At 65.0% G+C, this 53,543-nt stretch carries 56 protein-coding genes, 1 tRNA gene, 1 other RNA gene and 1 pseudogene; 31 read left to right on the top strand and 28 right to left on the bottom strand.

All coding sequences use genetic code 11. The annotated features are described in order from the left end of the window. Nucleotides 1-208: 208 nt before the first annotated feature. From AC0L23_RS32950 to AC0L23_RS32960, 3 genes are read right to left on the bottom strand one after another with little or no spacing between them, the layout of a single operon-like run. Nucleotides 209-1,027: an enoyl-CoA hydratase/isomerase family protein gene (locus AC0L23_RS32950; protein ID WP_018452966.1), complete on the bottom strand. Its 819-nt coding sequence runs from the start codon at nt 1,025-1,027 to the stop codon at nt 209-211. A 15-nt stretch (nt 1,028-1,042) separates the two neighbouring features. Further along, nucleotides 1,043-2,203: an acyl-CoA dehydrogenase family protein gene (locus AC0L23_RS32955; RefSeq protein WP_085351673.1), complete on the bottom strand. Its 1,161-nt coding sequence runs from the start codon at nt 2,201-2,203 to the stop codon at nt 1,043-1,045. 17 nt (nt 2,204-2,220) lie between these two features. Continuing rightward, nucleotides 2,221-3,291 (bottom strand): acyl-CoA dehydrogenase family protein, encoded by a 1,071-nt coding sequence (locus tag AC0L23_RS32960; RefSeq protein WP_085358868.1) that lies wholly within the window; start codon nt 3,289-3,291, stop codon nt 2,221-2,223. 238 nt (nt 3,292-3,529) lie between these two features. On the opposite strand from AC0L23_RS32960, the gene AC0L23_RS32965 reads away from it, so the two are divergent. Then, nucleotides 3,530-4,315 (top strand): SDR family NAD(P)-dependent oxidoreductase, encoded by a 786-nt coding sequence (locus AC0L23_RS32965; RefSeq protein ID WP_085358831.1) that lies wholly within the window; start codon nt 3,530-3,532, stop codon nt 4,313-4,315. 183 nt (nt 4,316-4,498) lie between these two features. On the opposite strand, the gene AC0L23_RS32970 is transcribed toward AC0L23_RS32965, so the two are convergent. Both AC0L23_RS32970 and AC0L23_RS32975 read right to left on the bottom strand, forming a co-directional pair. Continuing rightward, nucleotides 4,499-4,771: a GlsB/YeaQ/YmgE family stress response membrane protein gene (locus AC0L23_RS32970; RefSeq protein WP_085384090.1), complete on the bottom strand. Its 273-nt coding sequence runs from the start codon at nt 4,769-4,771 to the stop codon at nt 4,499-4,501. A gap of 30 nt (nt 4,772-4,801) precedes the next feature. Beyond that, complete coding sequence (locus AC0L23_RS32975; RefSeq protein ID WP_085384089.1) at nt 4,802-5,383, bottom strand: YidB family protein; 582 nt, start codon at nt 5,381-5,383, stop codon at nt 4,802-4,804. 158 nt (nt 5,384-5,541) lie between these two features. On the opposite strand from AC0L23_RS32975, the gene AC0L23_RS32980 reads away from it, so the two are divergent. Both AC0L23_RS32980 and AC0L23_RS32985 read left to right on the top strand, forming a co-directional pair. Next, complete coding sequence (locus AC0L23_RS32980) at nt 5,542-6,549, top strand: 2-dehydropantoate 2-reductase (RefSeq protein WP_085351619.1); 1,008 nt, start codon at nt 5,542-5,544, stop codon at nt 6,547-6,549. A 28-nt stretch (nt 6,550-6,577) separates the two neighbouring features. Continuing rightward, on the top strand, nt 6,578-6,793 hold the full coding sequence (locus AC0L23_RS32985; protein WP_085358825.1) for a hypothetical protein: 216 nt from the start codon (nt 6,578-6,580) through the stop codon (nt 6,791-6,793). A 117-nt stretch (nt 6,794-6,910) separates the two neighbouring features. Here the strand turns inward: AC0L23_RS32985 and AC0L23_RS32990 are convergent, their stop codons facing one another. Beyond that, nucleotides 6,911-7,543: a hypothetical protein gene (locus AC0L23_RS32990; protein WP_085384088.1), complete on the bottom strand. Its 633-nt coding sequence runs from the start codon at nt 7,541-7,543 to the stop codon at nt 6,911-6,913. Between the two features lie 208 nt (nt 7,544-7,751). Between AC0L23_RS32990 and AC0L23_RS32995 the strand changes: the two genes are divergently transcribed. The 6 genes from AC0L23_RS32995 to AC0L23_RS33020 all read left to right on the top strand — a co-directional run bounded on the left by AC0L23_RS32995 (nt 7,752) and on the right by AC0L23_RS33020 (nt 12,775). After that, entirely contained in the window at nt 7,752-9,269 is a 1,518-nt protein-coding gene (locus AC0L23_RS32995) for an AMP-binding protein (protein WP_085358823.1), read from the top strand. 26 nt (nt 9,270-9,295) lie between these two features. Then, nucleotides 9,296-9,934: an RraA family protein gene (locus AC0L23_RS33000; RefSeq protein ID WP_085384087.1), complete on the top strand. Its 639-nt coding sequence runs from the start codon at nt 9,296-9,298 to the stop codon at nt 9,932-9,934. Nucleotides 9,935-9,960: 26 nt separating this feature from the next. Beyond that, nucleotides 9,961-10,332 carry a cupin domain-containing protein gene (locus tag AC0L23_RS33005; RefSeq protein ID WP_018452976.1) on the top strand — a complete coding sequence of 124 codons (372 nt, stop codon included), beginning with the start codon at nt 9,961-9,963 and terminating at the stop codon, nt 10,330-10,332. A 48-nt stretch (nt 10,333-10,380) separates the two neighbouring features. Beyond that, complete coding sequence (locus AC0L23_RS33010) at nt 10,381-11,337, top strand: tripartite tricarboxylate transporter substrate-binding protein (protein ID WP_085358819.1); 957 nt, start codon at nt 10,381-10,383, stop codon at nt 11,335-11,337. A gap of 97 nt (nt 11,338-11,434) precedes the next feature. Then, nucleotides 11,435-11,511, top strand: a tRNA-Arg gene (locus tag AC0L23_RS33015). 124 nt (nt 11,512-11,635) lie between these two features. Then, nucleotides 11,636-12,775 (top strand): amidohydrolase/deacetylase family metallohydrolase, encoded by a 1,140-nt coding sequence (locus AC0L23_RS33020; RefSeq protein WP_085358817.1) that lies wholly within the window; start codon nt 11,636-11,638, stop codon nt 12,773-12,775. A 26-nt stretch (nt 12,776-12,801) separates the two neighbouring features. On the opposite strand, the gene AC0L23_RS33025 is transcribed toward AC0L23_RS33020, so the two are convergent. Continuing rightward, nucleotides 12,802-13,947 (bottom strand): acyl-CoA dehydrogenase family protein, encoded by a 1,146-nt coding sequence (locus tag AC0L23_RS33025; RefSeq protein ID WP_085394763.1) that lies wholly within the window; start codon nt 13,945-13,947, stop codon nt 12,802-12,804. Nucleotides 13,948-14,068: 121 nt separating this feature from the next. Here AC0L23_RS33025 and AC0L23_RS33030 point away from each other — a divergent pair, with 121 nt between their 5' ends. Beyond that, entirely contained in the window at nt 14,069-14,767 is a 699-nt protein-coding gene (locus tag AC0L23_RS33030) for an alpha/beta hydrolase family protein (RefSeq protein WP_240543211.1), read from the top strand. Between the two features lie 4 nt (nt 14,768-14,771). Here the strand turns inward: AC0L23_RS33030 and AC0L23_RS33035 are convergent, their stop codons facing one another. Further along, the gene (locus AC0L23_RS33035) at nt 14,772-15,746 is read right to left on the bottom strand and encodes a ketopantoate reductase family protein (RefSeq protein WP_085358815.1); all 975 of its coding nucleotides are present in this window, start codon (nt 15,744-15,746) and stop codon (nt 14,772-14,774) included. Nucleotides 15,747-15,900: 154 nt separating this feature from the next. Here AC0L23_RS33035 and AC0L23_RS33040 point away from each other — a divergent pair. After that, a pseudogene (locus AC0L23_RS33040) lies at nt 15,901-16,703 on the top strand (enoyl-CoA hydratase-related protein). Nucleotides 16,704-16,750: 47 nt separating this feature from the next. On the opposite strand, the gene AC0L23_RS33045 reads toward AC0L23_RS33040, so the two are convergent. Next, nucleotides 16,751-17,635, bottom strand: coding sequence for a LysR family transcriptional regulator (locus tag AC0L23_RS33045; protein WP_018452983.1), 885 nt, complete (start codon nt 17,633-17,635; stop codon nt 16,751-16,753). 113 nt (nt 17,636-17,748) lie between these two features. Between AC0L23_RS33045 and AC0L23_RS33050 the strand changes: the two genes are divergently transcribed. From AC0L23_RS33050 to AC0L23_RS33065, 4 genes are read left to right on the top strand one after another with little or no spacing between them, the layout of a single operon-like run. Next, nucleotides 17,749-19,113: an FAD-dependent oxidoreductase gene (locus AC0L23_RS33050; RefSeq protein WP_085358809.1), complete on the top strand. Its 1,365-nt coding sequence runs from the start codon at nt 17,749-17,751 to the stop codon at nt 19,111-19,113. Nucleotides 19,114-19,147: 34 nt separating this feature from the next. Next, complete coding sequence (locus AC0L23_RS33055; protein ID WP_085358807.1) at nt 19,148-20,152, top strand: ABC transporter substrate-binding protein; 1,005 nt, start codon at nt 19,148-19,150, stop codon at nt 20,150-20,152. 16 nt (nt 20,153-20,168) lie between these two features. Then, nucleotides 20,169-20,942 (top strand): ABC transporter ATP-binding protein, encoded by a 774-nt coding sequence (locus AC0L23_RS33060; RefSeq protein ID WP_085351608.1) that lies wholly within the window; start codon nt 20,169-20,171, stop codon nt 20,940-20,942. Then, nucleotides 20,935-21,759 (top strand): ABC transporter permease, encoded by an 825-nt coding sequence (locus AC0L23_RS33065; RefSeq protein ID WP_085384086.1) that lies wholly within the window; start codon nt 20,935-20,937, stop codon nt 21,757-21,759. Before AC0L23_RS33060 ends, AC0L23_RS33065 begins: the two co-directional genes overlap by 8 nt. 118 nt (nt 21,760-21,877) lie before the next feature. Here the strand turns inward: AC0L23_RS33065 and gtdA are convergent, their stop codons facing one another. After that, nucleotides 21,878-22,918 (bottom strand): gentisate 1,2-dioxygenase, encoded by a 1,041-nt coding sequence (gtdA, locus tag AC0L23_RS33070; RefSeq protein WP_085358803.1) that lies wholly within the window; start codon nt 22,916-22,918, stop codon nt 21,878-21,880. Between the two features lie 90 nt (nt 22,919-23,008). Between gtdA and maiA the strand changes: the two genes are divergently transcribed. Both maiA and AC0L23_RS33080 read left to right on the top strand, forming a co-directional pair. After that, nucleotides 23,009-23,641, top strand: a complete 633-nt coding sequence (maiA, locus tag AC0L23_RS33075) for a maleylacetoacetate isomerase (RefSeq protein ID WP_085351605.1) — start codon at nt 23,009-23,011, stop codon at nt 23,639-23,641. After that, nucleotides 23,631-24,143, top strand: coding sequence for a MarR family winged helix-turn-helix transcriptional regulator (locus tag AC0L23_RS33080; RefSeq protein ID WP_085351604.1), 513 nt, complete (start codon nt 23,631-23,633; stop codon nt 24,141-24,143). Before maiA ends, AC0L23_RS33080 begins: the two co-directional genes overlap by 11 nt. A 20-nt stretch (nt 24,144-24,163) precedes the next feature. On the opposite strand, the gene AC0L23_RS33085 is transcribed toward AC0L23_RS33080, so the two are convergent. The 3 genes from AC0L23_RS33085 to AC0L23_RS33095 all read right to left on the bottom strand — a co-directional run bounded on the left by AC0L23_RS33085 (nt 24,164) and on the right by AC0L23_RS33095 (nt 27,885). Continuing rightward, nucleotides 24,164-25,777, bottom strand: a complete 1,614-nt coding sequence (locus tag AC0L23_RS33085) for a benzoate-CoA ligase family protein (RefSeq protein ID WP_085351603.1) — start codon at nt 25,775-25,777, stop codon at nt 24,164-24,166. Continuing rightward, nucleotides 25,774-26,913, bottom strand: a complete 1,140-nt coding sequence (locus AC0L23_RS33090) for an FAD-dependent monooxygenase (RefSeq protein WP_085383582.1) — start codon at nt 26,911-26,913, stop codon at nt 25,774-25,776. Before AC0L23_RS33090 ends, AC0L23_RS33085 begins: the two co-directional genes overlap by 4 nt. A gap of 267 nt (nt 26,914-27,180) precedes the next feature. Next, on the bottom strand, nt 27,181-27,885 hold the full coding sequence (locus tag AC0L23_RS33095) for a cysteine rich repeat-containing protein (RefSeq protein ID WP_240543210.1): 705 nt from the start codon (nt 27,883-27,885) through the stop codon (nt 27,181-27,183). On the opposite strand from AC0L23_RS33095, the gene AC0L23_RS33100 reads away from it, so the two are divergent. Continuing rightward, complete coding sequence (locus AC0L23_RS33100) at nt 27,884-28,144, top strand: hypothetical protein (RefSeq protein WP_231189770.1); 261 nt, start codon at nt 27,884-27,886, stop codon at nt 28,142-28,144. The genes AC0L23_RS33095 and AC0L23_RS33100 overlap by 2 nt on opposite strands. A 34-nt stretch (nt 28,145-28,178) precedes the next feature. Here AC0L23_RS33100 and AC0L23_RS33105 read toward each other — a convergent pair whose 3' ends face one another. Then, the gene (locus tag AC0L23_RS33105) at nt 28,179-29,180 is read right to left on the bottom strand and encodes an NADP-dependent oxidoreductase (RefSeq protein ID WP_085351601.1); all 1,002 of its coding nucleotides are present in this window, start codon (nt 29,178-29,180) and stop codon (nt 28,179-28,181) included. Between the two features lie 207 nt (nt 29,181-29,387). Here AC0L23_RS33105 and AC0L23_RS33110 point away from each other — a divergent pair, with 207 nt between their 5' ends. Both AC0L23_RS33110 and AC0L23_RS33115 read left to right on the top strand, forming a co-directional pair. After that, nucleotides 29,388-30,683 carry a dicarboxylate/amino acid:cation symporter gene (locus AC0L23_RS33110; protein WP_027569994.1) on the top strand — a complete coding sequence of 432 codons (1,296 nt, stop codon included), beginning with the start codon at nt 29,388-29,390 and terminating at the stop codon, nt 30,681-30,683. Between the two features lie 12 nt (nt 30,684-30,695). After that, nucleotides 30,696-31,616 carry an amino acid ABC transporter substrate-binding protein gene (locus tag AC0L23_RS33115; RefSeq protein WP_085358801.1) on the top strand — a complete coding sequence of 307 codons (921 nt, stop codon included), beginning with the start codon at nt 30,696-30,698 and terminating at the stop codon, nt 31,614-31,616. Between the two features lie 72 nt (nt 31,617-31,688). Here the strand turns inward: AC0L23_RS33115 and AC0L23_RS33120 are convergent, their stop codons facing one another. The 4 genes from AC0L23_RS33120 to AC0L23_RS33135 all read right to left on the bottom strand — a co-directional run bounded on the left by AC0L23_RS33120 (nt 31,689) and on the right by AC0L23_RS33135 (nt 35,284). Next, nucleotides 31,689-32,054 carry a nuclear transport factor 2 family protein gene (locus tag AC0L23_RS33120; RefSeq protein WP_018452997.1) on the bottom strand — a complete coding sequence of 122 codons (366 nt, stop codon included), beginning with the start codon at nt 32,052-32,054 and terminating at the stop codon, nt 31,689-31,691. A 166-nt stretch (nt 32,055-32,220) separates the two neighbouring features. Then, nucleotides 32,221-32,571, bottom strand: a complete 351-nt coding sequence (locus tag AC0L23_RS33125; protein WP_007599359.1) for a RidA family protein — start codon at nt 32,569-32,571, stop codon at nt 32,221-32,223. Nucleotides 32,572-32,704: 133 nt separating this feature from the next. Beyond that, nucleotides 32,705-33,625: an extracellular catalytic domain type 1 short-chain-length polyhydroxyalkanoate depolymerase gene (locus AC0L23_RS33130; protein ID WP_085383583.1), complete on the bottom strand. Its 921-nt coding sequence runs from the start codon at nt 33,623-33,625 to the stop codon at nt 32,705-32,707. Next, nucleotides 33,626-35,284 (bottom strand): FAD-binding dehydrogenase, encoded by a 1,659-nt coding sequence (locus AC0L23_RS33135; RefSeq protein ID WP_026232436.1) that lies wholly within the window; start codon nt 35,282-35,284, stop codon nt 33,626-33,628. It lies immediately after the preceding gene. Nucleotides 35,285-35,577: 293 nt separating this feature from the next. Here AC0L23_RS33135 and AC0L23_RS33140 point away from each other — a divergent pair, with 293 nt between their 5' ends. The 6 genes from AC0L23_RS33140 to AC0L23_RS33165 all read left to right on the top strand — a co-directional run bounded on the left by AC0L23_RS33140 (nt 35,578) and on the right by AC0L23_RS33165 (nt 40,619). Next, a complete protein-coding gene (locus tag AC0L23_RS33140) occupies nt 35,578-36,048 on the top strand; it encodes a Clp protease/crotonase-like domain-containing protein (RefSeq protein WP_018453000.1) in 471 nt (156 codons plus the stop codon). A 274-nt stretch (nt 36,049-36,322) separates the two neighbouring features. Next, entirely contained in the window at nt 36,323-36,517 is a 195-nt protein-coding gene (locus AC0L23_RS33145) for a hypothetical protein (protein WP_085351669.1), read from the top strand. Nucleotides 36,518-36,541: 24 nt separating this feature from the next. Next, nucleotides 36,542-37,132, top strand: a complete 591-nt coding sequence (locus AC0L23_RS33150) for an SCO family protein (RefSeq protein ID WP_085351598.1) — start codon at nt 36,542-36,544, stop codon at nt 37,130-37,132. Nucleotides 37,133-37,223: 91 nt separating this feature from the next. Further along, nucleotides 37,224-38,159: a transporter substrate-binding domain-containing protein gene (locus AC0L23_RS33155; RefSeq protein ID WP_085351597.1), complete on the top strand. Its 936-nt coding sequence runs from the start codon at nt 37,224-37,226 to the stop codon at nt 38,157-38,159. 260 nt (nt 38,160-38,419) lie between these two features. Continuing rightward, nucleotides 38,420-38,929, top strand: a complete 510-nt coding sequence (locus tag AC0L23_RS33160; RefSeq protein WP_026232438.1) for a TIGR02281 family clan AA aspartic protease — start codon at nt 38,420-38,422, stop codon at nt 38,927-38,929. A 190-nt stretch (nt 38,930-39,119) separates the two neighbouring features. Next, nucleotides 39,120-40,619, top strand: coding sequence for a phosphomannomutase/phosphoglucomutase (locus AC0L23_RS33165; RefSeq protein WP_085351595.1), 1,500 nt, complete (start codon nt 39,120-39,122; stop codon nt 40,617-40,619). Nucleotides 40,620-40,764: 145 nt separating this feature from the next. Here AC0L23_RS33165 and AC0L23_RS33170 read toward each other — a convergent pair whose 3' ends face one another. The 9 genes from AC0L23_RS33170 to AC0L23_RS33210 form a co-directional block, all read right to left on the bottom strand. After that, the gene (locus tag AC0L23_RS33170) at nt 40,765-41,274 is read right to left on the bottom strand and encodes an Lrp/AsnC family transcriptional regulator (protein WP_018453007.1); all 510 of its coding nucleotides are present in this window, start codon (nt 41,272-41,274) and stop codon (nt 40,765-40,767) included. Between the two features lie 67 nt (nt 41,275-41,341). Beyond that, a complete protein-coding gene (locus AC0L23_RS33175; protein ID WP_085358797.1) occupies nt 41,342-42,295 on the bottom strand; it encodes a sugar kinase in 954 nt (317 codons plus the stop codon). 7 nt (nt 42,296-42,302) lie between these two features. After that, nucleotides 42,303-43,241 (bottom strand): NAD(+) diphosphatase, encoded by a 939-nt coding sequence (gene nudC, locus AC0L23_RS33180; RefSeq protein ID WP_018453009.1) that lies wholly within the window; start codon nt 43,239-43,241, stop codon nt 42,303-42,305. Nucleotides 43,242-43,252: 11 nt separating this feature from the next. Next, nucleotides 43,253-43,672: an HIT domain-containing protein gene (locus tag AC0L23_RS33185; RefSeq protein WP_018453010.1), complete on the bottom strand. Its 420-nt coding sequence runs from the start codon at nt 43,670-43,672 to the stop codon at nt 43,253-43,255. A gap of 275 nt (nt 43,673-43,947) precedes the next feature. Beyond that, entirely contained in the window at nt 43,948-45,075 is a 1,128-nt protein-coding gene (locus AC0L23_RS33190; RefSeq protein ID WP_085358795.1) for a muconate cycloisomerase family protein, read from the bottom strand. Then, complete coding sequence (locus AC0L23_RS33195) at nt 45,072-45,827, bottom strand: SDR family NAD(P)-dependent oxidoreductase (protein ID WP_085358793.1); 756 nt, start codon at nt 45,825-45,827, stop codon at nt 45,072-45,074. The genes AC0L23_RS33190 and AC0L23_RS33195 overlap by 4 nt, the downstream gene beginning before the upstream one ends. Then, on the bottom strand, nt 45,827-46,624 hold the full coding sequence (locus tag AC0L23_RS33200; protein WP_085358791.1) for an amino acid ABC transporter ATP-binding protein: 798 nt from the start codon (nt 46,622-46,624) through the stop codon (nt 45,827-45,829). Before AC0L23_RS33200 ends, AC0L23_RS33195 begins: the two co-directional genes overlap by 1 nt. After that, nucleotides 46,621-47,283, bottom strand: coding sequence for an amino acid ABC transporter permease (locus tag AC0L23_RS33205; protein ID WP_018453014.1), 663 nt, complete (start codon nt 47,281-47,283; stop codon nt 46,621-46,623). Before AC0L23_RS33205 ends, AC0L23_RS33200 begins: the two co-directional genes overlap by 4 nt. Nucleotides 47,284-47,407: 124 nt before the next feature. After that, nucleotides 47,408-48,253: a transporter substrate-binding domain-containing protein gene (locus AC0L23_RS33210; protein ID WP_085351589.1), complete on the bottom strand. Its 846-nt coding sequence runs from the start codon at nt 48,251-48,253 to the stop codon at nt 47,408-47,410. A 193-nt stretch (nt 48,254-48,446) separates the two neighbouring features. Here AC0L23_RS33210 and ffs point away from each other — a divergent pair. From ffs to AC0L23_RS33235, 5 genes are all read left to right on the top strand, one after another. After that, nucleotides 48,447-48,543, top strand: an RNA gene (ffs, locus tag AC0L23_RS33215) — signal recognition particle sRNA small type. 95 nt (nt 48,544-48,638) lie between these two features. After that, a complete protein-coding gene (locus AC0L23_RS33220; protein WP_085358790.1) occupies nt 48,639-50,459 on the top strand; it encodes a DNA polymerase III subunit gamma/tau in 1,821 nt (606 codons plus the stop codon). A gap of 25 nt (nt 50,460-50,484) precedes the next feature. Then, nucleotides 50,485-50,814 (top strand): YbaB/EbfC family nucleoid-associated protein, encoded by a 330-nt coding sequence (locus AC0L23_RS33225; protein ID WP_007597704.1) that lies wholly within the window; start codon nt 50,485-50,487, stop codon nt 50,812-50,814. 1 nt (nt 50,815) lies between these two features. Then, complete coding sequence (gene recR / locus AC0L23_RS33230) at nt 50,816-51,418, top strand: recombination mediator RecR (RefSeq protein WP_018453017.1); 603 nt, start codon at nt 50,816-50,818, stop codon at nt 51,416-51,418. A 26-nt stretch (nt 51,419-51,444) separates the two neighbouring features. After that, complete coding sequence (locus AC0L23_RS33235) at nt 51,445-51,882, top strand: hypothetical protein (protein ID WP_007597700.1); 438 nt, start codon at nt 51,445-51,447, stop codon at nt 51,880-51,882. A gap of 139 nt (nt 51,883-52,021) precedes the next feature. Here AC0L23_RS33235 and AC0L23_RS33240 read toward each other — a convergent pair whose 3' ends face one another. Continuing rightward, on the bottom strand, nt 52,022-53,386 hold the full coding sequence (locus AC0L23_RS33240) for an AmpG family muropeptide MFS transporter (protein ID WP_018453019.1): 1,365 nt from the start codon (nt 53,384-53,386) through the stop codon (nt 52,022-52,024). Between the last annotated feature and the right edge of the window lie 157 nt (nt 53,387-53,543).

Consider the following 53,543-nt stretch of genomic DNA (forward strand, 5'->3'; position numbering starts at 1 on the left):
GGGTGGGGGGGGGCGTCTGGGGGGGGGGGGGGGGGGGGGGGGGCGCGCCCCCCCCCCCCCCCCGTTGGGGGGGGGGGGGGCCCCCCCCCCCCCCCCCCCACGGGTGAGGGGTCTCTCTCCACAAGCGCAAGAGAATGGCTTGCGGAGACAACCCCTCATCCGGCGCTTCGCGCCACCTTCTCCCACAAGGGGAGAAGGAAGAAAGGAGCTACCGCCCCCTGAAATTCGCCACCCGCCGCTCTTCCGTGGCCTTCACGCCTTCCTTGAAGTCTTCCGTCGCGCGCAGCCGGGTCTGCTCCTCGAGCTCGTGATTGGTCGCGGCCATCACGCGGTCGGCGAGGCCAGCGCGCATCGTGGCGCGGGTGGAGACGAGGCCGAGCGGGGAGCATTCGGCGATTTCGCCGGCGAGCTTCAGTGCGGCCGCCTTGACCTGGTCCTGCGGCACCAGCTCGTTGGCGAGGCCCCATTTGAAGGCCTCTTCACCGGTGACGCGGCGGCTGGTGTAGAACATCAGCTCGGCGTTGTTCTTTCCGATCAGCTCGGGCAGCGTCACAGTCAGGCCGAAGCCGGGATGAAAGCCGAGCTTTGTAAAGTTCGCGGAGAAGCGCGCTTCGGGGCAGGTGACCCGGAAGTCCGCCGAGACCGCGAGGCCCAATCCGCCGCCGATGGCGGCGCCCTGCACGGCGGCGACGATCGGCTTCTTGGCGCGGAAGATGCGCACGGCCTGGATGTAGAGATGATTGATCGCCCCGAGGCTATCGGCCGGATCGCCCTTGGCCGTCTTATCGGCTTCGCGCGCCTCTTGCGCCTGTCGTGCCGGGTCCTGGAAATTGGCGCCGGCGCAAAACGCCTTGCCCTGGGCCGATAGCACCGAGGCGCGAATCTCGATGTCGCGATCGAACTCGTCGAGTGCGTCCGCGATCTGGTTGATCAGCGAAATGTCGAAGAAGTTGAGCGGCGGGCGGCGGATCTCGATGGTGCCGACGTGACCAACTTTTTCGACGCCGATATCTTTATAGGTGCTCATGATGTCCTCGAATGATTAGCGCAAGCCAAGCCCGCGGGCGATGATGCCGCGCAGCACCTCGGTGGTGCCGCCCTGGATGGTGAGTTTCGGTGCGGTCTTGATGGCGAAGTCGAGCTGCCGCTCCAGCGTCTCGCGGTTGGTCGCGGTCTCCTCGACGAAGGCGGCGAGATCGCGCACGCGGTGCGGCAGCTGCTGCTCCCACACCGTGCCGATGTCCTTGACGATGGAGGCTTCGACGACGGGCTCCTTGCCGGCTTGCAGCATGCCCGCGACCGAGACCGACATGCGCCGCATGGTGTGGAGCTGCGCCACCAGCCGGCCGATCCCTTCGGCACTGCGCGTATCCGGATTGGGACCAACGGCGCGAACCAGCTCGGTCAGCACGTAATAGGTCTCCAGAAAGCGCTCGGGGCCCGAACGCTCGTAGGCAAGCTCGCTCGTCGCCTGCTTCCAGGCGCCGTCGACTTCGCCGAGCACGTGATCGTCGGGCACGAAGAAGTCGGTGAACACGACCTCGTTGAACTCGTACTGGCCGGTGATCTGGCCGATCGGGTTCACCTGGATGCCCGGCTGCTTCATCTTGACCAGAAACTGGGTCAGGCCGTGACGTCGGTTTTCCTTGGTCGGCTGCGACGTCCGGAAGATCGCGATCATGTAGTCGGCGATATGCGCCGACGAGGTCCAGATCTTGGTGCCATTGATGAGATAGCCGCCGTCGGTCTTGGTCGCGCGGGTCTTCGCGGCAAACAGGTCCGAGCCGGAGTTCGGTTCGCTCATGCCGATCGCGAAGCAGATCTCGCCGCGGCAGATGCGCGGCAGGATGTCCATCTTGATGTGCTCTGGGGCGTATTTCAGCAGCACCGGCCCGCTCTGGCGATCGGCGACGAAGAAGCGCCGCGTCGGCGCGTTGGCGACGCGCATCTCCTCCGTCACCACGTAACGTTCGAGGAACGAGCGCTCCTGGCCGCCATATTTTTTCGGCCATGTCATGCCGAGCCAACCCTTGGCGCCGACCCGGCGGGAGAATTCCGGCGCGTCGGTGTCTTCGCGGTTGGGCTTGTGCGGATCGAAGGTACCGGCGGCGATTTCCTCCGCGAGGAAGGCGCGTACTTCCTTGCGCAATTGCTCGCATTTCTCGGGCAGGCGGATCGGATCGAAACGGAGGGCAGCGGTCATTGTTGTCTCGTCCCTGATCAGCGCGAAGCCACGAGCGGCCACAATTCGTCGGCGCCGCGGTTGGCAATGAGCTTGCCGAGCTCGACGGCCCAGTGGCTTTCCGAACCGAAATCGTCGCGCCAGGCAAGCGCCCGCAGCGAATAGCGGTGCAGGATGTGCTCCAGGGTGAAGCCGATCGCGCCATGGACCTGGTGCGCAATGGCGCCGCCCTTTTCCGCAGCTTCCGCGCAGCGGATCTTTGCGGAGGCGGCTTCGAGATAGACCGCGTCATCGAACGACTTTGCGTTGGCGTTGGCGATGGCGTCGGCCGCGGAAGTCGCAGCCGCAAGCGCAGCAGCCGACTCGCCGGCGAGGCGGGCGAGATTGTGCTGCACCGCCTGGAATTTGGAGATTTTCTTCTCGAAGGCGACGCGCTCGTTGGAATAGCGCACGGAGATGTCGAGCATCGATTCCAGCGCGCCCGCGATCTGAAGGCTACGCGCGACGCCGCCCATCAGCATCATTGTGGTCTGGTCAAAGCCGCTCGGGGCGGGCTTGATGGTGACGGGCTGGACCTTGTCGAGCGTGACGGTGTCGCTGTGGTCGTAGCCGACATTGAGTCCGGTCTCGATCCGACCCTTGCTCGCATCGACCAGCGCGACCGCGACGCCGTCCTTGCCGTGGGCCAGCAGTGCGAAGTGCTTTGCCGCCTTTGCGAAGGGCACGCCGCGGGCGCGGCCGGAGAGCGCACCATCGGCATCGCGGGTGATGCGATCCTTGGGCGACGCCGGCAGCACCGTCATCTCCCCCTCCGGGGAAGCGATCTTCGCCTGCGCCAGCAGCCAGCCGGCCAGCATGGTCTCGGCCAGGGGAACCGCGACTGCGAAACGGCCGGCCGCGTTCAGCAGCGCAAAGCCGTCGGCCAGACTCGCGCCGGAGCCGCCGAGATCGTCGGGCACCCAGGCCAGCGGCAGGCCGGCCTCGCTCAGCGCCTGCCACAGCGGCGCCTGCCACGAATCCTTCTTGTCGTTGTTGACGGTCTGCGGATCGGCGAGATCGGCGAAGATTTTCTCCGCGGTCTCGACGACGATATTGTCACTCTCCGCCACAGCGTTCCCCGTGTTTTGCCATTGGCGCATCCGGCCCCAGTGGGGCGGGCGCGCAGGTTCTTCTTGCGCCCGATGATCCAAAAAAGCCATGGCCCTGACAAGCGCTGATCGCAGGTCAACCTGCGGCGCGGGCATGGGCGATGAGCTAATTCCGCTTAGCGGAGTTTGCTCGATTTGCAGGGCGCGGCAAACTCGCTAAACAGAACGTCGATACTCAATCAAGGGGAAGGAAATCCGGATGGCAAAGGACAGTTTGTGCGCAATCGTGACGGGGTCCGCCTCCGGCCTGGGTGCTGCGACCGCGGAAATTCTCGCACGGAGCGGGGCGCGGCTCGTCATCAACTATTCCTCGAGCCAGAAGGAAGCGGAGGCGACCGCGGAGCATTGCCGCAAGGCGGGCTCACCGGAAGTTCTGGTCGCGCAGGGCGACGTCTCGAAGGATGACGATTGCCGCAAGATCGTCGCGGCAGCTGGCGGCTGGGGCCGGCTCGACGTGCTCGTCAACAATGCCGGCACCACCAAGCATGTCGTCCATGCCGATCTCGACGGATTGTCGGCGGAAGATTTCCAGCGCCTGTACGGCGTCAACACCATCGGCCCGTTCCAGATGGTGCGCGCGGCGCGCAGCCTGCTCGAGGCCGGCGCCAAAGCTTCTGGGCGGCCGTCCGCCGTGGTCAACATCTCCTCGGTCGCCGGCATCAGCGGCGTCGGATCGTCGATCGCATACGCCGCGAGCAAGGGCGCGCTCAACACCATGACGCTGTCGCTGTCGCGCGCGCTGGCGCCGCTGATCCGCGTCAACACGGTATGCCCGGGCTATATCGATACACCCTGGTTCACCAAGGGCCGCGGCGAGGCGGGCGCCAAGCAGGTGCGCGACAGCGTCGTGGCGAAGGTGCCGCTGAAGGTCGCGTCATCGGCGGAAGACATCGCGCAGCTCGTCTGTTTCCTGGCGATGCCGGCCTCCAGCAACATGACCGGCGAAGTCGTGCGCATGGATGCGGGGATGCATTTGGTGACGTGATCGCGCGGCACATTCTCTCCACGTCGTCGCCGGGCTTGACCCGGCCTCCGCTCTCTCCACGTCATGGCCGGGCTTGACCCGGCCATCCACGTGTCGCCGCGCGGATCAAAAAACGTGGATGCCCGGGTCAAGCCCGGGCATGACGATGAGGTGGCGGTGTGCCGCTTTCCGCGTTTTGAAGCGTCACCCCTTGATCACGCCGCTCGCCACCAGCCGGTGCCAGATGAACAGCACCACCACGGCGCCGATGGTGGCCATGATGAATCCTGCACCCTGGTCGGGGCCGTAATGACCGATGGCCTGGCCGATGAAGGTCGCGAGAAACGCGCCGGCGATGCCGAGGATGGTGGTGAGGATGAAGCCGCTCGGATTGTTCGGTCCCGGCGCCAGCCAACGCGCGATGAGGCCGGCGACGAAGCCGACGACGATGATCCACAACAAGCCACCCATGCTCATGTCCGTGCTCCCCTCGTTTGACTAAACCAATCAGACTCTGCCCGCGATCTCTTGCTCGGTCGGCAGCCGTCCGTCCGGCGTCAGATGGTCGACCACCTGCGGCAGATATTGGCTGAGGCCCGAGAGCAACTCGTCACGCGACAGGCCGCTTTGGGCGGACAGGCTCTCGATCTGGTCGGCGCCGAGCGCATTGGCGAGATCGCCTGGAGCGATCGCCTTGTTCTCGCCCTTGCCGACCCAAGTATTGGCAGTATCGCCATGACCGCCCTGCTGAAGCTGGTTGAGGAGATCGCCGAGCCCGCCGCTGAGCACGCTGCCGGCCGCGCCGCCCGCGAGCAGGCCGCCAAGGCCGCCCTTCAACAGGTCGCCGAGGCCACCGCCAGCGCCCGCATTCACCGGCGGGGGGAGATGCGTCGGCGTCGGTGCGGGGGACGGCTGCGGCGCGCTGCCGCTCTGGTTGCCGCTCATATGCTTGAATGCCTTCCAGGCGAGCAGGCCAAGCAGCGCCATGGTCATGGGCGACATGCCGCCGCTGGATGAGGATTGTGAACTCGGCGTGCTTGGCCCGCGCGGGCCGTTCTGCATGCCGTTGAGGACGTCGAGCAAACCCATGGCGTTCTCCCTTGGCGCTTTGTTGCCGGTAACAAGCCCCGTTCGAAAACATATGAGGCCGTCATGACGGTTACAAGGCGATTGCGCCGCAACTCCGGGAATGGGCAGCAGACACAGCCTCTGCTATCGAGGGCGGATCGTTGAGGGGGCAAGCCAAGATGATGACGGATCGACCGATCGTGGTGGCCGGCGCGGGCGCCATCGGATGTTTCGTCGGCGGCACCCTGGCGGCTGCCGGTCGCCGCGTCGCGTTCCTGGTGCGACCGCGGGTGAAGGCCGAGATCGAGCGGTTCGGTCTGCTTCTGACCGATTTCGACGGCTCCGAGAAGAAGCTCGATCCGGGCCAACTCGCGCTATCGGAAGATCCCGCGATCTTGCACAGCGCCGGCATCGTGCTGGTCACGGTGAAGAGCGCCGACACGGCCGCTGTCGCCGAGCACATCGCGCAGCATGCGCCGCAGGACGCTGTCATCGTCTCGCTGCAAAACGGTGTCGGCAATGTCGCGGTGTTGCGCGAGCGCCTCGGCGATCGCCGCGTGCTCGCCGGCATGGTGCCTTTCAACGTGGTCGGGATGGGCGAGGGCCGCTTCCACCGCTCGACCTCCGGCGACATTCATGTTGGCCAAGATGATACGAACACGGCCGCAGCGCTGTCGGTGCCGGGGCTCACGATGCGCGCGAGCCGCGACATCACCGGCGTGCAATGGGGCAAGCTGATCATCAATTTGAACAACGCGCTCAGCGCCTTGTCCGATATGCCGCTCGCTGCGCAATTGGCGAACCGCGAATGGCGAAGGCTGTTCGCCGATCAGATGGTGGAGGGGCTGGCTGCGATGAGGGCCGCCGGCATCACACCGGTGTCGGCGACGCCGATCCCGTCGTCCTGGACGCCCGCCTTGCTGAGACTGCCTGATCCGATTTTCGACCTGATCCTGGGAAGGACCATGAAGATCGATCCCGAGGCGCGTTCCTCGATGTGGCAGGATTTGAAGCAGGGCCGCAAGACCGAGATCGACTATCTCCAGGGCGCGATCATCGCCCTCGCCGAACAGAACAGTGTCGACGTGCCGCTGTCGCGCCGCATTGTTGCGCTGATCAACGAGGCTGAGGCCGCGGGCAAGGGTCCGCCGCGGCTGACGCCGCAGCAGGTTCGCGGCGCTGCATGAGTTCACGCCGGCTGACGGGAGACGTGCGATGAAACGTTGTTTGACGGTCGGGGTCGTGCTCGCCGCCTTATGTGCAGCTTCCACGTTTGCTCAGGCAAGGCCGCCGACCGTCACGAATTCGCCCGGCTATGACGCGCGCCTGAAGGAGAGTCGTTCGCAGTTGGGTAGTTCACCGACAACAACGGCGCCGGTGAATGCGCCGGTTGCTCAACCGAAGCGCAGCAAGAAGAAGCACACGAACTGAGGCTAGGAGACGGATCCCCGCCCAGTTCGTCATTGCGAGCGTAGCGAAGCAATCCAGACTGCCTCCGCGGAGAGATGCTGGATTGCTTCGCTGCGCTCGCAATGACGGCGGCGCAGCTCAGCCCTTCTTCGCGGGCTTGCTCGGCGTCGGGCTGAACAGCTTCTTGATGTCGTTCAATCCATCCGACAGCCGCGGCCATTCGCAGGAGAACGAGCCCTTGGTGCAGGGTGTGCCCTTCGGCCGCGGCCGCGCGTCGCCGATGGCGGCCTGCTGGACTTTCGGCCGCTCGACCGGCACGGGCACGCGCTCGACCTCGGTTCGCAACGCGACCCGCTGGAGCTGCTGCACCTGTTGTTCCTGCTGCTCGCGCTGCTGGCGCGCGGTGGCCTGCGCGGCTTCATTGCTGCGGCGCTGATTGGCGAGATAGGCGGTGTAGGATTCGTCGATCTTCTTCTGCTCCTCCGGCGTCGGATTGGGCCCGGCGATGTCGAAGCTGCGGTCCTGGAGGAAATCGTAATAGGAATAGCCGCCGCCCGCCTTGCGCCGGCCGGCGAATTTGGCGTTGCAGTCGGCAAGCGCAGCCGTCTTCTCGGATTTGGTCGTAGCTTTCTCGGCGGCGTCGGCGCAGGCCTCGAAGTCAACAGGCGCGCGCTTCCACCATTGTGCCTGGGCATGCGACGGCGCCAGCAGGAAAAATCCTGCTGCGGCAACGACCAGCGCCGCACGATGCGATGCAACTACGTCCGACATTCTACGAGAGCATTCCTTGCAAAACTCAACCCGAACTGAGTCGGGCTGATTTTTGCCCCTTTATGGCCTGCTTGTCACCCATGGAACCCGGGAATTTCATGGCTGTGATGCTGACATTTTTTGCTTGACGTGGCGCAGGAGTCACAGCGTCACTTCATCCTGCGCTCGCCTCATCGGCGACGCCAAGAATACGAAGTGGAAACGCCTGATGCTGCTGCCCCTGTCCGATGTGCCGCGCTGGTACGCCGAACGCAAACCGCAAGGCACGATCGCCGTCCGTCACGGGCAGGATACGCTGACATGGGACGCGCTCGAACGCGGCGCCAACCGGCGCGCGCGGGCGTTCATGGCCAAGGGTGTCAAGCCCGGCGACTTTGTCGCGATCGGTTTGCCCAACTGCAATGCGTTTTTCGAGACCTCGTTTGCAGTGTGGAAATGCGGAGCGACGCCGACCTCGTTGTCATGGCGGCTGCCGCGCGGCGAAGCCGCCGCGGTGCTCGACATCCTGAAGCCGGCGCTGGTGGTCGGCGGCGAAGCCGACTGGAACGCGCCGAACCGTCTGCCCGCGGATTTCGTGCCGGAAGGGTTTTCGGACGAGCCGCTCACCGCACCGGTGGCGCGCTATTGGAAAGCCATGACCAGCGGCGGATCGACCGGCCGCCCGAAGGTGATCCTCGATCACCAGCCGGCGGTGACCGACACGGTCGCCACGCCGCCGCTCAACATCCCCTTCGGGGTCTCGCTGCTCAATCCCGGTCCGCTCTACCACAATGCGCCGTTCATCGTGTCGCACCAGGCGCTGTTCACCGGCGGCCAGCTCACCGGCCTCGTCAAGTTCGACGCCGAGGAGGCGCTGCGGCAAATCGCGCGCGAGCGCGTGCAATGGGTCAATTTCGTGCCGACCATGATGCACCGGATCTGGGCGCTGCCGGAGCACGTGCGCAACGCCTACGATGTGTCGAGCCTGCAAACCGTCTTTCACATGGCCGCTCCGATGCCACCCTGGCTGAAGGAGAACTGGATCGCCTGGCTCGGGCCTGAGCGGATCTGGGAGCTCTATGGCGGCACCGAGCGACAGGGCTCCTGCATCATCTCCGGCAAGGAATGGCTGACGCACCAGGGCTCGGTCGGCAAGATCGGCGAGACGGCGCGCTTGCGCATCATCGGCGAGGACGGCAACGACGTTGCGCCGGGTGAGACCGGCGAGATCTACTTCCTCAACAATGACGGCAATGACGCCACCTATCACTATCTCGGCGCCGAGCCGAAGCGCCGCGCCGACGGCTGGGAATCGCTGGGCGATATCGGCAGGCTGGATGCGGAAGGCTACCTTTATCTCGGTGACCGCCTCGCCGACATGGTGCTGCGCGGCGGCGCCAACATCTATCCCGCCGAGGTCGAAGCTGCCGTCTCCGCCTGTCCGGGCGTGCGCTCCTGCGTGGTGGTGGGATTGCCCGATCCGGAATTGGGCCAGCGCGTGCACGCCATCATCGAGCCGGAGAGCGATGCGGACGGCCAAGCCATCGCCGACGGAATGGCGGATTTCCTCAAAGACAGGCTCAGCCGCTACAAGCACCCGGAGAGCTTCGAGATCGTCACCGTCCCACCACGCGACGATTCCGGTAAAGTTCGCCGCACGCTGTTGCGCGACGAGCGCGCAGCGTGGATGAAGGAGGGGCGCGCGTTCCGGATTTGGCCGGCGAAGGCGCGGGCGGACGCCGATTAAGAGAATTCATGGGAAGGACCGAGATTATGACCATCACCATCGCCGCGAACGCTGTGCCGAAGCCGCCGGCCGCGATCATCGAGGGCTTTCGCGGTGCGCCGACCCCGGTCATTTCGGACAATCTCGGCCGGCTGCCGGGCGCCGTGGGGCTCAAACCCTATCATCGCGGTGCCAAGCTGGTGGGCACGGCCTTCACGGTCCGCACCCGTCCCGGTGACAATCTCGCCATCCACCGCGCGCTCGAGCTGGTGGGCCCCGGCGACGTCATCGTGGTCGATGGCGGCGGCGACGAGACCCGCGCGCTGGTCGGTGAGATCATGAAGAACATCGCGCAATGGCGCAAAGCCGAAGGCTACGTCATCGACGGCGCGATCCGCGACGTCGCGGCGTTCGCTGCCGATGACTTTCCCTGCTATGCCCGCGCGGTGATCCACCGCGGCCCTTACAAGAACGGCCCCGGCGAGATCAACGTGCCTGTTTCGATCGGCGGCAACGTGATCTCGCCCGGCGACATCGTCGTCGGAGATGAGGACGGCGTGGTGTCGTTTGCCGCCGCCGGTGCCGCGGCGCTGCTCGACGCCGTGCGAGCCCAGGTCGCGCGCGAGGAGGAGACGCTGAAGGCGATCCGCGAGGGCCGTTATCAAGGCTCGTATGGCAAATCCTGATCAGCGAGAATGAAGAGGAGGGCGGCGTGAGCCAGCAGGACGAATTCCACAATCTCGACGATAACGGCGACGGGTTGTTTCGCGAGCTCGCGGCAGGGGTGACCACGCGCATCTTCTCCGGCGAGCAGGCGATGCTGTCGGTGGTGACGCTGGCGCCGCATGCGCAAGGCACGCTGCACCATCATCCCGAGGAGCAGTGGGGCGTGCTGCTCGACGGCTCCGCCATCCGCGTCCAGGGTGATGAGGAGATTGCCGTGAAGAAAGGCGACTTCTGGCGCACGCCGGGTAATGTGCCGCACACCATGCGCGCCGGCCCCGACGGCGCCCGCGTGCTGGACATCTTCAGTCCGCCGCGGCCAGAATACAGAAAAGCGGGATCCGGTTTCGGGACCACTTAAAGCGCCAAAGAGCAAAAGCCGGGCGCGAGAAAACAGGGGAGGGATACCATGACGATCACACGACGGACGCTGCTGGCAGCGCCGGCTATTCTCGCGATGACGCCGGCGTTGGCGCAGGCTTCAAAAATCACACTGGTGGTGCCGTTTCCGCCGGGCGGATCCACCGATGCGATGGCGCGGCTGCTCCAGAGCCATCTGCAAACCAAGCTCAACCGCATCGTCATTGTCGAGAACAAGTCGGGCGCGGCAGGCGCGCTCGGCGCGGCGCAGGTCGCCAAGAGCCCGCCTGACGGCTCGACGTTCCTGGTCACCTTCGATTCCCATGCGGTGATCCCCTCCATCCTCGACAAGCCGCCCGTCGATGTCGAGCGCGAGCTAATGCCGGTGTTGCTGGTCGGCACCGCGCCTTACGTGATCGCTGCCGGTGCAGGCCGCCCCTACAAGAGCTTTGCCGACGTGGTGGCGGCCTGCAAGGCGACGCCCGGCGCGGTGAAATATGCCTCCGTCGGCATCGGCACGCTCGGCCATCTCGCCATGACCGTGCTCGGCAACAAGGCCGGCGTCGAGATCATGCACGTGCCCTATCGCGGCGGTGGTCCCGCGATGAACGACGTGCTCGGCGGCCATGTCGACCTGATCGCGGGATCTGCGGCGCTGGTCGCAGCCCAGCTCGGCACCAACATGCTGCGTCCGATCCTGCAGCTCGGCCGCGAGCGGCTGCCGGGCCTGCCGGATACGCCGACCGCGATCGAGGCGGGCTTTCCGGATTTCGAGACGCTGGCCTGGTGGGGCATCTTCGCGCCGACGGGGACGCCGCCGGACATCGTCGCAGGCCTCGCGGCGGCGTCCAAGGAGATCCTGAGCGAGCCCGCGACCGCCGCCCAGCTCAAGGAAACGCAGCAGATGACGCTGCTGCTCGAGGACGCTCCCGCCTTCAAGACCTTCTTCGACAAGCAGGTCGCCATTTGGGGCAAGGTGGTGAAGGACAACAATATCCGGGCATGAGATGACCGGCAGCCCTCCGCATTGAGCAACGCGGAGGGCTTCCGATCCCCCTTCCGCTTTGATATGAAGCCCCGGTAACCCGCTCTGCGGGTTCCGCGGTCCCGTAGCTCAGCCGGATAGAGCGACGGTTTCCTAAACCGTAGGTCGGAAGTTCGAGTCTTCCCGGGATCGCCAGTTTTTCAGTGAGCAATCGTCGCGTTTGATACGCTCGTCGGCGCAAAAATTGCTAGAAGCGCGAAGCTTCCTCCTGGCCCGGGCTGACTGCCGCCCCGCCTCGCTGCCATATCCGGAGACGACAATGCCTTTCGATTTGATCCTGCGCGGCGGCCGTGTGGTCGACCCGTCCCAGAAGCTCGACGCCGTGACCGATGTCGCCTTTTCCGGCGGCAAGGTCGCGGCGATCGGCAGTGGGCTCAAGGCGGATCCGGGCACCGAGGTGCGCGACGTCTCTCGCTACATCGTGACGCCGGGACTGATCGATCTCCACACCCATGTCTATTGGGGCGGCACGTCGCTCGGCATCGACGCCGAGGAGTTCTGCCGTCTTTCCGGCGTCACCACCGCGGTCGATACCGGCAGTGCGGGGCCGGGCAATTTCGCGGGCTTCCGCAAGCATGTGATCGAGCCGAGCCAGGTTCGTATCCTCGCTTATCTGCATGTCTCGCATGCCGGCATTTTCGGCTTCTCGCACCGGATCATGGTCGGCGAGAGCGAGGAGCTGCGGCTGATGAATCCGATCGAGGCGGCCAAGGTGGCCGACGCCAACCGCGATCTCATCGTCGGCATCAAGGTGCGCGTGGGGCTGCATTCCTCGGGCACGTCGGGCGTCGTGCCGCTCGACATCGCGCTCGAGGTCGCGAACGAGGTCGGCATGCCCCTGATGGCGCATATCGATCATCCGCCGCCGAGCTACGAGGAGGTGCTGGCGCGCCTGCGCCCCGGCGACGTGCTCACCCATGCGTTCCGTCCCTTCCCCAACACGCCTGCGACCGCGCAGGGCACGGTGAAGCGGGCGGTGCTCGACGCCCGCGAGCGCGGCGTGCTGTTCGACATCGGCCACGGCAAGGGCTCGTTCGCATTCAAGACCGCGCGTGCGATGCTCGCCAACGGCTTCTATCCCGACACCATCTCGTCCGACATTCATCAGCTCTGCATCGACGGCCCGGCCTTCGATCAGGTGACGACCCTGTCGAAATTCCTGTGCATGGGCATGCCGCTGTCCGACGTCATCGCAACCTCGACCGTCAACGCCGCGATGGCGCTGCGGCGCCCCGAGCTCGGCAGCCTCAAGCCGGGCAGCGTCGGCGACGCCACGCTGATCTCGGTGAGGGAAGGCCAGTTCGACTATGAGGACGTCGTCGGCGAGCACCTGATCGGCGACCGCAAGATCGTCTCCGAAGGCGTCGTGATCGGCGGCCGGTGGTGGCATCCGAAATGAGCGGCAGGCCGTTCACGCCGGCTTGATTACAACGACCTCGCGATCAACAGCTTCATGATCTCGTTCGTCCCGCCATAGATCTTCTGGATGCGGGAATCGATGAAGATGCGCGAGATCGGATATTCCTGCATGTAACCGTAGCCGCCGAACAGCTGCAGGCATTCGTCGGCGGTCTCGACCTGCTTCTCCGAGCACCAGTATTTCGCCATCGACGCCGTGACGGTATCGAGGTCCTTGGCGACCAGCCGCTCGATGCACCAGTCGACGAAGACGCGCGCGATCATCGCTTCGGTCTTGCGCTCGGCGAGCTTGAAGGCGGTGTTCTGGAAATCCATCAGCGGCTTGCCGAAGGCCTTGCGCTCCTTGGTGTAGTCGACGGTGAGTTTTATCGCGCGCTCCATAGCGGCGACCGCGCCGACCGCGAGCGCGAGGCGCTCCTGCGGCAATTGCTGCATCAGCTGCACGAAGCCCTGGCCTTCCTCGCCGCCGAGCAAATTGTCCGGCGGCACCGCGACGTTGTCGAAAAACAGCTCGGACGTGTCGGAGGCATGCAGGCCGATCTTGTCGAGGTTGCGCCCGCGCTTGTATCCATCCGCGCCTGAGGTTTCGACCACGATCAGCGAAATGCCCTTGGCGCCGACATCGCCGGTGCGCGCAACCACGATGACGAGATCGGCAGCCTGGCCGTTGGTGATGAAGGTCTTCTGTCCGTTGATGACGTAGGAATTGCCCTGCTTCCTGGCCGTGGTTTTGACGGCCTGCAAATCCGAGCCGGCGCCGGGCTCGGTCATGGCGATGGCGCCGACCATCTCGCCTGAAGCCATCTTCGGCAGCCAGCGCTTCTTCTGCTCCTCCGAGCCGTAATTGAGGATGTAGTGCGCGACGATGGCGCTGTGCACGGAGACGCCGGTCGTCAGCTCCGGCACCGTGCTTTCGAGGTCGTCGAGCACGGCGGCATCATAGGCGAAGGTGGCGCCCAGGCCGCCATATTCCTCCGGCACGCTTGCCAGCAGCGCGCCCATCTCGCCGAGCCCGCGCCAGGCAAAGCGGTCGACCATCTTCTGCTCGCGCCATTTTTCGGCATGCGGGGCCAGATCCTTGGCAAGATACTTCCGGAACTGGTCGCGGAAGATTTCGAGCTCTTCGGTCATCCAGGAGGAGCGGTAGGACATGGTCACCTCGGTCAATGCGGCTTGCCGGCCTGGTTAGGCCAGCCTTTGGCGGCAATTATTGTGTTTTCAGGCTGTGCCGGTGACGCTACCAAGGCGGCCGGAGCAGCGTCTATCGGGATGGTTGATTGTGGCTGTCAAAATTCAAACCGTCAAAACCAAAGAGCTCAAGCTCGACATCGCGCGCATCGGCACGGTCTCCGCGATCCTGACGCAGCCGGACAAGGCGCGCGCCTGTTACGTCCTGGCGCATGGTGCCGGTGCAGGGATGCGGCATGCATCGATGGACAAGATTGCGGAGGGGCTCGCTGCTCGCGACATCGCGACCTTCCGCTTCAATTTTCCTTACATGGAAAACAAGCAGGGCCGTCCCGACCAGCCTGCGGTCGCCCACGCCACGATCCGCGTGGCAGTCGAGGAAGCCGCGCGGCTCTGCCCTGGTGTGATGCTCGTTGCGGGTGGAAAATCCTTCGGCGGGCGCATGACCTCGCAGGCGCAGTCCAAGGCTCCGCTGCCTGATGTCAAAGGGCTCGCCTTCCTCGGTTTTCCCCTGCACGCCGACAAGAAGCCGTCGACGGAGCGCGCCGAGCATCTCGCCCATGTCGAGATCCCGATGCTGTTCCTGCGAGGCACCCGCGACGGGCTCGCCGATCTCGGCCTCCTCAAGCCGGTCATCGCCGCTCTTGCCCCGAAGGCGACGCTGCATGAGATCGAAGGCGGCGATCACTCCTTCGCGGTGCTGAAAAAGTCCGGCCGCACCAATGAAGAGGCGCTGACAGAGGTGCTTGATACGCTCGCGGCCTGGATCGACAGCCTCGCCTGAAATCTCACGCCGAATATAGCCCCTTGTCGCGCGCCTTCTGGATCGCGAGCGCGGCGATCAAGTCGAGCGTCGGCGTCGACAGGCCGGCGGTGCGCGCGAAGGCTTGGGGCGCCTTTACCAGGACGTCGATCTCCATGGCGCGGCCGAGCTCGTAATCCTGCAGCAGCGACGGCTTGTGGTTGGGGGCGGGGCCGCTGCGTGATACGCGCTTGACCTCGGGGATAAAATGCTGAGCGATCTCGTTGGCCTCGTTCAGCATCCGCGGGATGACCTCGGCGAACGCAGGGTCATCGCGCACGCCGCGCGCGGTCTGGCCGGTGAGCAGGCACAGCACCGACAGCGACATGTTGGTCAGCAGCTTTGACCAGATCGCCTCGCGGATCTCGGCGACCGGCGGCGATTCCAGTCGTGCGTCGCTGAAGACACCGCGGAGCATCGTGATGCGTTCGCAATTGCGATCGTCGCATTCGCCGATCAGCAGGCGGTTGCGGTCCGGCGTCAGGTTCTGCACCACGCCGGGCGCGATCACCTCGTTGGAGGAGAAGACCACGCCGCCGACGATCCGCTCTTTCGGAATGCAGGCGCGCAAGCGCCCGCCCGGGTCGAGGAAGGAGATGTCCGGCGGGGTCGGGTGCCGCGGCGGCAGGCCGATCCCGTACCACCAGGGAATGCCGTTCTGCGCGAACACGATGGCGGTGTCGTCCTGCAGTAGTGGCTTGAGACTGGAGACCAGCCCGGTCAACGCGGTTGCCTTCAAGGTGCTGATCACGACATCCTGGGGGCCGAGCTGGGCCGGATCGCCGGAGGCGTTCACCTTGGCGGAGACCTCGGAATCGCCGACGCGCAGCTTGAGGCCGTTGGCCCGGACCGCCTCCAGGTGCGCGCCCCGCATCACGCACGAGACCTCGTGGCCGGCGCGGGCCAGCCGAACTGCAAGATGGCTGCCGACGGCGCCCGCGCCGAAAATGCAGATGCGCATGTGATGTCCGTCCCTGATCCCTTGATGCCGCCCCGCGGCAGCATGACACAAGCCGCCATGCGATGGACGCGGCTGCCCTACGCTCGAAAGATATGGATCAGGGCGCGGAGCCTCGGTCATAGTGCGCGCCAAACAAACGAGCGGAGGAACACCGATGACCGACAGCCCCGTCCTGTGGACCCTGGATGCGCGTGGGTTGCGACCGTCACGTTGAACCGGCCGGAGGTTAACAATGCCTATGACGGCGCGTTGATCGCAGGCGTGCTCGCGGCCATGGACGATCTCGGCAGCAAGCCCAACCTTCGCGTCGTCGTGCTCAAGGGCAATGGCAAGCATTTCCAGGCTGGCGCCGACCTCAAATGGATCAACGGCGTGCGGCCGCAATCGAGCGAGGCGAACGAGGCGGCGTCGCGGGCGACGTTCGAGGCCGTGCAGCGGCTCAATACGCTGGCTATCCCGACGGTCGCGCTGGTGCAGGGCGGCTGCTTTGGCGGCGGCACCGGCGTGATCGCGGCCTGCGACGTTGTGATCGCGGCCGACAACGCGCTGTTCTCGATCACCGAAGTGCGCTGGGGCCTGACCGCGGCCATCATCATCCCGCAGCTCTGCGATGCCATTGGTGTACGGCAAGTCCGCCGCTACGCGCTGACAGGTGAACGTTTCGGCGCCGAGGACGCCCGTCGTATCGGCCTCGTCCACGAGGTGGTGCCGCTCGCCGATCTCGACGCCGCCGGCGCCAAGGTGGTCGAGCAGTTGCTTGCCAACGGATCGGAGGCGATGGCCGAGACCAAGCGGCTCGCGCTGGAAAGTTCGTTCGGCGGCATGGCGGTGGACGATGCGGCTTACAAGCGGCTCGTGCAGCTGCATTCGCTGAAGCGACAGAGCGCGGAAGCCGCGGAGGGGCTGGCGTCGTTCGCGGAAAAGCGCGCCGCGAATTGGGCAGGTGCTAAAAGCTGAACGCGAGTAGCCCGGATTACGCTTCGCTCCATCCGGGCTACGGGCTTTTACAGCGACGTCGCGAGTGACCTTTTCAGCAAAGTGAGCAGCGCCTGTACCGCGGCGGCATTGCGCCGCCGTTCAGGGATCGCAGCCTTCACCCACAATTCCGGAATCGGAAACTCGCGCAGCACCGGCTTGAGCGCGCCGTCGCGCAAGGCGCCCGCGACGAGATAGTCCGATATCAACACAATGCCGTTGCCGGCGATGGCGCTGCGCGCCAGCACTTGGCCCTCGTTGCAGGACAGCAGCGGGCTGACCTGGACGCTGATGCGGCCGCGCGGCCCGTCAAAGATCCATTCGGGGCCGGTCGGTAGAAAGCTGAGGCAGCGATGATCGACCAGATCACGCGGATGTTTTGGCGTGCCGTGTTTCTTCAAATAGGCAGGCGAGGCGCAGAGCAGCCGCTTCAGCGGGCACAAGGGTTCGTCGACGACACCGCCAAAGGAATGCGGGAAGGCGCCGATGGCGATGTCAAAGCCTTCGGTGACGGGATCGACCGGACGGTCGAACAGCACGATCTCGAGCTTGAGCCGCGGGTTCTGGGTCTGGAAGGCGGTGAAGACGTCCGCAAGCCGCGCGACCGTCAGCGAGGTCGGGGCCTTGATGCGCAGATGATCGACGAGATCGTGGCCCTTCTCGCCCATGCGCGACAGCAGATCGGCGGCGTCGGTGACGACGCCGCGGGCGCGATGCACGTAGCGCTGGCCGGCCTCGGTCAGCCGCAATTGCCGGGTCGAGCGATGAAACAGTGGCGTGCCGATCCGCGCCTCCAGCTGCGTGACGCGCTTGGCGACCACCGACGTCGAGACGCCGAGTTTTCGCGCGGCCGCGGAGAAGCCGGTGGCGTCGGCGGTCGCGAGGAACGCCTGAAGGTTTACCAGGATGTCCATCTTCGGCCTTTCGCGATTCGAGAAAGGTGATCGCCTATTTTGGCGGATTGTAGCTCGATCCGGGTTAATTCATAGTCCGGCCCAAGCAAAGGATTTCAGGGACAGGACGCGCCATGCAGGCCATGACGATCGAAGAACCGGCGCGCCAGGTGCCGCTTTACGGCGAATATGAAGTCGTCGTCCTCGGCGGCGGTCCGGCCGGCATCGTGGCGGCGGCCTCAAGCGCACGCGCGGGACGGAAGACGCTGCTGATCGAGCGGTACGGCTTCCTTGGCGGCATGGGCACCGCCGCAGGCGTCACCAATTTCTGCGGCCTGCACGGCAATGTCCACGGCGAGGCCCACCGGCTGGTGCAGGGCATGGCGTCGGAGTTGCTGGCGCGGATCGATCGCTTGAACGGCCTCAACGCGCCGCATCTGATTCTCGGCAAGGTCTTCGCCCAGGCCTACGACACCGCCGCCTACAAGATCGCGGCCGACCAACTGCTCGCCAGTCACAAGGTGCACATCCTTTTCCACGCGCTTGGTGCCGGTGTGGTGATGGGCGATAACCGCTGCATCGATGCGCTGATGGTCGAGACCAAGGCCGGCCGGCAGGCGGTGCGATCGGAGATCTTCATCGATTGCTCCGGCGACGGCGATCTCGCGGTTTGGGCCGGCGCGCCGTTCGAATTCGGCGACGAGCACGGTCATCCGATGTATCCCTCGATGATGCTCCGTCTCAACAACATCGACCCGGAGAGGGCAGGCGAAGCCTGGCGGACCATTCCGCAATTGATGGAGCAGGCCACCGCCGCCGGCACCCACACATTCCCGCGCAAGAGCGCGATCGTGCGGCCGCAGAAGTCCGGCATCGAATGGCGGGTGAATTTTACGCAAGTGGCGCGCGAGGACGGCCATGCCATCAACGGCATCGAGCCTGATGATCTCACCCGCGGCGAGATCGAGGGCCGCAAGCAGGCGCTGGCTGCGTTCGAATTCCTGCGCACCGTGCCGGGCTTTGAAAAATCCTACATCGTCGACCTGCCGCCGCAGCTCGGCATCCGCGAAACCCGCCGCATCACGGGCGGCTATCAGCTCAGCGGCGAGGACGTGCTCGGCTGCGCTTCGTTCGAGGATTCCATCGGGGTCAATGGCTGGCCGATCGAGGCCCATGTCCCCGGCGACGTCGTCTTCACCTTCCCGCCGATCCCGGAATCGCGCGGCTATAACGAGCTGCCTTACCGCATGCTGGTGCCCGAAGGCGTCGATAATCTGCTGGTCGCCGGCCGCTGCGCCTCGATGACCCATGAGGGCCAATCGGCGGCCCGGGTCTCCGGTGCCTGTTTCGTGATGGGGGAGGCGGCCGGTTCCGCGGCAGCGCTGGCGCTCTCCGGAAACCGGATCCCGCGTGACATCCCCGTTGAAAAGCTGCAGGAAACGTTGAAACAACAGGGCGCCTTTATCGGACGGGACCAGCCCGTGCCTGAAGGCCTGTAACCGACTGCAAGATATCGACGGCGGAGGAAACGAAATGATCGGGATTGTGCGGCTCGCGCTAGCTGGCCTGATGGCGATCACAGCGATGGGCACGGCCCGAGCCGAGGGCGCGCTGAAGGCCAGGATCGGCGTGCTCAGGCTATCCTCCTCCGCGCCGGTGTTCATCGCGCAGGACAAGGGCTATTTCCGCGAGGCCGGCCTCGAGGTCGAGCTGAAATTCTTCGACGCGGCGCAGCCGATCGCGGTGGCGACGACCTCGGGCGACATCGATTTCGGCGTCACCGCCTTCACCGCAGGTCTTTACAATCTCGCCGGCAAGGGCGTGCTCAAGGTGATCGGCGGCATGAGCCGCGAGAAGGCTGGTTATCCTCTGATCGGCTATTTCGCCAGCAACAACGCCTATGCGAGCGGCCTGAAGACGCCGAAGGACCTCGCGGGCAAGCGCGTGGCGATGACGCAGGTTGGCTCCTCCTTTCACTATTCGCTCGGCCTGCTTGCCGACAAATACGGTTTCAAGCTCGCCGACGTGAAGATTGTGCCGCTGCAATCGCTGTCGAATGCGGCGGCCGCGCTGAAGGGCGAGACCGTGGATGCAGCGCTGCTGCCGATCTCCACCGCGCGAAAGCTGATGGACGACGGCGGTGCGAAGTTTCTCGGCTGGGTCGGCGACGAGACACCCTGGCAATTGGGCGCGGTGTTCGCCTCGCCGAAGACGCTGACCAACAAGGTGCTGGTGACGAAGCTGCTCGGCGCTTTGGCAAAGGCCGACCGCGAATATCACGACGTCATCCTCGCCGCGATGAAGGACGGTGTCGCGCCGATCAATGACAAGACAAAGCCGCTGCTGGAGATCATCGCCAAATATACGAACCTCCCGGTCGAGCAGGTGGTCGGCAACTGCGCCTATATCGATCCCGACGGCAAGCTGGATGTGAAGAACGTCGACAACCAGATCAAATGGCTCCAGGAGCAGGGTTTTGCCGACAAGGGCTTCGACGCGAATGCGATCATCGCCAAGGAATTCGTGAAGGCGGATTGAGAGTAGAACGCAGTCCATGGACCTGATCGCCAACCACATCACCCATCGCTTCGGCGATCTCGCCGTGCTCGACGACGTCTCGTTCACCGTCAGCGCGGGCGAGGTGGTGGCGATCGTGGGGCCGTCGGGCTGCGGCAAGAGCACGTTGCTGTCGATCCTCGGCGGGCTGTTGCTGCCGACCTCCGGCGCGCCCGAGCTGCGTGGATCGCCGCCGGCGGACAGCCTCAATCCGCTCACCTTCGTGTTCCAAGACTTTGCGCTGCTGCCCTGGGCGAATGTGGAGGAGAACGTCGAATTCCCGCTGCTGCACACCCAGCTCTCGGCCGTGCAGCGCCGCGCGCTGGTCGAGGACGCCTTGCGCCGCACCGGCCTGACCGATTTTCGCAAAACCTATCCAAAGCAGCTTTCCGGCGGCATGCGCCAGCGCGTCGGCATTTCGCGCGCGCTCGCGGTCAGGCCGGCCATTCTCCTGATGGACGAGCCATTGTCGGCGTTGGATTCGCAGACCCGCGAACTGCTGATGGAGGATTTCGTCCGGCTGCTCGCCGATGGCGGCATGGGTGCCGTGTATGTCACGCATAATCTCGAAGAGGCGGCGCGGCTTGCCGACCGCATCGTGGTGCTGTCGCGGCGCCCTGGCCGCATTCGCGAGGTCGTGAGCGTGCCGATGACGCGCACCGAGCGCGGTGACATTGCAGCCCGTGAAAAGCTGCTCGCGCTGCAGAACCAGATCTGGTCGCTGATCCGCAACGAGGCGATCGATGCCGAGCGCGAGGTTCAGCATGCTTGATCGCGCTCCGGCGGGAACATCTGCGAAGGATGAAGCGGTCCGGCGTGTCCGCTTTCGCGGCGCCGGCTTCGTGCCGGCGAGCAGCCGTTTCGGCGGCTGGATCGCGCTCGCGCTGGTCATTGCGATCTGGCAGGCGGCCGGCAGCACCGGCCTGGTCAATCCGCTATTCCTGCCACCGCCATCGGCGATCGCGCGGGCGATCTACCAGCTCGCGATCTCGGGTGCGCTGTGGCAGCACCTTTCCGCCTCACTCCTGCGCATCGGCGTCGGCTGGCTGCTCGGAACGGCAGCCGGTGTCGCCGTTGGCTTTGCCATCGGCCTGTCGCGTCTGGCGCGCAGCGTCGGCATCACCTTCATCTCGGCGCTGTTCCCGATCCCGAAGATCGCGCTGCTGCCGCTGTTGATCCTCTGGCTCGGCATCGGTGAAGAGCCGAAGATCGCGACCATTGCGCTCGGGGTGTTCTTCTCGACCGCGATCTCGGTCTATAGCGGCGTCGACGCGGTGCCGCGCAACCTCATCCGCATGGCGCAGAGCTTCAACGTGCCGTTCGCCACCATCGTGCGCAAGGTGGTCTGGCCGGGCGCGCTGCCCGCGATCCTCGCCGGCTTCCGTATCACCTCGTCGGTGGCGCTGCTGCTCGTCGTCAGCGCCGAGATGATCGGCGCGCAATACGGCATCGGCGCGTTCGTGCTGCAGGCTGGCAATTTGATGCAGACGGATCAGCTGCTCGCGGGCGTGGTGATTTTGTCGGTGTTTGGGTTGATGGTGGGGAGGGTGATCAACTGGCTGGAGACGCGGCTGTTGCACTGGCGGTAGCCGCAGTCACCGCAGCGTAGGGTGGGTTAGCGAAGCGTAACCCACGACCTAATGTCGACGCGGAGAAACCGATGGTGGATTACGCCTTCGGCTAATCCACCCTACAAGACCGGCGTCCTCACGCATTCCCGCGATCTTCCCGGAACAGATCCAGCTTCTGCTGCACGGGCCGATCCGAGAAGCTGAACAGCACCGCATCAATGTCGGCCTCGTGCGTGACCCATTGCCAGCTCGGCACCACGAACAAATCGCGCGGGCCCCATTCGAACGTCGCATCCCCGATGCGGGTGCGGCCGTGGCCTTCGATCGGACAGAACACCGTTGCGTCCGTCGCGCGATAGCGCGCGGTCTTGAAGCCTTTCGGCAGCAACTGGATGAACGTGCCGATGGTCGGCATCGCGAAGTCGCCGGTCTCGGGGTTGCTGAACTTCAGCTTCAGCCCGTGACAGGCGTCCCACTCCTGGCTCGTGCGGGCTTTCTCCAGTGCCTCGCGCGTGTAGGCATAGGGATAGCTGAAGATCGGCGAAGTCTTCGAGCTCCGTTTCACGTCGACCGGCAGCAAATTGTGGCCGTAGCGCGCAAAGCTGTCGCCGGCCGGCCTTGTAATCTTCTGCTGATCCTCGTTGGAGCCTTCCGCGAAAGAGCAGTCGAAGAATTGCACCAGCGGAATGTCGAGACCGTCGAGCCAGAACATCGGCTGGTCGGTCTCGTTGGAATGATCGTGCCAGGTCATCGACGGCGTGATGATGAAGTCGCCGGGCTCCATCGCGGTGCGCTCGCCGTCCACGGCGGTGTGGGCGCCCTTGCCTTCGAGCACGAAGCGCAGTGCCGATTGGCTGTGCCGGTGCGCGGGCGCGACGTCGCCGGGCACCACCATCTGCACGCCGGCATAGAGCGACGTGGTGATTTTCGACTGTCCGCGCAGGCCGGGGTTTTCCAGAACTAGCACGCGCCGCTCGGCCTCTTTCGCCGTGATCAGCTTGCCGGCTTCGGTCATGTAGTCGCGGATGATGTCGAACTTCCACAGATGCGGCCGGCAGGCACTCTTCGGCTCCGGCGTGATCAAATCGCTCATGACCGTCCAGAGCGCGGTGAGATTCTCGCCGTCGATCTTCTTGTAGAACGCCTCGCGTTCCGGCGTCTTGGTCACGGCTTCCATGGTGCGGCTCCCGTCGCTTTGTTGATTGACAGTATACTTACGATCTGGGTAGCGTCAACGTGCGAACAAGAACGAAACGGGAGGGTTCCGATGAAGCTGCACGGCTATTTCCGCTCCAGCGCCGCCTACCGGGTGCGGATCGCGCTGAACCTCAAGGGCCTCGGTGCCGAGCACCTGCCGCATCACCTTCGCAAGGGCGAACAATGTGCGCCAGCCTATCTCGCCATCAATCCGCAGGGCCTGGTGCCCGCGCTGGAGAACGATGCGGGCGCAGTGCTGACCCAATCGGTCGCCATCATCGAATGGCTCGACGAAACCCATCCCAACCCGCCCCTGTTGCCGAGGGATGCGTTGCAGCGCGCCAAGGTGAGGGCGTTCGCGTTGGCGATCGCCTGCGACACTCACCCCGTGCAGAATCTGAAGGTGCTGGCGCGGCTGCGCGAGCTCGGCCTTGCCGAGGAGAAGGTTCAGGACTGGGCGGCCTGGGTCAACCGCGAGGGGCTCGCGGCCTGCGAGACGCTGATCAGAAGCGAGCCGGGCCCGTTCTGCTTCGGGGATGTGCCGACGCTCGCCGATCTCTGTCTTGTGCCGCAGCTCGCCAATGCGCGCCGCTTCGGCGTCGACGTCTCCGCCTATCCGCGCCTGCTTGAAGCGGAAGCTGCGGCCAAGGCCCTGCCGGCGTTCGTCAACGCCGCGCCGGAGAAGCAGCCCGATGCCGAGTAAGCCTGTCCCTCCGATCACGATAGACGCGGTCTATGCCGCGCCGGGCTATCTGTTCCGGCGCATGCAGCAGATCGCGGTCTCGATCTTCATGGAGGAGTGCAAGGCGTTCGACCTCACGCCGGTGCAATACGCGGCGCTGATCGCGATCCACACCCACCCCGGCATCGACGCGACGCGATTGTCCGCAGTGATCGCCTTCGACCGCTCCACGCTGGGCAGTGTGATCGAGCGGCTTCAGGCCAAGGATTTCGTCGAGCGCAGGCCGGCGCCGGAAGACAAGCGGATCAAGCTGCTCTATTTGACCAAATCAGGCGCGGCGATCCTGCGCGACATCATTCCCGCCGTCGAACGCGCCCAGGCGCGGATGCTCGAGCCGCTCAAGCCAGCGGACCGCAAGGCGCTTATGGGGCTCCTGGCGCAGCTCGTCGATCTCAACAACGAGGCGTCACGAGTGCCGCTGCGGGCGGAGGACGCGCTGGAGCATATGGGGAAGGCGCCTTAATCCTGGATGACAGCGGAGGTTCACATCCGCAACAACGCCTGCCGGTCGATCTTCCCCGTGCCGGTCTTCGGCAGCTCGTCGATGAAGATCACCTCGCGCGGATATTTGTAAGGAAGCAGTTTGCCCTTCACGTAATCCTGCAGCCGCCGGGTCGTTTCGCTTTGATCCGCCGCGCGGGTGTTCATCACCACCACTGCCTTAAGCGTCATGCGCCGGTCCGGCAGCTCGGCGGCGAACACCGCGCATTCGCGGATGTCCGGGTGGTCGGCGAGGCAAAGCTCAACCTCGAGCGGGTAGACCCATTGGCCGGAGATCTTGATGAGATCGTCGGCGCGGCCGCGGAAGAAGTGAAAGCCATCGCCATCGCGGACGAAGCGGTCGCCGGTGTAGATCCAGCCGCCTTCGCGGATGGTCTCGGCGGATTTGTCCGGCCGGTTCCAGTACAGCGGCGTGTTGGAATCGCCGCGCACCCACAAGATGCCTTCCTCGTCGTCGGCGACATCGCGGCCGTCCTTGTCGCGCAGCGCGACCTCATAGCCGGGCACGCGCAGGCCGGCGGCGCCGAGCTTCTTCCGCTCGGGGCGGTTGGAGAGATAGATGTGCAGCACCTCGGTCGAGCCGAGGCCTTCCACGATCTCGAGACCGGTGAGCGTCTTCCAGCCGTTGAAGACTTCGGCCGAGAGCACCTCGGCGGCCGAGAGTGCCATGCGCAGCGACGAGAAGTCGGTCTTGTTCGCACCCTCGGCCTTGGTCAGCGATGTATAGAGCGTCGGCAGGCCGAAGAAGACCGTCGGCCTGTACTGCTCGATCGCCGAAAAGATTGCCGCGGGCTTCGGCTGGCCGGGCAACAGCAGTGTCGTCGCGCCCGCCGAGAACGGGAAGGTGATCGCGTTGCCGAAGCCATAGGCGAAGAAGATTTTTGGCACCGAGAAGCAGATGTCATCCGGCGTCAGCTTCAAGACGTTCTGCGCAAAGGCGGCTTCGCTATAGGCCATGTCGTGCTGGAGATGCACGATGCCCTTGGGCCGGCCGGTCGATCCGGACGAATACATCCAGAACGCCATCTCGTTGCGATGCGTGTCGGCTTCCGCGAGCTCAGTCGGAAACTGCGGGAGCCAGCCGGCGGCGGAAACGGCGTTCGGCGCGGCGTGATCGCTCGCCGGGCCATTGACGACGACCAGGGTATGCAGGGCCGTGTCCTTGCAGGCCTCGGCGTTGAAACGTGCACAGAACTCGGCGTCCGCCACCGCAACAGTCGCGCCGGAATCGGCGAGATAGAATTGCAGCAGATCCGGCGGTGTCAGCGTGTTGATCAGCAATGGCACGAAGCCGGCGCGCACCGCGCCGAAGAACGCGGCCGGGTAGGCCGGAGTGTCATCGAGGAACAACAGCACGCGATCGCCGCGCTTGAGGCCGAGCGAGGCAAAGCCGTTGCCCCAGCGCCCGGCTTCCGCGCAGAGCTCCGCGTAGGTGCGCGTGCCCGCGGGGCCAATGAGCGCGAGCTTGTCACCGTGGCCTTTGCCGACATTGTCGAACAGCACGCGGCTGGCATTGTAGACCTGCGGAACGGAAAAGCCGATCTCGCGCGCGCCCGCGCAGTCGGCGGGCACCTGGTCGTGAATCTGCTGGCTCATGCCTCGTCCCCACCGTTCTTGGCGGCTTCGTAGCGCGCCATGAAGGCCGGCGACATCGCGCGCAGGCGGGAGTCGTCGATGCGGCCGGAGCGGGTGATGTAGCTATAGGCAAAGTCCATCAGGCCCTGCTGCATGTGCTGAGCAAAGTGCTCGTACCAGAAAGCGCTGGTCCGCGCGGCATTGACGAGCTTCTGCACCACCGGCTTTCGCGCGGCCTGGTAGCGATGCAGGGCGGTCGAGAGATGGGCGTCCGATTCCAGCGCCTTGACCAGTGCAATGGCGTCCTCGATCGCAAGCCGCGTGCCGGAGCCGATCGAAAAATGCGCCGAGTGCAGGGCGTCACCGAGCAGCACCATGTTCTTGAACGACCAGTGCTCGTTCCAGACCCAGGGGAAGTTGCGCCAGACCGATTTGTTGGAGACCAGCGAGCGGCCGCCGAGCGTGTCGGCGAACACCTCCTCGCAGACACCTTTGGACTGCTCCACGTCCTTGTAGGCGAAACCGTAGGCCTGCCACGTCGCATGGTCGCATTCGACCAGGAAGGTGCTCATGGTCGGCGAGTAGCGGTAGTGATGGGCGTTGAAGGCACCGCGGTCCGTCTTGACGAAGGTCTGCGACAGCGTCTCGAAGCGCTTCGAGGTGCCGTACCAGACGAACTTGTTCGAGGAGTAGGACAGCGAGGTGCCGAAATCGCCCTCGAAGGCGCGGCGTACCAGCGAGTTCAGCCCGTCGGCAGCGACGATCAGATCGTGCCCGTTGAGCTGATCGATCGCATGAATCGGCGTGTCGAAGCGCGGGGTGACGCCGGCATTGATCGCGCGCTGCTGCAGGAATCGCAAGAGCTCGAGCCGGCCGATCGAGGAGAAGCCGACGCCGTCGATGGCCACGCTGTCGCCGCTCAGGTTCAGCGTGATGTTCTCCCAGCTCTCCATGTGCGGCGAGATCGCGTCGACCGTCTCGGGGTCGTCGGCGCGCAGGAATTCCAGGGCCTGATCAGAAAACACCACGCCAAAGCCCCAGGTCGCGTCGGCCGGGTTCTGTTCGAACAGGTCGACTTGATCCTCGGGGTGACGCTTCTTCCAGAGATAGGCGAAGTAGAGCCCACCGGGCCCCCCGCCAATCACGGCGATCCGCAACGTCTGCCTCCCTAATTGACAGTATACTTACTATCTAGGGGTAGACTAATGTGCTCCGGCCACCCGCGCCAGCGGAATTATCGGCAAGCCGCGCGGCACACCACAGCTCACGTCCGGACGCGCGTTTGGCGCGTGTCCGAAGCAGTGACCTTGCGAAGCATAGCCAAACCGTGGCGGCTTGGCCATCCGCCCCGTCAGACGCAGCGCTTCACCCGTACGCCGCCCACGAGCACGGTGGTGCAGCGGACCGCCGGATGGCACGCTTCTCTAGCGTGCCGCGAACGGCGCCAGCACGTCCTTGCAGGCAGGTGACAGCGACGCGGCGTTGCTGGCGATGCACTGCACGATGCGGCCGCCGCCAGGCGCTACGCCGGCGCACAGCGTGCGGATGTCGGCACCGCAGGCGGAGCGGACGATGAACAGCTCTTCGCGCGGCCGCAGCGGGCGCAACGCGATCACGGCGGGCGCGGCTGCCGGTGCTGCCGCCGCCGCGGGAGCCGCGCCCGGAGGTGCCGCCGTTGCTGCCGTGCCACCGCCGCCGGCCGCGGCGCTCACGGCCTTCTCGCAGGCCGGCGAAACCTTTGCCTTGTTCTTCTCGAGGCATTCGAGCGCAGGCGCGCCGCCTGGCGGCACGCTGGCGCACACCTTGGGATAATCGGCGCGGCACGCGCTCTTGACGGCAGCGACCTGCGCGCTGCTCGGCTGTTTGGCTGCCGCGGCCTTCGGCGCTGCTCCAGATGCCGGCTTTGCGGCGGGGGCGGTTTCAGCCTTCGGCGCGGCAGGCGCGGCCTCCGCCTTGGGTGGAGCCTCTTTGGGTGCAGCCTCTTTGGGTGCAGCCTCGGTCTTCGGCGCCGCAGCAGGCTCGACAGCGCGAACCGCGGTTTGGCATCCCGAGGACAGGCTGGACATGTTCTTCTGCAGGCATTGATAGGCTTCCACGCCGCCGGGCGTGACGCTCGCGCAGTGCGCCATGAAATCCGAGCGGCATGCGGAGCGGATCGCGCTCTTCTGCGCCTCGGTCGGCGCTTGTGCGAATGCGCCTGCTGCAGTTGCGAAGAGAGCCGCCGCCAGCAACGCCCCGCGTGCCGACGCATGTTTCAACGTGTTGAACATCCGAGTAATTCCTGCCCTGTCGGCAACGCCGACAATTTTTTCAAACGTGATGCAAACAATCGTCGCGGGTGATGCCGCGCGCGACATCATTGGCCGCCGCGACCTCTACCGCAAGTAGATATTGGCTTTGCAATTGCGACGTAACTACGTCGTCAGAGCTTGATCATGCGCTTGCCGCGGTTCTCGCCCGCCAGCAATCCGATCAGCGCCTTCGGCGTGTTCTCGAGGCCGTCGATGATGTCCTCCTGCACCTTCAGCTTGCCGGATGTGACCCAGGCCTGGAGGTCGGCGAGCGCTCGCTGACTCTCTTTCATGTAGTCCATCACGATGAAGCCTTGCATGACGAGCCGCTTCACCACGATCAGGCCGGGCACGCCGCGCGGGCCGTGTGCCGAGGGCGCGCCGTCATATTGCGAGATCGCACCGCAGCAGGCGATGCGGCCGTAATTGTTCATCTGCGGCAGGCAGGCTTCGAGAATGTCGCCGCCGACATTGTCGAAATAGACATCGATGCCCTTCGGAGCCGCCGCGCGCAACGCCTTGAACACCGCGCCGTCCTTGTAGTCGACGGCGGCATCGAAGCCGAGTTCGGAGGTCAGCCAGCTGCACTTGTCGGCGCCGCCGGCGATGCCGATGACCCGGCATCCCTTGATCTTCGCGATTTGCCCGACGATCGAGCCGACCGAGCCCGCGGCCGCGGAGACCACGACCGTCTCGCCCTCTCTGGGCTTGCCGATCTCCAGCAGGCCGAAATAGGCGGTGAGGCCGGCAATGCCGAACACGCTGAGCAGATGCGTCATCGGCTCGAGCTTCGGCATCTTGGTGAGATGCTTGGCGGGCACTGTCGCCAACTCCTGCCAGCCGGTGTCGCCGAACACGATGTCGCCCGGCGCAAGCTCCGGCGCCTTCGAGCTGATGACCTCGGCGATGGCGCCGCCGGCCATCACGCTGTTGGCCTCCACCGCTGAACGATAGGTCGCGCCGTGCATCCAGGCGCGGTTGGCGGCGTCGAGCGAGATGTAACGCACGCGCAGCAAGGCCTCGCCGTCCTTCGGCTCGGGCACCGCACCTTCGACCAGCTTGAAGTGCTCGGGACCGAGCTTGCCGCTGGGCTTTTCCACCAAAAGAATCTGACGATTGATGCTGCCGCTCATGATGTTTCCCCTCGGTCGTTTGACGATTATTGATGCAGCGGCCGCAAGAAAAACGTGCAAGCCGCTTTCGTTGTGCGCTGCATGAAGGCTAGATCGCGGGCGCCAGTTTCGCAACGGGAACATCCGCCCGACGATCGCACGCCAAGCGTGTTGCGCAGTCGTCATATCTGCGACATCATGAAGCGGTCGGTGTAGCGGGGGTGTTCAATGTCGAACAGGTTTACGCAATTCATTCTGGTGGCGATGGTGCTCGGCATCATCATGGGCGCGGCGATCTACAATTTCCTGCCCGACACGCGGGGCGACTGGGCCTCGTCCATCAACCTGATCGCCGTGATTTTCCTGCGCCTGATCAAGATGATCATCGCGCCGCTGGTATTTGCGACCCTGGTCGGCGGCATTGCTCATATGGGCTCGGGCTCCAAGCTCGGCCGCATCTTCGCCAAGACCATGGGCTGGTTCGTCAGCGCCTCTTTCGTCTCGCTGATGCTCGGCCTCGTGATGGTCAATCTGCTTCAGCCCGGCGCGAATTTCCCGGGTACGCTGCCTGACAAGGCGCAGTCGACCGGCCTGCCGGTTTCCGCCTTCTCGATCGAAAAATTCCTGACCCATCTGATCCCGACCTCGATCGCGGATGCGATGGCGCAGAACGAGATCCTGCAGATCGTGATCTTCGCCGTGTTCTTCTCGGTGGCGATGGGCTCGATGCCCGAGCGCTCCAAGCCGATCCTGGCGCTGATCGACGACATCGGCCACATCATGCTCAAGGTGACGGGCTATGTGATGCTGTTCGCGCCGTTCGCGGTCTGGGCCGCCATCACCGCGACGGTGGCCAAGAACGGCCTGCTGGTGCTCTGGAAGCTCATCGTCTTCATGGGTGGCTTCTATCTCTCGCTCGCGCTCCTGTGGGGCATCCTCGTGGTCGTGGGCTTCATCGTGATCGGGCCGCGCTACGCCCATCTGCTGAAGCTGATCCGCGAGCCGCTGATGATCGCGTTCTCCACCGCGAGCTCGGAAGCGGCGTATCCGAAAACTCTGGAGGGGTTGAACAAGTTCGGCGCCTCGTCGCGGATATCGAGCTTCGTGCTGCCGCTCGGCTATTCCTTCAATCTCGACGGCACGATGATGTACTGCACCTTCGCGAGCGTCTTCATCGCGCAGAGCTATCACATCGACATGCCGCTCGGCACCCAGCTCGCGATGCTGGCAACGCTGATGATCACCTCGAAGGGCGTGGCCGGCGTGCCGCGCGCCTCCCTCGTGGTGATCGCCTCGACGCTCTCGCAGTTCGGCATCCCCGAGGCGGGGCTGTTGATGATCATGGGCATCGACACGTTCCTCGACATGGGCCGCAGCGCCACCAACGTGATCGGCAACACGCTCGCGACCTCGGTCGTGGCCAAGTGGGAAGGCGAGCTCGGGCCCGAGCACGAGCTTGAACCTGGCGATGCCGTGCCGGGGGACATGATCCCCGGCGAAGTGCCTGCGATGGCCGGCCATTGATCGGAGTGCATCATGCGCCTTTCAATAGCGATATCGGGCGGCCTGTTGCTGGCAGCGTGCCTGCTGGCCACGGGTGCCTCCGCCCAGACCGGTGGCAGCGAAGGGCTTAGCCCGACGCTGTCGGCGATCAAGACCGCGCACACCGTGCGCCTCGGCTATCGCGAGAGCTCGCCGCCGTTCTCCTTCCTCGACCAGGCCAACCGGCCGATCGGCTACAGCCTCGAGCTTTGCGAGGCTATTGTCGAGGAGATCGGCGTCGAGGTCGACGATCCCAATCTGAAGATCGCCTACGTCAAGGTCACCTCCGATGACCGCATCGACGCCGTGCTCCAGAACAAGATCGACCTGGAATGCGGCTCGACCACGGCCAATGCCGAGCGCGGCAAGCGCGTCGCCTTCTCGCCGCTGATGTTCGTCGCCGGCACCAAGCTGATGGTGCCGAAGGCGTCCAGCGTCCAGTCACTGACTGATCTGAAGGGCAAGACCGTCGTGGTGACGAAGGGCACCACCAACGAGCAGGCGATCCAGGCGGCCGACAAGAAGTCATCGTTGGGACTGAACATCGTTGTCGGTGCCGATCACGAACAGTCATACCAGATGCTCGTCGACGGCAGGGCCGATGCGTTCGCGACCGACGACATCCTGCTGTCCAGCCTGATCGTGCGTCACAAGGCACAGGACAAGTTCCGCGTCACCGGCGATTACCTGTCCTACGACCCCTACGGCATCATGTTCCGCAAGGGCGAACCGCAACTGGCGGCGGTGGTCGATCGCACTTTCCGCAAGCTCGGCTCCAACCACGACCTCGTTCCGCTCTACAACAAATGGTTCACCGCACGGCTTCCGACCGGCGAACGGCTGAACGTGCCGATCTCGCTGCAGCTGGAGGAAGCCTTCAAGGCGATGGACGATTCCGCGAGCGCGAATAACTAGCGCCTGTGCGACGAACGAAAGTGTGCCCTCTCCCTTACCGGGGGAGAGGGCGCAGCAACGAGCAGCGCGCGCTCACGTGCCGGCGGGCACCTGGTCCAGAAATCCCGTGATGCTCCTGATACGGCCGTCCTTCAGCACGGCGAAATCCGTCCCCTTGATCGGGCTGTCGATGCCGTCAGGACCAAGGCCCCAACTGAAGCGGACATGGTCGCCGTAGCCGTTGGGCTCGCCGATCAGCTTGAATTTGAAATCAGGGAAGCGCTGCTGCACGCCTGCGATCAGCGCATCGACGCCGTCATGGCCGTCGCCCTTCATCAGGGGATCGACATAGCTCGCATCCGCCGTCCAGTTCTGGCTCAGCAGTTCGCGCCGGCGGTCAGCTGCACGTTCGTTCCAGAGATCGATGTAGCGGCGAGCGATGGTGATGGGATCGGTCATTGTCGTCTCCTTCGATGGCGCCGTGTCGTTCGGCTGACATGATTATCGAAGGTTTGCGCGCGCTGATCGATTACCTCGGAGGTCATGCGCATGATGCGGGAAAGTGTGAAGCGGTTTCCGGATCGGATCATGCGCCGACAAGCGCGCGCAAATGTTTGTCGCGAACTTACTTGGCCGCCGTGACCATGATTTCGACGGTGTATTGTGCCGCCGCGAGCTTGGCTTCGACGGTGGCGCGTGCCGGCGTGTTGCCGGGCGAGACCCAGGCGTCCCACACCGCGTTCATCTCGCCAAACGTCTTCATGTCGGTGATGTAGATCGTGGCCGAAAGAAGTTTGGACTTGTCGGTGCCGGCCTTGGCGAGATGGCTGTCGATAGTCGCCAGAATGTCCTGGGTCTGCTTCGTCACGCTTTCGCCGGCGGCGTTGTTGGCGACGACACCGGCGAGATAGACTGTGTTACCGTGCACGACGACCTGGCTCATGCGCGGGCCGGTTTCAAGACGCTGAATGCTCATTGGGGGTCTCCTTTGAATGGCGGCCCTGTCTAGCGCAGCGGCTTGCCCTGTGCCACCCCAGGCACGCATGCGTTGCCGGGCACGCATGCGTTGCCAGGCACGCATGCGTCGTCGGCGATGCCTGAGTTGCACTTCAGGGAAACTGGCCGAAGAACGTCCAGATCGTTTCGGCTGCGTCGATGTCGCCGTTCTGCGACCCGAGCAAGCTGGCGGCGACCTTCGGGAAGCGGGCATCCGGAAAAAATCCGGGCATGCGATGACCGCCTTGATTGATGCGATAAAGCACGACGTCGTGCCCTTCAGGACAGCGCGAGGATATCCGCGTCACCGTGGACTGGTCTGCTGGCGCCCTGTCGGGCAAATCGGTCATGTCGGCATTATCGGTCTCGCAGCCGTTGAGCTTGCGCCAGAACGCAAGCGTCTCGTCGGTGGACCAAAAACTGTCTGCGGCATAATAGCTCGATCCGCGGCCGCCTTCGTAGGGGACCAGCGGATCGGCGGTGCCGTTCATCAGCAGCATCGGCAACGGCCGCGACGGATGGCACGTGACAGCGGTCTCATCAGTGAGGTTCATGCTCACGCTCGCGCCGGCAGCAAACAGATCGGCGCGGGCGCAGACCAGCGTCATTGCCATGGCGCCGCCATTGGAGATGCCGGTGACATAGACGCGGCGAGGATCGGCGGTGCCGTTCGCCACCAGCTTCTCGACGAGCTTTGCGATGAAGGCGACGTCGTCGGTGCCTGCGGGCGGGCCACGGAGCGCCGGTCCCGCCTTGGTCCTCGCATCGGCCCATGCGTGGTTGAGGCCATCAGGAAAGACCACCGCAAACCCTTCGCGCTTTGCGACCTGCGGCCACGCCGTCCGCGTCATCATGTCGGCTCCGCGCTGCGTCTTGCCGTGCAGCACGACGACGAGCGGCACGAGCCGCTTCGACGGCAGTTGCACAGTGTAGGACCGCTTCACACCGTCAATATCGATCGTATCCGCGGACGCAGCCGAGGCAGCGGCTAATGCCGCAACAAACGCCCCGATGCGCAGCCGCGGCCGCATCATCTAGCCCACGGCCTTCGCCGCGGCCCGGCCCGCATTGCGGCCCGAGAACAGGCAGCCGCCGAGGAACGTGCCTTCCAGCGAACGATAGCCGTGCACGCCGCCGCCGCCGAAGCCGGCGGCTTCGCCGGCTGCATAGAGGCCGGGGATGACGCTGCCCTCCTCGCCGAACACGCGCGAAGAGAGGTCGGTCTCGAAACCGCCGAGCGTCTTGCGGGTGAGGATGTTGAGCTTGACCGCGATCAGCGGCCCTTGCGCGGGATCGAGGATGCGGTGAGGGGAGGCGGTGCGGATCAGTCTGTCGCCGATATAGCGCCGCGCATTGTGAATGTTCATCACCTGCGCATCCTTGACGTAAGGGTTGGCGATCTCTCGGTCGCGCGCCTCGATCTGCATCCTGATGTGCTCGAGCTTGAGGAGGTCGCTGCCGGCCAGCTTGTTCATGGCCGCAACGAGATCCTCGATCTTGTCGCGCACGATGAAGTCGACACCATGGCTTTTGAACGCTTCCACCGGCGCCGGCGCGCCCTTGTTGGTGGCGCGCTTGATGGTCATACGCCAGCTCTTGCCGGTGAGGTCGGGATTCTGCTCCGAGCCCGACAGCGCAAACTCCTTCTTGATGATGCTCTGGGTCAGGATGAACCAGGAATAATCGTAGCCGGTGGACATGATGTATTGGAGCTGGCCGAGCGTGTCGGAGCCGGGAAACAACGGCGCCGGCAGGCGCGTGCCGGTGGCGTCGAACCACATCGAGGAGGGGCCGGGCAGGATGCGGATGCCGTGGCGCGGCCAGATCGGTGACCAGTTCTGGATACCTTCGACATAATGCCACATGCGGTCGCGGTTGATCAGCCGCGCGCCTGCTTTCTCGGTGATGCCGATCATGCGGCCGTCGACATGCTCGGGCACGCCGGAGATCATGAATTTCGGCGGCGCGCCGAGTCGCTTCGGCCAGTTCTGCCGCACCAGCTCGTGATTGCCGCCGATGCCGCCGGACGCCACGATCACGGCTTGGGCCTTCAACGCAAACTCGCCGACAACATTGCGCGACGAACTCTTGCCGCGCTCGACATTGTCGGGGGCGAGAATGGCGCCGCCGACGCCATCCACCGTACCGTTGGTGATCGAGAGCGCATCGACGCGATGGCGGAACCGAAAGCTCAGCCGGCCGCTTCTGACCGCCTCGCGCGCCCGGCGCTCGAACGGCTCGACGATGCCGGGCCCGGTGCCCCAGGTGACATGAAAGCGCGGCACCGAATTGCCGTGGCCCATCGCGTCATAACCACCGCGCTCGGCCCATCCGACCACGGGGAAAATGCGATGGCCCATCGCTCGCAGCCATGCACGCTTCTCGCCGGCCGCGAACGCCACATAGGCGTCGGCCCATTGCCGCGGCCAGAAATCCTCGTCGCGGTCGAAGCCGGCGGTGCCGAGCCAGTCCTGCATCGCGAGGTCGAAGGAGTCCTTGATGCCGAGCCGGCGCTGCTCCGGCGAATCGACCAGGAACAATCCGCCGAACGACCAGAACGCCTGGCCGCCGAGCGACTGCTCGCCCTCCTGGTCGACCACGATTACGCGCTTGCCGGCGTCCGCGATCTCGGTTGCGGCCACCAGGCCCGACAGTCCTGCGCCGACAACGATGACGTCAGTCTCTTCAGCCATCTGTTCGGCCATATGTTTCCCCCTCCATGTGTTTCGCCCTCCACAGGTTCCTCCCTGTAGTTGCCCGGATTGAAGCCGGCGGTTGCAACTGAGATCAAGAGGACGGCGCGTAAGACATCGTTAACTTGTTCCACTTCGGGAAAAAGACCGGCTGAGTGCAGCGCCGGCGCAACACTGGATTTGAATTTGTTTTGAGCGAGCCGGCATGCCTAGACAAAACCGCGGTTACGACGGACCCTAGCAGGGCATCACCACCTGACACACAGATTCGAATTCGACTGGGGCGGGGGCCAATGAAGTTTCTGACGGGGTTGCTTGCGGCGGTTCTCCTGATCGCGAGCATGGGCGCTTCTCACGCGGTGGTTCGGATCGCGGATGACCGCGGCGGCCGGATCGGAACCTACGTCGACAAATACCAGGACCTGCGACAGTCGGGCGATACCGTCATCATCGACGGTCTCTGCGCCTCTGCCTGCACCATCGTCCTCGGCGCCATCCCGCCTGACCGCATCTGCGTGACGTCGCACGCCACACTGGGCTTCCACGCCGCGTGGGATTTCGGCAGCAACGGCCGCGCCGTCACCAATACCGAAGCGACCCAGATGCTCTATGCGATGTATCCCTCGCAGGTGAAGCGCTGGATCAATCAGCGCGGCGGCCTCACCCCGCATATGCTCTTCCTGAAGGGCCGGCAGCTCCAGGCTATGTACAAGCCTTGCTACCTCGACGCGCAGGCCTCGGCCAACAAGCCATCGTCGCGGTAGGCCGCGCCGTCGTTGCTTCCGTTCAACCCTGAATTCTCGTCATAGCCGGGCGTCGCTTTCGCTCGCCTATGTCCCGGCCATCCACGTTTTTGGCCCGGGCGAGAATCACGTGGATGCCCGGGCCTTCGCCTCGCGGAAGCGGCTTCGGCCGCGCAAGCCCGGGCATGACGGAGAACCTCCGTATCACAAGTTCTCCAGCCCGCCCGCCGCGCTTGCCCGGCCCCGTCCCAGCGCCTATTTGAAAGGCAGGGAACCCTTCACCCCGATCGTTGTCATGGCTCAACCACTGCACCCCGCCCATCCTGTATCGGACAATTCGCCCACTGCCGGCCGGACGCCGGTCGTGCTGCTGTTGGCAGGTGCTGGCGTCGGCGGCCTGGTCGTGCTCGGCGCGCTCGCGCTCTGGTTCCACTACGGCAGCCAGGTGTTCTTCGAAATGATCAGGACCGGTCTTGCCGCCTGCTTCTGACACGCGACAGGAAGTTTTCCGCTCATGAGCCCTACCGCCCGTCCGCTGGTGATCGCGACCGCCTTCGCCGCAAGCCTCGTCCTCGGGCTGCTGATCGTATTCTGGGCCATGGGCGGGGTCGGCAAGGTGGCGCAGCCGGCCGCGATCGGCGGCCCGTTCCAGCTCACCGACCAGAACGGCAAGACCGTCACCGACAAGAACCTCAAGGGCAAGCCGACCCTGATCTTCTTCGGCTACACCCATTGTCCCGACGTTTGCCCAACCTCGCTGTTCGAGATCTCGGAAGTGCTGCGCGCGATGGGCAAGGACGCCGACAAGGTCAATGCCGTCTTCATCTCGGTCGATCCCGAGCGCGATACGCCGGCCGCGATAAAGGATTATCTGTCGAGCTTCGACCCGCACCTCGAAGGGCTGAGCGGCGATCCTGCCGAGACCGCCAAGGTGATCACCTCCTACCGGGTCTATGCCAAGAAGGTCCCGACCAAGGACGGCGACTACACCATGGACCACACGGCGCTGATCTATCTGATGGATCGCGACGGCCGCTTCGTCTCGCCGTTCAACCTGAAGCGCACGCCGGAAGAAGCCGCAGGGGAGTTGAAGCGGTATCTGTAGGCTCCCCTATTGACCGCAATCCGCGCTCGCGTTCCCGGCCGGATGGGCTATAAGGCCCTCCGATCCCAACGAAAATCGTTCATTTCAGCCGATGGCTCCATCGCAACAGGCGAAATCGTCCAAATCCGCCCGTGGCTTGCTGACCGGGCTGGTCGTCGGCGTCTGCGCGCTCGCTGCTGCGCCGTCCGCGCAGGCGCAGGCCCCGGCCAAGCAGCCCCCAACGGCGCCGCAAGCCTCACCTCAGGTCGCGCCGCAAGCCGCCCCGCAGGCGGTGCCGGGTTTCTGGGACCCGCGGCGGCGGCCGGAGCGGCCGGACCTGTCGCGCCTGACCGTGATCCGTTTCCTGACCGAGACCGACTATCCGCCGTTCAATTACACCGGCGCCGACGGCAATCCGGCCGGCTTCAACGTCGACTTCGCGCGTGCGCTGTGCGAGGAGATCAAGGTCACTTGCACGGTGCAGATGCGGCGCTTCGAGACGCTGGTCGATGCGCTCTCCTCCAACCGGGGCGATGCCATCATCGCCTCGATGGCGGTGAGTCCGCAGCTCCGCGCCCGGGTCGACTTCACCGATCCCTATTACCGCGTGCCTGCGCGCTTTGCTTCGCGCAAGGACGCGGTGATGCCGGAGATCCGGCCCGAATATCTCGAAGGCAAGAAGGTCGGCGTCATCTCCGGCTCCGCGCATGAGGCCTATCTCAAGGCCCTGTTCACCGACGCCGAGCTGCACCCCTATCCCAACGACGACGCTATGCGCGGCGCCTTGCGCAAGGGCGAGGTCGATTTCATCTTCGGCGACGCCATCGCGCTCGCGTTCTGGATCAACGGCACGGATTCCGGCGATTGCTGCGCCTTCTCCGGCGGCCCCTTCGTCGAGAGCCGTTTCTTCGGCGAGGGCATTGGCATCGCCGTGCGCAAGGGCAACGACGTGCTGCGCCAGGCCCTGAACTGGGCGATGTTCCGCGTCTGGGAGAAGGGCCGCTACACCGATCTGTGGCTGCGGTATTTCTCGGTGAGCCCGTTCTAGTCCCAGGCGCCGTTGCCAATTCCTCATCCTGACGAGCTTGCGTAGCAAGCGTCTCGAAGGATGACGGCCCCGCTGGTGGCCGGGCCCTTCGAGACCCGCGCTTCGCGGGCACCTCAGGATGAGCATATGTCGTATCCGCGACACCGGCGCATTAACCGTCCGCTCATCCTTTTCGTCAAAATAGCACCGCTCTGGCCGCAGCGTCGCTCGCGGAGCGGCCTTCCGCGTGGTGAAATCGAGCTTCGGCTTCGAGTGGTGTGATGCGTAACATAATGATCTTCGCGGCGATCATGATCGGCCTCGGCACCTTCATGGCGCAGATGGCGGACAGGATGAGCTCCGCCTCGGCGACGTCGGTGCCGCGTACGGTCGCAGTCGCGTCCACCGCGGCGGCCGGCGGCCGCAGCCTCAACATCCCCCGCGACGGCCGCGGCCACTTCCAAACCGAGGGCCGGATCGAAGGCCAGCGCATCGGCTTCATGGTCGACACCGGCGCCTCCGTGGTCGCGCTGAACGAGACCTCGGCCGCCCGCTTCGGCCTGCGTCCCTCGCGCAGCGATTACAACGCCACCGTCTCCACCGCCAACGGCACCATCAAGGCCGCGCGCACTCGCATCGCCATGCTCGATGTCGGCGGCCTAATCGTGCGCGACGTCGATGCCATGGTGCTGCCCGACGAAGCACTGTCCGAGAACCTGCTCGGTCTCTCCTTCCTCTCCCGCCTCAGGCGCTTCGAATACGCCAACGGTCAGATGGTGCTGGAGCAGTAAAGGTCCTCCCAAAGGCGACGGCGACACATATTTCAAGAAAATCTCTATTTCGATCGCTCTCGCGGACAGATTTCCCCGTTACCAAACTGCCGCAATTATCATCCATAAGCTGCCATTCCCGCCTTCCGCTGCAGCCCGGCATTCGCTAAGGCTGCATCAAATCCTGGCTCTTTTTCACGAGACCGTCTCAATGTTCCCCAAGCCGAAATCCGTGTTGCTGCCCAACACCTATGCCTTCGAATCCGAGCCGATGGTGAAGGCCACGGGCTTTCGCGAATACGACGCGCGCTGGCTGTTCCAGAAGGAAATCAACCTGATGGGAATCCAGGCGCTCGGCATGGGGCTGGGCGCGCTGATCGCAGAACTCGGCGTCAGCCAGGAGATCGTCACCGGTCATGATTTCCGCGGCTATTCGGCCTCGATCAAATATGCGCTGATCTCCGGCCTGATGGCAGCAGGCTGCAAGGTGCACGACATTGGGCTCGCGGTGACGCCGATGGCCTATTTCGCGCAGTTCGACCTCGACGTGCCCTGCTGCGCCATGGTCACGGCCTCACACAACGACAATGGCTGGACCGGCGTGAAGATGGGCGCCAACCGCCCGCTGACCTTCGGTCCCGACGAGATGACGCGGCTGAAGGAGATCGTGCTGGGCGCCGAGTTCAAGAACAAGGCCGGCGGCTCCTATCAATTCCACGAGAATTATCCGGCGCGCTACATCGCCGATCTCACCAGCCGCCCGAAGCTCAAGCGCAAGCTCAAGGTCGTCGCGGCCTGCGGCAACGGTACCGCCGGCGCATTCGCGCCGCAGGTGCTGGAGGCGATCGGCTGCGAGGTGATCCCGCTCGACACCGAGCTCGACCACACCTTCCCGAAATACAATCCGAACCCCGAAGACATGGAGATGCTGCACGCGATCCGCGACGCGGTGCTGCAGCACAAGGCCGATGTGGGTCTCGGCTTCGATGGCGACGGCGATCGCTGCGGCGTCGTCGACAACACCGGCGAGGAGATCTTTGCCGACAAGGTCGGCGTGATGCTGGCGCGCGACATGTCCGCGATCCACAAGGACGCGCAGTTCATCGTCGACGTGAAGTCGACCGGCCTGTTCATCACCGATCCGGTGCTGCAGAAGCAGGGTGCAAAAACCACCTACTGGAAGACCGGCCATTCCTACATGAAGCGCCGCACCCATGAGACGGGTGCGCTCGCCGGCTTCGAGAAGTCCGGCCACTTCTTCTTCAACAAGCCGTATGGACGCGGCTATGACGACGGTCTCGTCTCGGCGCTGGCGATCTGCGATATGCTTGACCGCGCCCCCGGCAAGTCGATGGCCGATCTCAAGAACGCGCTGCCGAAGACCTGGTCGTCGCCGACGATGTCGCCGCATTGCGCCGACGAGACCAAATACGGCGTCATCGACAAGGTGGTAAAGCACTTCGAGGCCTTGCAGGCCAAGGGCGCCAAGATCGGCGGCCAGTCGATCCGCGATCTCGTCACCGTCAACGGCGTCCGCGTCACGGTCGAGGACGGCAGCTGGGGCCTGGTGCGTGCCTCCTCCAACAAGCCCGAGCTCGTTGTCGTGGTCGAGAGCCCGGTCTCCGAGCAGCGCATGCACGACATGTTCGAGATGGTGAACAGCGTGCTGCGCATCCATCCCGAAGTCGGCGAGTACAATCAGAAGATTTGAGGCGCGAGGCTAGTCTCACCTGCTGTCGTGCCCCGGCTAGACCGGGGCATCCAGTACGCCGCGGCTTATCCGTACCCCATCATCGTCTCTGGAATACTGGATCGCCCGGTCAAGCGGGGCGACGACAGTTTGCGTGTGGTGAGCCTTAAGCCGCAACCACAGCCGGGATCGGCAGCGCGGTGACCGACTTGATCTTCTCCATCGCGAAGCGCGAGGTGACGTTCTTCAGCGGCACGGCGCTGATCAGTTTCTTGTAGAACACGTCATAGGCCTGCATGTCTGCGACGACGACGCGCAGCATGTAATCGACGTCGCCGGCCATGCGATAGAACTCCATCACCTCAGGCATGGCGCTGACGGCGTCGGCGAACCTCTTGAGCCAGGCGTCGGAATGGTCGGAGCTCTCGACCGACACGAACACGGAGATGCCGAGCCCGATCTTGTTCTGGTCGACCAGCGCCACCCGCTTGGTAATCACGCCGTCGGCCTCCAAGCGCTGGATGCGCTTCCAGCAGGGGGTCGAGGACAGGCCGACGCGGTCGCCAATCTCGGCGACGGAGAGGGAGGCATCGTCCTGCAGCACCATCAGAATCTTGCGGTCGATGGCGTCGAGGCGGCGGCTGGTCTCGGGGAGTGGGACGGCGAGATCGGTCATTTGAAGAACTTTGTTCCATTTCAAGGGACGTTTTCCCTGATATAGAGAAAATCTTTCTATAGCAAGTCTATAATCTTGGCGCCCGCTCCAACGTCGCCGCCGGCGACATGCTCAAAAGCTCTTCAACTTCAACGCGTTGCGGGGCGGCCAGGCCGCCACCATGACGGGTGCATTTCAGCGCCGCGGCGGCCGCGGCGAATCGCAGCGCCTGCCGCACGCCGCCACCTTCGGCGAAGCGAAGCGTGAAGGCGCCATGGAAGACGTCGCCGGCGCCGAGCGTATCGACGGCCTGAACCGGGAAGGCCGGCGTCTGCTCCAATGCGCCGGTCTCGTTCAGCCAGATCGTGCCATACGGACCGCGGGTGGCGGCGAGGAAGGCGGGCGTGAGCGCGGCCAGGCGCTTCAATGCCGCGCCGTCATCGGGGATGCCGGCTGTCTCCTGCAACTGGTCACTGGCGAACAGCAGATGCGAGGCGGTCGCGAGCAGGCCGTCCTGCAACGACATCGCGCGATCGACGCCGACGACGACGGCAATGCCGCGCCGGCGTGCCTCGGTGCAGAGGTCCGTGCAGAACGCGGCGCAGCGGCTTTCGACGAGAACCGCCCGGCAATCGGCGAGCAGCCTGTCGGCGTCGGGCAGCTCGACTGTCCACAGGGCCGGATCGCGATAGATCGTGAGCGTTCGCTCGCCCGCCGCGTCAATGATGATGGCAGAGACGGGCGTGCTCGCATCAGGTATGCGCACGATATGGCTCGTGTCGATATTTTCGGATGTCATGCGGTCGAGAATGAAGCCGCTCGACGTCTCCTGCGCATCGCCCATCGGACCTGCGAACGCGACGCGGCCACCAAGCCGCGCGATAGCGATCGCGGCATTGAGCGCATTGCCGCCGCAAATCTCCGCGAGATGGCTGGCATTCGCCTTGCTGCCGCGCGCGGGCACGGTTTCGACTCGAAAGGTCAGATCGCGCACGGGAATGCCGATGCAGAGAATGCGCGGCGCGATCCCTGGTGCAGCCATCTCCGTCTCAGCTCTTGTCGTGCACCCAGCGGCCGAGCAGGTGATGCGCAATCGCAAACGGATGCGGGCCGGCGAGCCCGTCAGGATGCGTCCGCGTCAGCATCAAGGCCGCCTCCTCGCGCGTGAACCAGCGCGCATCCTCCAACTCGGAGTGATCGACGACGATGTCCTCGCTCACCGCCCGCGCGCTGCACCCGATCATCAGCGACGACGGATAGGGCCAGGGCTGGGTCATGTAATATTGCACCTCGGTGCAGCGAATCCCGGATTCTTCGAAAATCTCGCGGCGCACCGCGTCCTCGATGGTTTCGGCGGCCTCGACGAAGCCGGCGAGGCAGGAATACATGCCCGGCGGAAACTGCTTCTGGCGGCCGAGCAGGCATTTGTCGCCGGCGGCGACGTGCATGATCACGACAGGGTCGGTGCGCGGGAAATGCTCGGCCTTGCAACTCGGGCACTCCCGCTTCCAGCCGCCTTCCTTCATCGCGGTACGCGTGCCGCAATTGGCGCAATAGCCGTGGCGCTGATGCCAGCTCACCATCGACTTCGCCATCGCGATCGCCGACAGCTCCTGTGGCGGCACCGCGCCCTGCATCGCCATGCCGCGCAGCTCGCTGAGGGCGTAGTCCTCGCGCCCGATCAGCTTCTCGGACGCGGCCTGCGACAGGCCCATCCCGAACATCGCGGCGCCGCCGCGCAAGCCTAAGAAGATCGTGCCGGGATTGGCGCCGCATTTCAACGCCTCGTCGATTCCGAGCAGCGCGCGCACTTTGTCGCCCTCGCGCTTCACCAGCAGTGAGTCGCGATAGACCACATAGGCGCGCGACGACGGCTTCTGCTCCATCGCGAACAGCTTTTCGTCGTCGCGGCGCAGATGCGCGGCGCGGTCGAGAATGTTGGTGACGAAGGCGGGTTGTCCCAGTGGAAACGAGTCGAATGCTGACATTTCTTGTTCTTTCAACCCAACCAGATCTTGCGGCGAAGCGCGCTGATGAAACTCTGCACCTCGGTGGCGTCGTGCGCCAAGGGCTGCATCACGCCCCAGACCGGCCGCGGCCAGGCGGCGTCACTGGTGCGGCGCGCGATGATGTGGACGTGAAGCTGCGGCACGAGGTTGCCGAGTGCCGCGATGTTGAGCTTGTCGCATTGGGTGATCTCCTTCAGCGCGCGCGAGACGCGGGAGATCTCCGTCATCAATTGCGCCTGCTGCACCTCGTCGAGGTCGATGATCTCCACCGCGTCGGCGCGTCGCGGCACCAGCAGCAGCCAGGGATAATGCGCGTCCTTGATGACCAAGACCTTGCACAGCGGCAAATCGCCGATGTCGATAGTGTCCTCTTTCAGGCGGGAGTGCAGCGACCAGGCGGGTTCGGACATAAAGGTTTCCGGATGGCCCGATGGGATCGGGCATGGCGGGGCGGAACCCCTGAATATTTGCTGCGACCATACGATACGGAATCTGATTGGGGAAGGATGGCGCTCCGCAGAGGCGGCATACGCGATCGTCGTCCTGGACAAGCGCAGCGCCGATCCAGGACCCATTACCATCGGATTGGGTTTGGCGAAGATTCGGGGTTACCGACCTCGTGCCGCAACTTCTCTTTGGGGCAATGGGTCCTGGCTTTCGCCAGGACGACGGTGGGGGCGTGCCTTTACCCCTCCGCCAACACCCGCGCATTGGCGCGGACCGAGGCTTCGCTGACGCGGATGCCGAGGCCGGCACCGTCCGGCACCACGACGTGGCCGCCGCGATTGGCGACGCGCTCTTCCAGCACGTCCTCGGTCAGCACATGATGCGGCATGTAGAATTCGCAGCCGAGCGAGATGCCCGGCGTCGCGGCGATCAGCTGCGTGCCGGCGGCAAGCCCGATGCCGCCCTCCCACAGCGTGCCGCCATAGCCGGGCAGGCCCGCGATGTCAGCGATCGCCATGATCGCCTGCGCCTCGAACAGGCCGCCGGCCTTCATCAGCTTGATCGAGACGGCATCTGCCGCCTCGCGGCGCACCACCTCCATCATGTCGCGGCGGTCGAAACAGCTTTCGTCGGCGAGCACCGGCGTTTCCAGCGCCGCGGTGAGCTGCGCCATCACGTCGAGAAATTTGCGCGGCACCGGCTGCTCGATGAAGGTCGGCGCAAACTGCTCGATATCGCGCAGGATTTTGATGGCGCCGAACGGCGCCAGCGCCTGGTTGTAATCGACGCGTAGATCGACCTTGTCGCCGAATTCTTTCCGGATCGCCGCGAGATGATCGAGATCCTCGCGATGCGGCTTCACGCCGGTCTTGACCTTGTAGATCAAATTGCCGTCCGGAACCATCTTCCGCATGCGTTCGAGATCGGCGGCGAAATCCGGATCGGCGATCGAGAACGACAGCGGGATCGTGTCGCGTACGCGGCCGCCGAGCAGGTCGGCGACCGAAAGTCCCGACGACTTGCCGACGATGTCGAGCAGCGCCATTTCGATCGCGACCTTGGCTTCGGCATGTCCGACCAGCGCGCGATCGAGCTCGGCCATCAGTGCGCGAATGCGGCGCACCGGCTTGCCGAGTACGATTGGTCGCAAATAGATGTCGAGCGCGGCGAACGCCGCTTCCGGCGTTCCCGTGAACACTTCCCATGGTGCCGCCTCGCCCCAGCCGATCACGCCGTCGCTCGACGTGAGCTCGAGCAGCACGCGCTTCACCGTACCCTTGACGTTGCCGACACCCTGGAGGCGCGCCATCTTGATCGGGCTCTCGATCAGGAACAGCCTGAGACGTTCGATGGTGGCTTCGGTCATGTCAGGCCTCCATTGACGTGCCAGACCTGGCCGGTGACGTAGGATGCTTTTGGGGATGCCAGGAAGGCGATGATCTCGGCGACTTCCTCCGGTCGCCCGCGGCGGCCCATCGGAATCAGCGCCTCGGTCGCGGCGATCTGCTCGGGTGTAAGCCGGCTTTCGCTGGGCTTGTCCTTGACGATCAGGCCCGGCGCGACGGCGTTGACGGTGATGCCCTCCCTGGCGAGTTCGACTGCGGTGAGCCGCACCAGCGCTTCGAGCGCGGAGCGGCTCGCGGCCGTCGCTGCAAAGGGCGCGAACTCCGGCCGGATCGTGTGAGCGACGAACGACGACACCGCCACGATCCGCGAATCTCGCCCTGCACGCAGCAGCGGCAGCGCGGCGTCCACCAACCGTGTGAACGCCAGCGCCGATTCGTCCATTGCCTTGCGGAACTGATCCGCCGGCGTACCGATGGCGCTGCCGCGCCGGGCATGGCCGCCGACCAGGATCAATCCGTCGAGCCGGCCGAAGGCACGTTGCGTAGCGGCGACGGCGTCGGTGGCCGCGGTCTCCTCGGCGAGATCGCCGAGGCATTTTGCGACGATCGCGCCTTGCGCTTCGGCTTCCGCCGCCGTGGCGTCGAGGCCGGCTGCGTTGGAGCGCGTGTGCAGCAGCAGCGCAGTGCCGGGCCCCGCGAGCAGTTTTGCGGTGGCGCGGCCGATGCCGCTGGCGGCGCCGGTGACGAGATAGACGCGATCGATTTCGGACATCACGATGCCGTTGTAACCGGCGGCAGCGCGCCGGTGCGGTGGAAATGGCTGAGGAACGCGCGCGTCGCTCCTTCCTGCGGATTGTCGATCACCTGTCGCGCCGGGCCTTCCTCGACCACGACGCCGTCGCGCATGAAGATCAGACGGTCGGCGACTTCGCGGGCAAAGGCGATCTCGTGGGTGACGATCACCATGGTCATGCCCTCCGACGCCAGCTGCTGCATGACGTTCAAGACCTCGCCGACAAGCTCGGGATCGAGCGCGGAGGTGACCTCGTCGAACAGCATCACGTCCGGCTCCATGGCGAGCGCCCGCGCAATCGCGACGCGCTGCTTCTGTCCGCCGGAGAGCGTTGCCGGATATTGGTCGGCCTTCTCTGCAAGGCCCACCTTCGCGAGTTGGGCCCGCGCCAGCTTCTCGGCGTCCGCCTTGGCCATGCGCCGCACCGTGACCGGTCCCTCCATCACGTTCTGCAGCATCGTCATGTGCGGGAACAGATTAAAATGCTGGAACACCATGCCGGTGGTGGTACGGAATTTGGCCAGCGTCTTCACATCGGGGAGCTTCGTACCCTCGCCGAACGAAAAGCGGGTGTCGCCGACGCGAACGCTGCCGCCGTCGGGCGTCACCAGGAGGTTGATGCAGCGGAGCAGCGTCGACTTGCCGGAGCCGGACGGGCCGATCAGCGCCACGACGCCGCCCTTCGCGACATCCAGGCTGATGCTCTTCAAAACCTCGTTGCTGCCAAAGCTTTTGCGCAGCGCCCGGATCTCGATCTTGGAAGAGGTGTCGCTCATTCGCCGACCGCCAGTCGCTTCTCGCCGCGCCGGACCATGATGGTCAGGGGGATCAGGATCGCCGCATAGGCGACCGCGACGGCGGTGTAGGTTTCCAGCGGACGGTAGCTGTCATGGGCGGCGACCTGGCTCTGATAGACCAGATCAGGCACCGCCAGCACCGAGACCAGCGAGGTGTTCTTGAACTGGATGATCGACTGGTTCATCAGCGCCGGGATCATGCGCTTGATCGCCTGCGGCAGCACGATGCGCCGCATGCTCTGTCCCGGGGTCATACCGAGCGCGGCACCGGCTTCGGACTGGCCGCGGTCGATCGAGATGATGCCGCCGCGGATGATCTCCGAATAGAACGAGCCGCCGTAGAGCGAGAGCGCCAGTGCGGAAGCCGTGATCGGCGTCATCTCGACACCGGCCAGGATCGGCAGCGCGTAATAGAACCAGATCAGCTGCACCAGGATCGGCGTGCAGCGGAACGCCTCGATGAAAGTCAGCGCGAGCAGGCGCACCGCGCGAAAGCGCGACAGGGTACCGAACGCGCCGAACAGGCCGAAGACGAGGCCGAGCACGACGATAACCACGGTGAAGCCTACGGTGACGCCGAGCCCGTTGAGAAAGAGCCAGCGATAGCTCCAGAGGATGCCGAAGTCCCACTGATACATGCGTGTGTTACTCGTCGAACGCCTTGACCGCCGGCATTGTCGTCCGGGGCGATGCGAAGCATCGAGCCCGGAATCTCGAGATTCCGGGTTCGCCCTTTGGGCGCCCCGGAATGACAGTGGAAGACTACAGCGAAACGCCCGGCGGAATGTCCGCCTCGGTCACGCCCACCAGCTCCATGTTGGTGATGATGGCGTTGCGAATGAAGCCGAGGCCCTTGTTGAAGTCGATCCAGGTGTTGACGTAGTCGCGCCAGGTCTTGTCGGTCTCGCGGCGGAAGCCGGCGTTCGACGTGGTAGCAAAGATCGGCGTCGGCAGCACGAACTGGCCCAGCGAGGGATTTTTCTTCAGCACCGTGAGCGACAGCATGGTGATCAGGCACTGCGCGTCGACGCGGCCGGTCTGGAGCGCGGCGGTGGCGTCGTCGGCGGTCTTCAGCCGCGAGATCTGCGCCTTCGGCGTCAGGCGGCTCACGACCTGGTCGTGCGAGGAGCCCTGGTCGACCGCGATCTTGACGTCGGGCGAGTTCAGCTCGGCCCAGCTCTTCGGCTTGAAGTCCTTCTTGCAGAGGATGCCGAAGGCGTTGTTGAAGACCGGCACCGAGAAGTCGACCACCAGCGCGCGCTTCGGGGTCGGGTTGAGGCCGAAGAAGATGTCGATCTTGTTGGACTGGAGGTCGAGCACCGAATTGCCCCAGGTGGTCTCGGTGATCTCGAGCTCGGCCTCCATGTCCTCGGCGAGCGCCTTGGCGATGTCGACGTAAAAGCCTTTCCACTGGCCGGTCGAAAGATCCTTCATGTAATAGGGCGCGCCGCCGCCGACCGCGCCGATCCGCATCTTCTTGGTGCGGCGGATGCGGGCGAAGGTCGATTCGTTGGTATCGACGGTCTGCGCCACGGCAGGGGAGGCCAGCGTCGCCGCGCCAATCGCGCCAAGTCCGACAATCGATGCAACATCACGACGTGTAACCATTGGGATCAATCGCTTTTCTGTTGGAAGAAGTTCCGGCAGCGTTCTTACCAAGGCGCCTCCGGCAGTGAAAGCACAGCCTATCGGCTGGGCAGACCAGGAATTGCCCGGATGCTGGGCAAGCCACCATGAAGCCGCGCCTGTTCAAGCCGATACCCGCTTGCTTTCCGGTCCTTTTGGCCCCAAATAGGGGCCGGGAGATTGGCGGTGGACGAGCCACTCGCCAACCGGGTCAGGTCCGGAAGGAAGCAGCCCTAACGAGGTCCGGATCGGGTCGCTCGTCAGTCTCCTACCTGTTTTTTCCGAGCGAATTGCGCCGGCGGCTCGGGCCGCCAGCGCGCTCCTTTCCGCAAAGCCGGCCGAAAGACACTTCATTGCGGATCGACCGATGACCGACGCTGGCGCCCCTCCCAACCCTGAAAGCGCCGGCCGGGCCAGCACGCCCTACCGGGTGCTGGCGCGGAAATACCGTCCTTCCTCATTCGACGATCTGATCGGCCAGGAAGCCGTGGTCCGCACCGTCTCAAATGCATTCGAGACCGGTCGCATTCCGCAGGCCTGGATCCTCACCGGCGTCCGCGGGGTCGGCAAGACCACCACTGCGCGCATCCTTGCCCGCGCGCTCAACTACGAGATGCCGGATGGCTCGGTGAAGGGCCCGACGGTCCAGATGCCGACGCTCGGCGTGCATTGCCAGGCCATCATGGAAAGCCGGCACATGGACGTGCTGGAGATGGACGCGGCCTCGCACACCGGCGTCGACGACGTCCGTCAGATCAATGACAGCGTCCGCTACGCGCCGGCCAGCGCCCGCTACAAGGTCTACATCATCGACGAAGTCCACATGCTGTCGACGGCGGCGTTCAACGCCTTCCTGAAGACGCTGGAGGAACCGCCGGAGCACGCCAAGTTCGTGTTCGCAACGACCGAGATCCGCAAGGTTCCGGTCACGGTGCTGTCGCGCTGCCAGCGTTTTGACCTGCGCCGCGTCGAGGCCGACGTGCTGATGAAGCATCTGGCCAACATCGCGGCCAAGGAAAACGTCGAGATCGCGCCCGAAGCACTAGGTATCATCGCGCGCGCCGCGGAAGGCTCGGTGCGCGATTCGCTCTCGCTGCTCGATCAGGCGATCGCGCATGCGGCAGGCACCGTGAAGGCCGATGCCGTCAGGCAGATGCTGGGGCTCGCCGACCGCACCCGTGTCATCGATCTTTTCGATTCCCTTGCGCGCGGCGACATCGCGTCCGCGTTTAGGGAGTTCCGCGACCAGTACGACGTCGGCGCCGATCCGATCGTCGTGCTCTCGGATCTCGCCGAATTCGTCAATTTCGTCACCCGCGTGAAGATCGTGCCGGCGACCGCCGACAACGTCGCCTATGGCGAGACCGAGCGCGTGCGCGCGCGCGATTTCGCCTCGAAGATCTCGATGCGCGTGCTGTCGCGGATGTGGCAGATGCTGCTCAAGGGCATCACCGAGGTGCAGGCCGCGACGCGGCCCGCCGCAGCCGCCGAGATGGTGCTGGTGCGCATCGCCTATGTCGCCGACCTGCCGACGCCGGACGAAGCGATCAAGATGCTGGAGCAGAACGGCGGCGTCGGCTCGTCGGTCCTGAGCGGCGGCAGTGCCGCGCACAACGCGCCGGCCGGGCCGGTGGCGTCCGCGGCTCCCGTTCGCATGCCGAATTCGTCACCGTCCTCGTTCGGCGGCGGTGGTGCCCGTCCGCAGATGGCAACGCCCGCGCCGGATCCGCAAGCTGCCGCGCCCGTGTTGCGCGTCACGAGCTTCACCCAGCTCGTTGCCCTGGCCGGGCAGAAGCGCGACCTCCTGACCAAGGGCGCGCTCGAAGGCGACATGCGCCTCGTTCGTTTCGAGGAGGGCCGGCTGGAAGTCGCGCTCGAGCCAAACGCCTCCAAGACCATGATTTCCGATCTCGCGCGAAAATTCGAGCTCTGGACCGGGCGCCGCTGGACCGTGATCGTCTCCAACGAGCCGGGCCAGCCGACGCTGCGCTCGGTGAGCCAGGCGGCCAAGCAGGAACGTGCGCGCACCGCCGAGGCCGATCCGCGCGTGCGCGAGGTGCTGTCGCGGTTTCCGGGTGCGAAGGTCGTCGAGGTCCGCAGGCTTGCCCCCGAGGCGCCGGAATCCGATATTAACGCCGACTATGGCAGTGACGATCCGCCCGACGGTTCCGACGGCGACGATCTCTAGAGCCAATTTTCCAAGGACAACACCGATGGTCGATATTTTCGGCATGATGAAGCAGGCGCAGCAGCTGCAATCCAAGATGCAGGAGATGCAGGACCAACTCGCCAACGTCGAGGTCGAGGGCATCTCCGGCGGCGGTCTCGTCGCCGTGCGCATGACCGCGAAGATGGACGTCAAGGGCGTCAAGATCGATCCTTCGCTGATGAAGGCGGAAGAGCGCGAGGTGCTCGAGGATCTGCTCGTCACCGCGTTCGGCGAGGCCCGCCGCAAGGCGGAAGCCGCCATGCAGGAGAAGATGCAGTCGCTCACCGGCGGGCTCGGCCTGCCGCCGGGGCTGTCGGGGCTGTTCGGCCAGTAGGATGGGCGCTGTTGCGGGTCCTGAAATCGAGCGGCTGGTCCAGCTTCTCGCGCGGCTGCCGGGCCTCGGTCCGCGCTCGGCGCGGCGCGCCGCGTTGCATCTGATCAAGAAGCGCGAAGCGCTGATGATACCGCTGTCCTCGGCCATGCAGGTCGCACTCGAGAAGGTCCAGGTCTGTAAGACCTGCGGCAACATCGACACGCAAAGTCCCTGCACGGTCTGCACCGATCCGAGGCGCGACCCCTCGATCATCGTCGTCGTCGCCGACGTTGCCGATCTCTGGGCGCTGGAGCGGGCCAATGCCACTCAAGGGCGCTATCACGTGCTGGGCGCGACATTGTCGCCGCTCGACGGCGTGGGCCCGCAGGACCTCACCATCGAGGCGCTGGTCGCGCGCGCGCATGAGGCGCAGGTGCATGAGGTCATCCTGGCGCTGAATGCCACCGTCGACGGCCAGACCACGGCACACTACATCACCGACCTGCTTCAGGACGCCAACGTAAAAGTAACCCGGCTCGCCCATGGTGTGCCGGTCGGCGGCGAGCTTGATTATCTCGATGAAGGTACGCTATCGGCCGCGATGCGGCAGCGCACCCTGTTCTAGCCATCCAGACTTACGGAACGGACGACATGACGAAACTTTTCGCCACACGATGGGCTTTGGTCGCGACGCTGACGATGCTGGCGACGCCGGCCATCTCCGCGCAACAGGACGACGGGGCTCCGCCGCCGTCGAAGCCCGGCAAGCCGATCAATGCCGGGGAGGTGCTGTCGGGCGAGCTGAACACGATGAAAGTGCGCGACGTCAAGAACGTCGGCAAGCGGGTTGCGACCTACCAGATCACCTCCGAGCCGCGCCGGCTGCCGCCGCCGAGCGGGCTGTGCAATCTCGAGACCGGACCCGAAACCTTCCAGCTCGTTCCCAGCGGCGATGCGCAGGCCGCACAGCTGAAGACGTTCGCCGGCAAGGAGATCTCGGTCAAGGTCGACGAGATCGCCTGCGCCAGCGATCCCGGCCAGATGAGCGAGGCCGTGATCACGAAATGGAGCCTGATCAAGAAGCAGTAGGGGGCGCCCCGTTTGCCCGCCACACATATAAGCGCATCTGTTTTTCGTCATGCCCGGGCTCGTCCCGGGCATCCACGTTCTTGGCGCCGCGTAGCAAGGCGTGGATGGCCGGGACAAGCCCGGCCATGACGACGTTGCGTTAAACCCGCACCGGCCCCAGCGCATCAAAATGCCCGCGCTTCTGCAACCAGGCCAGCAGCACCAGGCTCGGGATCGCCACCAGCATGCAGATCACGAAGAACAGCGGCCAGCCGGTGGTATCAGCCACGAAGCCGGCGCCTGACGAGAGATAGGTCCGCCCCACCGCGGCAAGCGCGGTGAGCAGCGCATATTGCGTCGCCGTGTGCAGCGGGTTCTGGCAGAGCGCCGAAAGATAGGCGACGAAGATCACCGTGCCGATGGCGCTGGTGAAGTTCTCACAGGTGATGGCGAAGGCGAGCGCCCATTGGCTGGTGCCGACGAAGGCCAGCCAGGAGAAGGAGAGGTTCGCGAGCGCCTGCACCACGCCGCCGATCCAGAGGCTGGTCGCAAGCGAATAGCGCCGCGCGACGAAGCCGCCGGCAAAGCCGCCGATCAGAGTCGCAGCAAGGCCCACGCCCTTCACGATCGCCGCATAGTCGTTGCGGGAGAAGCCGAGGTCGATCACGAACGGCGCGGTCATCGTGCCGGAAAAGGCGTCGGTGAACTTGAACAGCACGACGAAGGCGAGTGCCGCAAGCGCGTCCTTGCGCGTCAGGAATTCCGAGAAGGCGCCGATTGCCGCGTGCAGCACGCGCGCGAGCGCGGTCTGCGTCTGCGTCGCGGCTTCCGCCCGCAATGACTGCTCGGGCTCGGTCGCGACCAGCGCCGTGATCGTCCCGATCAGGACCATCGCCGCCATCACCACATAGCCCCACATCCAGGCGGACGTGCGGGTGATGCCGGTGCTCTCGAAGCCGGAGACGATGAACAGCGCGCCGGCGGTCGAGACCAGCATGCCGATGCGATAGGCCGCGACATAGGACGCCATGCCGGCGGCCTGCTCGCTCTCCGGCAGGCTCTCGACGCGGAAGGCGTCGACCACGATGTCCTGCGTCGACGAGGCCGTCGCCACCAGCAATGCGCCGAGCGCGACGTAGAACGGCGAGCGCGCGGGATCGGTCAGCGCCAGCAGCAGGATCGCTGCGATCAGCAGCAATTGCGAGAACAGCAGCCAGCCGCGGCGCCGCCCGAAGGCGCGCGTGAACAGCGGCACATGCATCGCATCGACCAGCGGCGCCCAAAGGAATTTCAGCGTGTAGGGCGTGCCGACCAGCGCAAACAGCCCGATGGTCTTGAGATCGACGCCGGATTCCCGCATCCACACCAGCAGCGTCGAGCCCGACAGCGCCAGCGGCAGCCCGGACGAGAAACCGAGGAACAGCACGATCAGCACCCGCGGCTGCAGGTAAACGGCAAGGCTGTCACGCCAAGAGGTGGGGGCCGTGCCGGGGCCGGCAGGGGAGGTCGCGTCGGGTGCGGTCATGGGGTGGTGTTAGCAGATTCTGAGAGCCACAAGTGAGGTGTCGTGGGGGGGGGGGGGGGGGGGGGCGGTGGGGAGGGGGGGGGGGCGGGGGGGGGGGGGGCCCGCGGCGCCCAAAGAAAGGGGTGAAAAGGGGTTTAAAATAGAAAAAAAGGCAAAA

The organism is Bradyrhizobium sp. MI1.4 (assembly GCF_055811315.1).

Excerpts from the sequence above, each read along its gene's own strand:
- recR (WP_018453017.1), top strand. The coding sequence starts at position 50,816 with ATGGGCGCTGTTGCGGGTCCTGAAATCGAGCGGCTGGTCCAGCTTCTC.
- AC0L23_RS33200 (WP_085358791.1), bottom strand. The coding sequence starts at position 46,624 with ATGAGCGACACCTCTTCCAAGATCGAGATCCGGGCGCTGCGCAAAAGC.
- AC0L23_RS33210 (WP_085351589.1), bottom strand. The coding sequence starts at position 48,253 with ATGGTTACACGTCGTGATGTTGCATCGATTGTCGGACTTGGCGCGATT.
- AC0L23_RS33165 (WP_085351595.1), top strand. The coding sequence starts at position 39,120 with ATGTTCCCCAAGCCGAAATCCGTGTTGCTGCCCAACACCTATGCCTTC.
- AC0L23_RS32980 (WP_085351619.1), top strand. The coding sequence starts at position 5,542 with ATGATGACGGATCGACCGATCGTGGTGGCCGGCGCGGGCGCCATCGGA.
- AC0L23_RS33000 (WP_085384087.1), top strand. The coding sequence starts at position 9,296 with ATGACCATCACCATCGCCGCGAACGCTGTGCCGAAGCCGCCGGCCGCG.
- AC0L23_RS33045 (WP_018452983.1), bottom strand. The coding sequence starts at position 17,635 with ATGGACATCCTGGTAAACCTTCAGGCGTTCCTCGCGACCGCCGACGCC.
- AC0L23_RS33085 (WP_085351603.1), bottom strand. The coding sequence starts at position 25,777 with ATGAGCCAGCAGATTCACGACCAGGTGCCCGCCGACTGCGCGGGCGCG.
- AC0L23_RS33240 (WP_018453019.1), bottom strand. The coding sequence starts at position 53,386 with ATGACCGCACCCGACGCGACCTCCCCTGCCGGCCCCGGCACGGCCCCC.
- AC0L23_RS32950 (WP_018452966.1), bottom strand. The coding sequence starts at position 1,027 with ATGAGCACCTATAAAGATATCGGCGTCGAAAAAGTTGGTCACGTCGGC.
- AC0L23_RS33120 (WP_018452997.1), bottom strand. The coding sequence starts at position 32,054 with ATGACCGATCCCATCACCATCGCTCGCCGCTACATCGATCTCTGGAAC.
- AC0L23_RS33060 (WP_085351608.1), top strand. The coding sequence starts at position 20,169 with ATGGACCTGATCGCCAACCACATCACCCATCGCTTCGGCGATCTCGCC.
- AC0L23_RS33175 (WP_085358797.1), bottom strand. The coding sequence starts at position 42,295 with ATGGCTGCACCAGGGATCGCGCCGCGCATTCTCTGCATCGGCATTCCC.
- gtdA (WP_085358803.1), bottom strand. The coding sequence starts at position 22,918 with ATGGAAGCCGTGACCAAGACGCCGGAACGCGAGGCGTTCTACAAGAAG.
- AC0L23_RS33185 (WP_018453010.1), bottom strand. The coding sequence starts at position 43,672 with ATGTCCGAACCCGCCTGGTCGCTGCACTCCCGCCTGAAAGAGGACACT.
- AC0L23_RS33220 (WP_085358790.1), top strand. The coding sequence starts at position 48,639 with ATGACCGACGCTGGCGCCCCTCCCAACCCTGAAAGCGCCGGCCGGGCC.
- AC0L23_RS33225 (WP_007597704.1), top strand. The coding sequence starts at position 50,485 with ATGGTCGATATTTTCGGCATGATGAAGCAGGCGCAGCAGCTGCAATCC.
- AC0L23_RS33065 (WP_085384086.1), top strand. The coding sequence starts at position 20,935 with ATGCTTGATCGCGCTCCGGCGGGAACATCTGCGAAGGATGAAGCGGTC.
- AC0L23_RS33025 (WP_085394763.1), bottom strand. The coding sequence starts at position 13,947 with ATGTCCTACCGCTCCTCCTGGATGACCGAAGAGCTCGAAATCTTCCGC.
- AC0L23_RS32970 (WP_085384090.1), bottom strand. The coding sequence starts at position 4,771 with ATGAGCATGGGTGGCTTGTTGTGGATCATCGTCGTCGGCTTCGTCGCC.
- AC0L23_RS33125 (WP_007599359.1), bottom strand. The coding sequence starts at position 32,571 with ATGAGCATTCAGCGTCTTGAAACCGGCCCGCGCATGAGCCAGGTCGTC.
- AC0L23_RS33115 (WP_085358801.1), top strand. The coding sequence starts at position 30,696 with ATGCGCCTTTCAATAGCGATATCGGGCGGCCTGTTGCTGGCAGCGTGC.
- AC0L23_RS33170 (WP_018453007.1), bottom strand. The coding sequence starts at position 41,274 with ATGACCGATCTCGCCGTCCCACTCCCCGAGACCAGCCGCCGCCTCGAC.
- AC0L23_RS33110 (WP_027569994.1), top strand. The coding sequence starts at position 29,388 with ATGTCGAACAGGTTTACGCAATTCATTCTGGTGGCGATGGTGCTCGGC.
- AC0L23_RS33135 (WP_026232436.1), bottom strand. The coding sequence starts at position 35,284 with ATGGCTGAAGAGACTGACGTCATCGTTGTCGGCGCAGGACTGTCGGGC.
- AC0L23_RS33055 (WP_085358807.1), top strand. The coding sequence starts at position 19,148 with ATGATCGGGATTGTGCGGCTCGCGCTAGCTGGCCTGATGGCGATCACA.
- AC0L23_RS32990 (WP_085384088.1), bottom strand. The coding sequence starts at position 7,543 with ATGTCGGACGTAGTTGCATCGCATCGTGCGGCGCTGGTCGTTGCCGCA.
- AC0L23_RS32985 (WP_085358825.1), top strand. The coding sequence starts at position 6,578 with ATGAAACGTTGTTTGACGGTCGGGGTCGTGCTCGCCGCCTTATGTGCA.
- AC0L23_RS33140 (WP_018453000.1), top strand. The coding sequence starts at position 35,578 with ATGAAGTTTCTGACGGGGTTGCTTGCGGCGGTTCTCCTGATCGCGAGC.
- nudC (WP_018453009.1), bottom strand. The coding sequence starts at position 43,241 with ATGTCAGCATTCGACTCGTTTCCACTGGGACAACCCGCCTTCGTCACC.
- AC0L23_RS33105 (WP_085351601.1), bottom strand. The coding sequence starts at position 29,180 with ATGAGCGGCAGCATCAATCGTCAGATTCTTTTGGTGGAAAAGCCCAGC.
- AC0L23_RS32995 (WP_085358823.1), top strand. The coding sequence starts at position 7,752 with ATGCTGCTGCCCCTGTCCGATGTGCCGCGCTGGTACGCCGAACGCAAA.
- AC0L23_RS33035 (WP_085358815.1), bottom strand. The coding sequence starts at position 15,746 with ATGCGCATCTGCATTTTCGGCGCGGGCGCCGTCGGCAGCCATCTTGCA.
- AC0L23_RS33050 (WP_085358809.1), top strand. The coding sequence starts at position 17,749 with ATGCAGGCCATGACGATCGAAGAACCGGCGCGCCAGGTGCCGCTTTAC.
- AC0L23_RS33150 (WP_085351598.1), top strand. The coding sequence starts at position 36,542 with ATGAGCCCTACCGCCCGTCCGCTGGTGATCGCGACCGCCTTCGCCGCA.
- AC0L23_RS33130 (WP_085383583.1), bottom strand. The coding sequence starts at position 33,625 with ATGATGCGGCCGCGGCTGCGCATCGGGGCGTTTGTTGCGGCATTAGCC.
- maiA (WP_085351605.1), top strand. The coding sequence starts at position 23,009 with ATGAAGCTGCACGGCTATTTCCGCTCCAGCGCCGCCTACCGGGTGCGG.
- AC0L23_RS33080 (WP_085351604.1), top strand. The coding sequence starts at position 23,631 with ATGCCGAGTAAGCCTGTCCCTCCGATCACGATAGACGCGGTCTATGCC.
- AC0L23_RS33095 (WP_240543210.1), bottom strand. The coding sequence starts at position 27,885 with ATGGCGCACTGCGCGAGCGTCACGCCCGGCGGCGTGGAAGCCTATCAA.
- AC0L23_RS32965 (WP_085358831.1), top strand. The coding sequence starts at position 3,530 with ATGGCAAAGGACAGTTTGTGCGCAATCGTGACGGGGTCCGCCTCCGGC.
- AC0L23_RS33205 (WP_018453014.1), bottom strand. The coding sequence starts at position 47,283 with ATGTATCAGTGGGACTTCGGCATCCTCTGGAGCTATCGCTGGCTCTTT.
- AC0L23_RS33145 (WP_085351669.1), top strand. The coding sequence starts at position 36,323 with ATGGCTCAACCACTGCACCCCGCCCATCCTGTATCGGACAATTCGCCC.
- AC0L23_RS32955 (WP_085351673.1), bottom strand. The coding sequence starts at position 2,203 with ATGACCGCTGCCCTCCGTTTCGATCCGATCCGCCTGCCCGAGAAATGC.
- AC0L23_RS33100 (WP_231189770.1), top strand. The coding sequence starts at position 27,884 with ATGAAATCCGAGCGGCATGCGGAGCGGATCGCGCTCTTCTGCGCCTCG.
- AC0L23_RS33190 (WP_085358795.1), bottom strand. The coding sequence starts at position 45,075 with ATGACCGAAGCCACCATCGAACGTCTCAGGCTGTTCCTGATCGAGAGC.
- AC0L23_RS33155 (WP_085351597.1), top strand. The coding sequence starts at position 37,224 with ATGGCTCCATCGCAACAGGCGAAATCGTCCAAATCCGCCCGTGGCTTG.
- AC0L23_RS33020 (WP_085358817.1), top strand. The coding sequence starts at position 11,636 with ATGCCTTTCGATTTGATCCTGCGCGGCGGCCGTGTGGTCGACCCGTCC.
- AC0L23_RS33160 (WP_026232438.1), top strand. The coding sequence starts at position 38,420 with ATGCGTAACATAATGATCTTCGCGGCGATCATGATCGGCCTCGGCACC.
- AC0L23_RS33195 (WP_085358793.1), bottom strand. The coding sequence starts at position 45,827 with ATGTCCGAAATCGATCGCGTCTATCTCGTCACCGGCGCCGCCAGCGGC.
- AC0L23_RS33010 (WP_085358819.1), top strand. The coding sequence starts at position 10,381 with ATGACGATCACACGACGGACGCTGCTGGCAGCGCCGGCTATTCTCGCG.
- AC0L23_RS32975 (WP_085384089.1), bottom strand. The coding sequence starts at position 5,383 with ATGGGTTTGCTCGACGTCCTCAACGGCATGCAGAACGGCCCGCGCGGG.
- AC0L23_RS33235 (WP_007597700.1), top strand. The coding sequence starts at position 51,445 with ATGACGAAACTTTTCGCCACACGATGGGCTTTGGTCGCGACGCTGACG.